General features: G+C 70.7%; 56 protein-coding genes (2 of these 56 cut by a window edge). 33 read left to right on the plus strand and 23 right to left on the minus strand.

What is annotated here, in order from left to right; translation table 11 throughout:
* Positions 1–762, minus strand: the 5' portion of a protein-coding gene (locus D3218_RS10885) for a lytic murein transglycosylase (RefSeq protein WP_119540102.1). The gene continues 456 nt to the left of window position 1, outside the view; 762 of the gene's 1,218 nt are visible here — the first part of the coding sequence; it begins with the start codon at positions 760–762; its stop codon lies beyond the left edge, outside the window.
* 227 nt (positions 763–989) lie between these two features.
* On the opposite strand from D3218_RS10885, the gene galU reads away from it, so the two are divergent.
* The gene (gene galU / locus D3218_RS10890; protein ID WP_119540103.1) at positions 990–1,907 is read left to right on the plus strand and encodes a UTP--glucose-1-phosphate uridylyltransferase GalU; all 918 of its coding nucleotides are present in this window, start codon (positions 990–992) and stop codon (positions 1,905–1,907) included.
* Between the two features lie 49 nt (positions 1,908–1,956).
* On the opposite strand, the gene D3218_RS10895 is transcribed toward galU, so the two are convergent.
* On the minus strand, positions 1,957–3,735 hold the full coding sequence (locus D3218_RS10895; RefSeq protein ID WP_119540104.1) for an outer membrane beta-barrel protein: 1,779 nt from the start codon (positions 3,733–3,735) through the stop codon (positions 1,957–1,959).
* 151 nt (positions 3,736–3,886) lie between these two features.
* On the opposite strand from D3218_RS10895, the gene D3218_RS10900 reads away from it, so the two are divergent.
* Positions 3,887–4,885, plus strand: coding sequence for a KpsF/GutQ family sugar-phosphate isomerase (locus D3218_RS10900; RefSeq protein ID WP_119540105.1), 999 nt, complete (start codon positions 3,887–3,889; stop codon positions 4,883–4,885).
* A 37-nt stretch (positions 4,886–4,922) separates the two neighbouring features.
* Here D3218_RS10900 and hemH read toward each other — a convergent pair whose 3' ends face one another.
* From hemH to D3218_RS10920, 4 genes are all read right to left on the minus strand, one after another.
* The gene (gene hemH, locus D3218_RS10905) at positions 4,923–5,987 is read right to left on the minus strand and encodes a ferrochelatase (RefSeq protein WP_119540106.1); all 1,065 of its coding nucleotides are present in this window, start codon (positions 5,985–5,987) and stop codon (positions 4,923–4,925) included.
* Positions 5,988–6,115: 128 nt separating this feature from the next.
* A complete protein-coding gene (locus D3218_RS10910; protein ID WP_119540107.1) occupies positions 6,116–6,493 on the minus strand; it encodes an Omp10 family outer membrane lipoprotein in 378 nt (125 codons plus the stop codon).
* Positions 6,494–6,580: 87 nt separating this feature from the next.
* Positions 6,581–7,057, minus strand: coding sequence for a nuclear transport factor 2 family protein (locus D3218_RS10915; RefSeq protein ID WP_119540108.1), 477 nt, complete (start codon positions 7,055–7,057; stop codon positions 6,581–6,583).
* Between the two features lie 130 nt (positions 7,058–7,187).
* Positions 7,188–8,633, minus strand: a complete 1,446-nt coding sequence (locus D3218_RS10920) for a homospermidine synthase (protein ID WP_119540109.1) — start codon at positions 8,631–8,633, stop codon at positions 7,188–7,190.
* Positions 8,634–8,750: 117 nt separating this feature from the next.
* Here D3218_RS10920 and D3218_RS10925 point away from each other — a divergent pair, with 117 nt between their 5' ends.
* Positions 8,751–9,722 (plus strand): small ribosomal subunit Rsm22 family protein, encoded by a 972-nt coding sequence (locus D3218_RS10925; RefSeq protein WP_119540110.1) that lies wholly within the window; start codon positions 8,751–8,753, stop codon positions 9,720–9,722.
* A gap of 7 nt (positions 9,723–9,729) precedes the next feature.
* Here D3218_RS10925 and D3218_RS10930 read toward each other — a convergent pair whose 3' ends face one another.
* Complete coding sequence (locus D3218_RS10930) at positions 9,730–11,559, minus strand: M3 family oligoendopeptidase (protein ID WP_119540111.1); 1,830 nt, start codon at positions 11,557–11,559, stop codon at positions 9,730–9,732.
* 328 nt (positions 11,560–11,887) lie between these two features.
* Between D3218_RS10930 and D3218_RS10935 the strand changes: the two genes are divergently transcribed.
* Both D3218_RS10935 and D3218_RS10940 read left to right on the plus strand, forming a co-directional pair.
* Entirely contained in the window at positions 11,888–13,633 is a 1,746-nt protein-coding gene (locus tag D3218_RS10935; RefSeq protein ID WP_119540112.1) for a peptidoglycan L,D-endopeptidase MepK, read from the plus strand.
* Between the two features lie 359 nt (positions 13,634–13,992).
* Positions 13,993–14,418, plus strand: a complete 426-nt coding sequence (locus D3218_RS10940; RefSeq protein WP_119540113.1) for a Ros/MucR family transcriptional regulator — start codon at positions 13,993–13,995, stop codon at positions 14,416–14,418.
* Positions 14,419–14,918: 500 nt separating this feature from the next.
* Here the strand turns inward: D3218_RS10940 and D3218_RS10945 are convergent, their stop codons facing one another.
* Positions 14,919–15,812: a LysR family transcriptional regulator gene (locus D3218_RS10945; protein ID WP_119540114.1), complete on the minus strand. Its 894-nt coding sequence runs from the start codon at positions 15,810–15,812 to the stop codon at positions 14,919–14,921.
* 209 nt (positions 15,813–16,021) lie between these two features.
* On the opposite strand from D3218_RS10945, the gene D3218_RS10950 reads away from it, so the two are divergent.
* The 3 genes from D3218_RS10950 (at position 16,022) to D3218_RS10960 (ending at position 18,064) form a co-directional block, all read left to right on the plus strand.
* Positions 16,022–16,420, plus strand: coding sequence for a (R)-mandelonitrile lyase (locus D3218_RS10950; protein ID WP_119540115.1), 399 nt, complete (start codon positions 16,022–16,024; stop codon positions 16,418–16,420).
* 52 nt (positions 16,421–16,472) lie between these two features.
* Positions 16,473–16,937, plus strand: a complete 465-nt coding sequence (locus D3218_RS10955; RefSeq protein ID WP_119540116.1) for a (R)-mandelonitrile lyase — start codon at positions 16,473–16,475, stop codon at positions 16,935–16,937.
* A 62-nt stretch (positions 16,938–16,999) separates the two neighbouring features.
* A complete protein-coding gene (locus tag D3218_RS10960) occupies positions 17,000–18,064 on the plus strand; it encodes an NAD(P)-dependent alcohol dehydrogenase (protein ID WP_119540117.1) in 1,065 nt (354 codons plus the stop codon).
* 102 nt (positions 18,065–18,166) lie between these two features.
* Here D3218_RS10960 and D3218_RS10965 read toward each other — a convergent pair whose 3' ends face one another.
* Complete coding sequence (locus tag D3218_RS10965; RefSeq protein WP_119540118.1) at positions 18,167–18,430, minus strand: DUF2312 domain-containing protein; 264 nt, start codon at positions 18,428–18,430, stop codon at positions 18,167–18,169.
* Positions 18,431–18,681: 251 nt separating this feature from the next.
* Positions 18,682–18,981: a DUF1244 domain-containing protein gene (locus D3218_RS10970; protein WP_119540119.1), complete on the minus strand. Its 300-nt coding sequence runs from the start codon at positions 18,979–18,981 to the stop codon at positions 18,682–18,684.
* 183 nt (positions 18,982–19,164) lie between these two features.
* Here D3218_RS10970 and D3218_RS10975 point away from each other — a divergent pair, with 183 nt between their 5' ends.
* Together D3218_RS10975 and pyk are read left to right on the plus strand one after the other, a co-directional pair.
* Positions 19,165–19,635, plus strand: coding sequence for a DUF1036 domain-containing protein (locus D3218_RS10975; protein WP_119540120.1), 471 nt, complete (start codon positions 19,165–19,167; stop codon positions 19,633–19,635).
* Positions 19,632–21,068, plus strand: coding sequence for a pyruvate kinase (pyk, locus tag D3218_RS10980; RefSeq protein ID WP_119540121.1), 1,437 nt, complete (start codon positions 19,632–19,634; stop codon positions 21,066–21,068). Before D3218_RS10975 ends, pyk begins: the two co-directional genes overlap by 4 nt.
* Positions 21,069–21,102: 34 nt before the next feature.
* On the opposite strand, the gene D3218_RS10985 is transcribed toward pyk, so the two are convergent.
* The 5 genes from D3218_RS10985 to D3218_RS11005 all read right to left on the minus strand — a co-directional run bounded on the left by D3218_RS10985 (position 21,103) and on the right by D3218_RS11005 (position 23,916).
* Positions 21,103–21,753 (minus strand): tetratricopeptide repeat protein, encoded by a 651-nt coding sequence (locus D3218_RS10985; protein WP_119540122.1) that lies wholly within the window; start codon positions 21,751–21,753, stop codon positions 21,103–21,105.
* Between the two features lie 71 nt (positions 21,754–21,824).
* The gene (ykgO, locus tag D3218_RS10990; protein ID WP_019998227.1) at positions 21,825–21,950 is read right to left on the minus strand and encodes a type B 50S ribosomal protein L36; all 126 of its coding nucleotides are present in this window, start codon (positions 21,948–21,950) and stop codon (positions 21,825–21,827) included.
* A 154-nt stretch (positions 21,951–22,104) separates the two neighbouring features.
* Positions 22,105–23,187, minus strand: a complete 1,083-nt coding sequence (locus D3218_RS10995) for a 5-(carboxyamino)imidazole ribonucleotide synthase (protein WP_119540123.1) — start codon at positions 23,185–23,187, stop codon at positions 22,105–22,107.
* A gap of 25 nt (positions 23,188–23,212) precedes the next feature.
* Positions 23,213–23,716 carry a 5-(carboxyamino)imidazole ribonucleotide mutase gene (gene purE, locus D3218_RS11000; RefSeq protein ID WP_119540124.1) on the minus strand — a complete coding sequence of 168 codons (504 nt, stop codon included), beginning with the start codon at positions 23,714–23,716 and terminating at the stop codon, positions 23,213–23,215.
* Positions 23,713–23,916: a YdcH family protein gene (locus D3218_RS11005; RefSeq protein ID WP_119540283.1), complete on the minus strand. Its 204-nt coding sequence runs from the start codon at positions 23,914–23,916 to the stop codon at positions 23,713–23,715. The genes purE and D3218_RS11005 overlap by 4 nt, the downstream gene beginning before the upstream one ends.
* A 283-nt stretch (positions 23,917–24,199) precedes the next feature.
* Between D3218_RS11005 and D3218_RS11010 the strand changes: the two genes are divergently transcribed.
* The 6 genes from D3218_RS11010 to D3218_RS11035 all read left to right on the plus strand — a co-directional run bounded on the left by D3218_RS11010 (position 24,200) and on the right by D3218_RS11035 (position 29,374).
* Positions 24,200–24,373 carry a YdcH family protein gene (locus D3218_RS11010; protein ID WP_119540125.1) on the plus strand — a complete coding sequence of 58 codons (174 nt, stop codon included), beginning with the start codon at positions 24,200–24,202 and terminating at the stop codon, positions 24,371–24,373.
* A gap of 141 nt (positions 24,374–24,514) precedes the next feature.
* A complete protein-coding gene (locus D3218_RS11015) occupies positions 24,515–25,174 on the plus strand; it encodes a thiamine phosphate synthase (protein ID WP_119540126.1) in 660 nt (219 codons plus the stop codon).
* The gene (locus D3218_RS11020) at positions 25,171–26,181 is read left to right on the plus strand and encodes a tetratricopeptide repeat protein (RefSeq protein WP_119540127.1); all 1,011 of its coding nucleotides are present in this window, start codon (positions 25,171–25,173) and stop codon (positions 26,179–26,181) included. Before D3218_RS11015 ends, D3218_RS11020 begins: the two co-directional genes overlap by 4 nt.
* 146 nt (positions 26,182–26,327) lie before the next feature.
* Entirely contained in the window at positions 26,328–27,176 is an 849-nt protein-coding gene (locus D3218_RS11025) for an inositol monophosphatase family protein (protein WP_119540128.1), read from the plus strand.
* Positions 27,177–27,291: 115 nt separating this feature from the next.
* A complete protein-coding gene (locus D3218_RS11030; RefSeq protein ID WP_119540129.1) occupies positions 27,292–28,335 on the plus strand; it encodes a flagellar motor protein MotA in 1,044 nt (347 codons plus the stop codon).
* A gap of 4 nt (positions 28,336–28,339) precedes the next feature.
* Complete coding sequence (locus tag D3218_RS11035) at positions 28,340–29,374, plus strand: peptidoglycan -binding protein (protein WP_119540130.1); 1,035 nt, start codon at positions 28,340–28,342, stop codon at positions 29,372–29,374.
* 18 nt (positions 29,375–29,392) lie between these two features.
* Here the strand turns inward: D3218_RS11035 and D3218_RS11040 are convergent, their stop codons facing one another.
* A complete protein-coding gene (locus D3218_RS11040; protein WP_119540131.1) occupies positions 29,393–30,616 on the minus strand; it encodes an aminotransferase-like domain-containing protein in 1,224 nt (407 codons plus the stop codon).
* A gap of 89 nt (positions 30,617–30,705) precedes the next feature.
* Positions 30,706–32,517, minus strand: a complete 1,812-nt coding sequence (locus tag D3218_RS11045; RefSeq protein ID WP_280959968.1) for an ABC transporter transmembrane domain-containing protein — start codon at positions 32,515–32,517, stop codon at positions 30,706–30,708.
* Between the two features lie 194 nt (positions 32,518–32,711).
* On the opposite strand from D3218_RS11045, the gene rpmE reads away from it, so the two are divergent.
* Positions 32,712–32,933 (plus strand): 50S ribosomal protein L31, encoded by a 222-nt coding sequence (gene rpmE / locus D3218_RS11050; RefSeq protein WP_119540132.1) that lies wholly within the window; start codon positions 32,712–32,714, stop codon positions 32,931–32,933.
* A gap of 130 nt (positions 32,934–33,063) precedes the next feature.
* On the opposite strand, the gene rcdA is transcribed toward rpmE, so the two are convergent.
* Positions 33,064–33,585, minus strand: a complete 522-nt coding sequence (rcdA, locus tag D3218_RS11055) for a protease adaptor protein RcdA (RefSeq protein ID WP_119540133.1) — start codon at positions 33,583–33,585, stop codon at positions 33,064–33,066.
* Between the two features lie 352 nt (positions 33,586–33,937).
* Between rcdA and D3218_RS11060 the strand changes: the two genes are divergently transcribed.
* The gene (locus tag D3218_RS11060; RefSeq protein WP_119540134.1) at positions 33,938–34,945 is read left to right on the plus strand and encodes an NAD(P)H-quinone oxidoreductase; all 1,008 of its coding nucleotides are present in this window, start codon (positions 33,938–33,940) and stop codon (positions 34,943–34,945) included.
* 129 nt (positions 34,946–35,074) lie between these two features.
* Complete coding sequence (locus D3218_RS11065; protein ID WP_119540135.1) at positions 35,075–35,776, plus strand: DUF1013 domain-containing protein; 702 nt, start codon at positions 35,075–35,077, stop codon at positions 35,774–35,776.
* A 58-nt stretch (positions 35,777–35,834) separates the two neighbouring features.
* Here the strand turns inward: D3218_RS11065 and D3218_RS11070 are convergent, their stop codons facing one another.
* Both D3218_RS11070 and D3218_RS11075 read right to left on the minus strand, forming a co-directional pair.
* Positions 35,835–36,650: an SDR family oxidoreductase gene (locus tag D3218_RS11070; protein WP_119540136.1), complete on the minus strand. Its 816-nt coding sequence runs from the start codon at positions 36,648–36,650 to the stop codon at positions 35,835–35,837.
* On the minus strand, positions 36,637–38,505 hold the full coding sequence (locus D3218_RS11075; RefSeq protein WP_119540285.1) for a glycoside hydrolase family 15 protein: 1,869 nt from the start codon (positions 38,503–38,505) through the stop codon (positions 36,637–36,639). Before D3218_RS11075 ends, D3218_RS11070 begins: the two co-directional genes overlap by 14 nt.
* 206 nt (positions 38,506–38,711) lie before the next feature.
* Between D3218_RS11075 and D3218_RS20100 the strand changes: the two genes are divergently transcribed.
* The 8 genes from D3218_RS20100 to phoB all read left to right on the plus strand — a co-directional run bounded on the left by D3218_RS20100 (position 38,712) and on the right by phoB (position 47,437).
* The gene (locus D3218_RS20100; protein WP_245415005.1) at positions 38,712–39,698 is read left to right on the plus strand and encodes a hypothetical protein; all 987 of its coding nucleotides are present in this window, start codon (positions 38,712–38,714) and stop codon (positions 39,696–39,698) included.
* Positions 39,699–39,721: 23 nt separating this feature from the next.
* Positions 39,722–40,999: an ATP-binding protein gene (locus D3218_RS20105; protein WP_245415006.1), complete on the plus strand. Its 1,278-nt coding sequence runs from the start codon at positions 39,722–39,724 to the stop codon at positions 40,997–40,999.
* A gap of 149 nt (positions 41,000–41,148) precedes the next feature.
* Positions 41,149–42,192, plus strand: a complete 1,044-nt coding sequence (locus D3218_RS11085; protein WP_119540137.1) for a PstS family phosphate ABC transporter substrate-binding protein — start codon at positions 41,149–41,151, stop codon at positions 42,190–42,192.
* A 106-nt stretch (positions 42,193–42,298) separates the two neighbouring features.
* A complete protein-coding gene (pstC, locus tag D3218_RS11090) occupies positions 42,299–43,777 on the plus strand; it encodes a phosphate ABC transporter permease subunit PstC (protein WP_119540138.1) in 1,479 nt (492 codons plus the stop codon).
* The gene (pstA, locus tag D3218_RS11095) at positions 43,777–45,105 is read left to right on the plus strand and encodes a phosphate ABC transporter permease PstA (RefSeq protein WP_119540139.1); all 1,329 of its coding nucleotides are present in this window, start codon (positions 43,777–43,779) and stop codon (positions 45,103–45,105) included. The genes pstC and pstA overlap by 1 nt, the downstream gene beginning before the upstream one ends.
* A gap of 14 nt (positions 45,106–45,119) precedes the next feature.
* Positions 45,120–45,929 carry a phosphate ABC transporter ATP-binding protein PstB gene (gene pstB, locus D3218_RS11100; RefSeq protein ID WP_245415020.1) on the plus strand — a complete coding sequence of 270 codons (810 nt, stop codon included), beginning with the start codon at positions 45,120–45,122 and terminating at the stop codon, positions 45,927–45,929.
* A gap of 51 nt (positions 45,930–45,980) precedes the next feature.
* Entirely contained in the window at positions 45,981–46,703 is a 723-nt protein-coding gene (gene phoU, locus D3218_RS11105; RefSeq protein ID WP_119540141.1) for a phosphate signaling complex protein PhoU, read from the plus strand.
* Positions 46,704–46,705: 2 nt separating this feature from the next.
* Positions 46,706–47,437, plus strand: a complete 732-nt coding sequence (gene phoB / locus D3218_RS11110; protein ID WP_119540142.1) for a phosphate regulon transcriptional regulator PhoB — start codon at positions 46,706–46,708, stop codon at positions 47,435–47,437.
* Positions 47,438–47,461: 24 nt separating this feature from the next.
* Here the strand turns inward: phoB and D3218_RS11115 are convergent, their stop codons facing one another.
* Positions 47,462–47,710: a DUF3297 family protein gene (locus D3218_RS11115; RefSeq protein ID WP_119540287.1), complete on the minus strand. Its 249-nt coding sequence runs from the start codon at positions 47,708–47,710 to the stop codon at positions 47,462–47,464.
* A gap of 127 nt (positions 47,711–47,837) precedes the next feature.
* On the minus strand, positions 47,838–48,440 hold the full coding sequence (locus tag D3218_RS11120) for a GcrA family cell cycle regulator (protein WP_119540143.1): 603 nt from the start codon (positions 48,438–48,440) through the stop codon (positions 47,838–47,840).
* 404 nt (positions 48,441–48,844) lie between these two features.
* Here D3218_RS11120 and D3218_RS11125 point away from each other — a divergent pair, with 404 nt between their 5' ends.
* The 3 genes from D3218_RS11125 to D3218_RS11135 are packed head-to-tail and all read left to right on the plus strand — an operon-like array spanning position 48,845 to position 51,973.
* Positions 48,845–50,050, plus strand: a complete 1,206-nt coding sequence (locus tag D3218_RS11125; RefSeq protein WP_119540144.1) for an aspartate aminotransferase family protein — start codon at positions 48,845–48,847, stop codon at positions 50,048–50,050.
* Entirely contained in the window at positions 50,047–50,982 is a 936-nt protein-coding gene (argF, locus tag D3218_RS11130) for an ornithine carbamoyltransferase (protein WP_119540145.1), read from the plus strand. Before D3218_RS11125 ends, argF begins: the two co-directional genes overlap by 4 nt.
* Positions 50,975–51,973, plus strand: coding sequence for an Hsp33 family molecular chaperone (locus D3218_RS11135; RefSeq protein ID WP_119540146.1), 999 nt, complete (start codon positions 50,975–50,977; stop codon positions 51,971–51,973). The genes argF and D3218_RS11135 overlap by 8 nt, the downstream gene beginning before the upstream one ends.
* Positions 51,974–51,988: 15 nt before the next feature.
* Here D3218_RS11135 and D3218_RS19730 read toward each other — a convergent pair whose 3' ends face one another.
* Positions 51,989–52,144, minus strand: a complete 156-nt coding sequence (locus tag D3218_RS19730; RefSeq protein ID WP_168990482.1) for a hypothetical protein — start codon at positions 52,142–52,144, stop codon at positions 51,989–51,991.
* Positions 52,145–52,324: 180 nt separating this feature from the next.
* Here D3218_RS19730 and D3218_RS11140 point away from each other — a divergent pair, with 180 nt between their 5' ends.
* The 3 genes from D3218_RS11140 to D3218_RS11150 form a co-directional block, all read left to right on the plus strand.
* A complete protein-coding gene (locus D3218_RS11140) occupies positions 52,325–53,041 on the plus strand; it encodes a GntR family transcriptional regulator (protein WP_119540147.1) in 717 nt (238 codons plus the stop codon).
* A 34-nt stretch (positions 53,042–53,075) separates the two neighbouring features.
* Positions 53,076–54,275: a mannonate dehydratase gene (gene uxuA / locus D3218_RS11145; RefSeq protein WP_119540148.1), complete on the plus strand. Its 1,200-nt coding sequence runs from the start codon at positions 53,076–53,078 to the stop codon at positions 54,273–54,275.
* A gap of 89 nt (positions 54,276–54,364) precedes the next feature.
* Positions 54,365–54,807 carry the start of an FAD-binding oxidoreductase gene (locus D3218_RS11150; protein WP_119540149.1) on the plus strand. Its footprint extends 967 nt past the window's final position, so only the first 443 of its 1,410 coding nucleotides appear in the window; it begins with the start codon at positions 54,365–54,367; the stop codon falls past the right edge of the window.

The following is a 54,807-nucleotide window of genomic DNA, read 5'->3' on the forward strand; positions in this document are numbered from 1 at the left end:
CGCCGCGCCGTCGGGTGCCACGACCTCGTAGCCCCAGGTCTTGCCGGTCTGCCAGCCGTTCTTCGCCAAAAGGTTGGCGGCGGTGGCGAGCGCGTCCGGCACCGAGTTCCAGATGTCGGGATGGCCGTTGCCGTCCATGTCCACGGCATAGGCCTGGTAGCTGGTCGGGATGAACTGCGTGTGGCCCATGGCGCCGGCCCAGGAGCCGGTCAGCCCCTTCGGCGTGACGTGTCCGTCCTGCACGATCTTGAGCGCGGCCAGAAGCTGCGTCCGGGCGAACTTGGCGCGCTTGGGGTCGAGATAGGCGAGCGTCGCCAGCGCCTGCGGCACGCTCTTCATCACGTCCTGGCGCTCGAGGATGCGGCCGTAGTTCGATTCCATCGACCAGATCGCCAGGAGGATGTGCCGGTCGACGCCGAAGCGCCGCTCGATCCGGTCCAGCCAGGGCTTGTACTGGACCAGCATGCGCCGGCCCTCGGCCACGGACTCGTCGTTCACCCGGTTGTCGAGATAGTCCCAGATCTTGTCCTGGAACTCGGGCTGGAAGCGCGCCTTCTGGATCACGTCGGGATCGGGCTCGCTGACGCCCGCGAACACGGCGCGGTAGGTGCCGCGGCTGATGCCGCTTGCGACGGCGGTCTTCTCGAAGCCGGAGATCCAGTTGCGGAAGCCGGCGTCGGCAAGCGCCGGGGACGAGGCGACCAGAAGGGCGAGGCAGCCGGCGCCAAGGGCCAGGAAGCGCTTGTGGATCGGTCCAGGCATGGGTCTACTCCTTGGAAGGACAGAACGTTAGCGAGGGCCTCGAGTCTAGAGGGCGGATGTGAACGCTTCCTTTACCACGTCCGGACACGAAAAGCTTTTCGTTGCGTGAGGCGTCATCTAATCAGCATCTTCTTAGGCGAAATCACGGCGTGTCCGTCGATTCGCTCGACGCGGCCGTTCGTCTCGCCATATAGTCACGTTCTCGTAATCGGCAGGAAGGATCACGAATGCGCAAGGTCAGGAAGGCCGTCTTCCCGGTCGCGGGTCTGGGGACGAGGTTCCTCCCCGCCACCAAGGCAATCCCCAAGGAGATGCTGACGGTCGTCGACCGCCCCGTGATCCAGTACGTGGTGGACGAGGCCCGGCAGGCGGGCATCGAGCATCTGATCTTCGTCACCGGCCGCAACAAGGGCGTGATCGAGGACTATTTCGACATCCAGGTCGAACTGGTCAACACGCTCAGCGATCGCGGCAAGACCGCCGAGCTCAGCCTCCTGGACGACCTCCAGCCGACCGCCGGCACCGCGAGCTTCACGCGCCAGCAGGCCCCGCTCGGCCTCGGCCACGCCGTCTGGTGCGCGCGCGACCTCGTGGGTCCCGAACCCTTCGCCCTGCTGCTGCCCGACATGATCATGCAGGACAGCGAGGGCTGCCTGAAGAAGATGGTGGAGCTCTACGAGCGGACCGGCGGCAACGTCATCTCCGTGGAGCAGTGCGACCCGGCCGAGACCCACAAGTACGGCATCGTCGGCAAGGGCGCCGAGGTGGGCAGCGGCTTCCGCGTCGACGGCATGGTGGAGAAGCCGAAGGCCGAAGAGGCGCCGTCCAACTTCTTCATCTCCGGCCGCTACATCCTCCAGCCCGAGATCTTCGACATCCTGTCGACCCAGGAGAAGGGCGCCGGCAACGAGATCCAGCTCACCGACGGCATGCTCAAGCTCGCCAAGAGCCAGGACTTCTACGCCTATCCCTTCACCGGCCGCACCTTCGACTGCGGCTCCAAGGAAGGCTTCATCCAGGCCAACGTCGCCTTCGCCCTGTGGCGCCACGACATCCGCCACAAGGTGTTCGACGACCTCGACGAGCTGATGCGCACGGTGGAGCCGCAGGAGCGGCGCACATCCTCGCGCACGGCCGCCGAATAGCGGCGCCTAAATCGGACGGAAAAGGGCGCCTCGGGCGCCCTTTTCCTTGTCAGCGCTGGACGCGCACGCTCAGACGGAACGTGTTGGCGTCGTAGTCGAGCCCCGGCAGGGGGGAATCGAACCGGTCGTAGCGGTAGCGCGCCGTGACGGCGAGGTAGCGGCTGAGCCAGTAGGTCAGGCCGGTCTCGGCGGCGTAGAGGGCCTCGTCGCCCGCGACCGGCCCGTCGCGGAGCCCGGCCACCAGCCGGCCTTCGAGGTCGATGCGTGCGGTGGCGCGATGGCGCAGGCCCAGCGACGCCTGGTACAGCGTCGAGGTGGACAGGCCCGTCGTGTCGGGCTCGAAGAAGGTCTCGCCGCGCAGGAGGACGTCGGTGCCCCGGCGCGGCGACCAGTTCACCTGCGCGTCCACCGTGGGGCTCGCCCGCGTCTCCAGCGCGTCGTCGTCGGGCACGTTCCAGGCGTAGCCGAGCGCCACCTCGCCCGACAGCTTCTCGCCCCAGTCGAAGCCGAGCCCGCCGCGCAGCGCCGGTATCACGCTGTCGCGCGAGGGAGACCCCGCCGCCGTCTCGTCGAACAGGCGCCGCCCCACGCTGGCCGCCACGAAGGGGCGCAGGGGCGGCGTCACGTCGTAGCCGGTGCGCAGCCCCGCGCTCCAGGTGGTGAAGCTGTCGTCTAGGCGGCGCACGGTGCCGTCGAACAGTCCGTCGTCGCGATCCTCGCGCACGGCCGACAGGTCCAGCGCGGCGTGGAGGCGCCCGACGTCGCGCGCCAGCGACGCGCCGGCGGAATAGTTGAGGATGTCGCGGTCCGACCCCTCGGCCGTGGCCGGGCCGGTGATCAGCGGGTCGTCCCGGTCGAAGCGCAGGGCGCCGCGCAGCGTGGTGGTCCAGTCGCGGTCGAGGTCGAGCCGCAGGCGCCCGTCGAGCTCGATCCGGGGAACCTCCTCCAGCGGACCGGAATCGTTGCGCCGGTAGCTCGCCAGCGCGTTGATCTCCGCCTCGTGCCGGCTCCAGTCCGACAGGAGGCGCGCCGCGGCCGTGGTCTCGGAGAACGCGCCGCGCACGCCGTCCAGCGTGTTGGTCAGGTTGTCGGAGGCACCGAAGCTCTGCTCCAGCGAGGTGTAGAGAGCGAAGGTGCCGAGCCGGAGGCCAGGCGCGGCGAAGGGGTCGTCCTGCGCACGGGGCAGCACGCGGTCGAGGTCGTCGAGCCCGGCGGCGCCCTGGCGACCGAGCCGCGTGTCGGCGGTCGGGCTCCGCACCGGGCCCATCGCGCGGAAGAGCTGCGCGGGCGCGCCCGCCGCGGCGGCCGTCCGGCCGTCCGGCATCGCGCCGTCCTCCGCGGCGAGCGCGAGGTCTGCGGCATCGCCCGGAGCGCCCGCCTCCTGCGCTGCGAGCCCGGCGTCGCGCGAGGCGCGCGCCGGGCGCGCACCGAGATTGACGGGCCGCGCCGGCGCGGACTGGGGAACCGACTGCGGCAGGTTCTCCCGCCGGGGCTCGGGCGGCCCGGCGAAGAGGTCCAGCGCCTCGGCGGGATCCGCCTCCGGGCGTTCGGGCAGCGCCGCGGGACGGGGTGGGGGCGCGGACGGGTCGGCGAGACCGGCCTCCGCGTCGTTGGACAGCTCGCGCAGGGCCGGGTCCAGCGGCTGCATCGCCTCGCGTTCGGAGGCGGGCGGCACCTGCGTGCGCAGGTCCGCCGTGTCGGACAGTCGCATCTCCCCGTCGCCGCGCCGGGGCGGGCGTTCCGGCAGGGCATCCTGCGCCCAAGCGGACCCGCCCGACGCGACGGTCAGAAGGAGCGAGGCGAGAAGGGGACGAAGGCTGCGCGTCATGTCCGATCGTCTCGAGGCGCGCGGCGTGGCGGCCGGCGCAGGGCGTGCGTGCGACCATTCCTAGCGGGCGACCATGGTGCCGGGCTGACCCGCGCGGGCCTTGCGCAAGGCGGCGCTGGCGCACGCACGCGGGGGGGAGTAGAGGATGCGCATGACCTCCCGCGCTCTTCCGCTCCCGTCCGCGCCCGCCCCCGGCACGCAATCCGCCATCCGCACCGTGCGCACGGAGGCGGAGGGCCTGACGCTTCTGGCCGACGCCCTGGAGAGCGAGCTCGGTGCCGCCTTCGAGCGCGTCCTCGACATCATCGCGGGCGTGCGCGGCCGCCTGGTCGTGACGGGCATCGGCAAGAGCGGCCATGTCGGCTCGAAGATCGCCGCGACCTTCGCCTCGACGGGCACGCCGGCCTTCTTCGTCCATCCGGTGGAGGCCAACCACGGCGACCTCGGCATGATCGGGCGCGACGACGCGGTTCTGGCCATGTCCTGGTCGGGTGAGTCGGCCGAGCTTACGGGCATCGTCTCCTATACGCGCCGCTTCCGCATTCCGCTGATCGCGGTCACCTCGCGCGAGAGCTCGGCGCTGGGCTCGGCGGCCGACGAGCGGCTCGTCCTGCCGCGCGTCGCGGAGGCCTGTCCGCACGGGCTGGCGCCCACCAGCTCCACGACGCTCCAGCTCGCGCTCGGCGATGCGCTGGCGGTGGCGCTCCTGGAGCGCAAGGGGTTCAGCCCAAGCGACTTCCGCATCTTCCACCCCGGCGGCCAGCTCGGGGCGAGCCTGCGCCATGTCGGCGACGTGATGCACCGGGGCGAGGCGCTGCCGTTGGTGGCGAGCGGCACGAAGATGGGCGAGGCGATCCTCGCGATCTCGCGCAAGGGCTTCGGCTGCGTGGCGGTGGTGGCCGAGGACGGCCGGCTCCTCGGCATCGTCACCGACGGCGACCTGCGACGCCACCTCGCGCCCGATCTCCTCGGGCGCACGGTGGACGAGGTGATGACCCGCGCGCCCAAGACGATCCGGCCCGACACGCTCGCGGTGAAGGCGCTGGACATCATCAACGGCGCCAACATCACCGCGCTCATGGTGGTGGAGGGCGAGCGGCCGGTGGGCATCATCCACCTGCACGATCTCCTGCGCCTCGGCGTCGCCTGAGGCGAAGAGGCACGCCGTTGGCCGGCGCCCCAGCCGGTCAGCCGATCCAGCCGCCGAGCTCGCGCCGCACCATGTGCTCGATCACGTCCATCCCGCCCTCGGAATCGTTGAGGCAGGGGATGTGGCTGAAATGCTCGCCACCGTGCTCGCGGAAGATGTCGCCCGCCTCGCCGGCGATCTCCTCCAGCGTCTCCAGGCAGTCCGAGACGAAGCCGGGGTTGAGGACGGCGATGCGCTTGATGCCCTGTTTCGCCAGGGCCTCGACGGTCTTGTCGGTGTAGGGCTGCAGCCATTCCTCCGGCCCGAAGCGCGACTGGAAGGTGGTCATGAAGCGGCCCTTCTCCCAGCCCAGGCGCTCCTCCACGAGGCGGGACGTCTTCTGGCAATGGCAATGGTAGGGGTCGCCCTTGCGGAAGTAGCTCTGTGGGATGCCGTGGTAGGAGGCGATCACGCGCTCCGGCTCGAAGGGCAGCGAGGCGAGGTGGGTCTCGATCGAGCGCGCCAGCGCCTCGATATAGACGGGCTCGTCGTGATAGGCGGGCACGGTGCGCACCGCCGGCATCCAGCGCAGGCTGGTCAGGTGCTCGAAGAACTTGTCGTTCACCGTCGCCGTGGTGGAGGCCGAGTATTGCGGGTAGAGCGGGAAGCACAGGATGCGCTCGCAGCCGCGCTCGCGCAGCGCCTCCACGCGCTCGGCGATCGATGGGCTGCCGTAGCGCATGCCCCAGTCGATCACGACATCGGCCTCGCCGGCCATACGCTTGGCCAGCTTCTCCCCTTGCGAGCGGGTGAAGGTGCGCAAGGGGCTCTCGTTGCGCTCGCGGTTCCAGATCTGCTCGTAGGCGTGGCCGGACTTCTTCGGTCGCGTGTTGAGGACGATGCCGTAGAGGATCGGATACCAGGCCGCGCGCGGCCATTCGATCACGCGCTTGTCGGACAGGAATTCCCGCAGGTACCGCCGCATCGGCTTGAAGTCGGTGCCGTCGGGCGTGCCGAGATTGACCAGGAGCACGCCCACGCGCTTCGGCTTCACCGGCGGGTGGCCGGAGGGCAGTGGGCCGATGGCCGTGGCGTCGGCGGCGGGGCGGGGGCTGGTCAGCATGGGCGCAGGGATTCGCTCGGGTGGGCCGGAAGCGGCTGCGGCGGCGGACGCATGGGCCCGCCGCCGCAACCGGATATGGACAAAAGGCCCCGCGCGGGCAAGCGGACAAAGCGTCCGCCGCCTCGCGGTCAGGCCCGGCGCGAGAACTCGAAGCGGCTGCCGTTGGCGTCGACGCAGGCCAGCCGGTCCGCCGCCATCTGATTGCAGTTCACCGACATCTGCTGGTTGCGCGAGCGCGACCTGTAGATGATGCTCGCCTGGCTCGCGCCCATCTTGGTGTAGTTGCCCTCGGCCAGCACGGCGCCGGTCGCCGCCTCGCGCGAGGTGAAACGCCCGCCCGCGAAGGTCGCGGTGTAGGCCACGGGACCGCCCACCGACGACCACTCGCCCTCCAGGCCCGTGGCGCGGGGCGCCGCCGCCATCTGGGGGGGAGGGGCCATGCTCTGGCAGGCGGACAGGGCGAGAAGCGCCGCCGCGAGCGGAAGGACGGTGGAAAGCGAACGCATCGGCGACTCCGGGGCACGGACGGATGAAGTTGAAGGGAAGTCTAGGGCAGAAGCCGTACCGAGTCATGGTCGCGGCGCCGGCTTTCCTCAGCCGCGCGAGAGCGAACCCGCGAAGGCTTCCTCGCGCTTGGGCGCGATCACCGAATGGATGGTGCCGATCGTCTCGATGGATCGGATGCGCCCGTCGGTGGTGAAGGCGAACCAGTACACGGTGCTGCCGGTGACCAGCGATCCGTCGGTCTCGTCCTGGCGCGTCCAGTCGCAGCGGCTGGCGCCCTCGTCGTCCTCCACCACGATGCCGCGCAGCTTGTAGGAGATGTAGGTCGCCCGGCGCAGCAGCTCGTTGAGGAACGACTTGGCCTCGTCCTCGCCCTGCAGGCGGTACTCGCCTTCCATCCGGTTGAACCAGGGCGCGTCGATGATGCCGGCGTTGTTCCGGTTGGAGAACACGGCGCCCGGAGCGAAATGGCGCGCGATCGATCCGACGGAGCCGGCCATGGCCGCGTCCATGATCTCGCGTATGATGCTGTGCTTACGTTGGGCTTCGGTAAGAAACTCGCCCATCAGTCACTCCTCAAGTGCATCAAGCACTTGCGACGCAATGTTAGGGCGGGGAAAACGCATCGCCAGCGTCCAACGAAAAAGCCGCAGGTCATCCTGCGGCTTTTCCACTGCTGAGTATGGTCTCCTGACCTTAGCGGACGAGGATGTTCCGGAACTGCCAGGGATCCTTTTCGTCCAGATCCTCAGGGAAGAGGCCGGGACGGTCGGTCAGCGGGGTCCAGTCGGTGTAGTAGCCCTTCACCGGTCCGAGATAGGGGCGCTGCACCTCGAGGCAGCGGCGGTAGTCCATCTCGTCGGCCTCGACGATGCCCGCTTCCGGGTTCTCCAGCGCCCAGACCATGCCGGCCAGGACGGCCGAGGTGACCTGGAGGCCCGTGGCGTTCTGGTAGGGCGCGATGCGGCGGGTTTCCTCGAGGCTGAGCTGCGAGCCGTACCAGTAGGCGTTCTTCGCGTGGCCGTAGAGGAGGACGCCCAGCTCGTCGATGCCCTCGACCAGCTCGTTCTCGTCGAGCACGTGGTGCTCGGGCTGGATCTTGCCGGCCGCGCCGAACAGCTCGTGCAGCGACAGGACGGCGTCGTTGGCCGGGTGGTAGGCATAGTGGACGGTGGGGCGATAGGTCACCTCGTCGTCCTTGTTGCGGTGGGTGAAGTAGTCGGCGATCGAGATGGACTCGTTGTGCGTCACCAGGAAGCCGTACTGGGGGCCCGGCGTCGGGCACCAGGTGCGCACGCGCGTGTTGGCGCCCGGCTGCTCCAGGTAGATCGCCGCCTGGCAGCCCTTCTTGTGCGTCTTGGCGTTCTTGGGCATCCAGGTCTCGTGCGTGCCCCAGCCGAGCTCGGCCGGCTGCATGCCCTCCGAGAGGAAGCCCTCGACCGACCAGGTGTTCCAGAACACGTTGCGGGGCTTGGGCCGCGTGGCGACCTGCGTGTCGCGCTCGGCGATGTGCACGCCCTTGACGCCCGCCTTCTTCATCAGCTTGGCCCAGCCCTCGCGGTCGTCCGGGCCCGGCTCCTCGAAGTCCATGTTGGTGTCGCGCGCGATGTCGACCAGCGCCTGCTTGACGAACCAGGACACCATGCCCGGATTGGCGCCGCAGGTGGAGACCGCCGTGGTGCCGCCGGGATGCTTGCGCTTCTCCTTGCGCAGGGTCTCGCGCAGCGCATAGTTCGTGCGGTCGGCGTTCGACATGTTCTCGTCGAAGTAGAAGCCGAGCCAGGGCTCGACCACCGTGTCGATGTAGAGGACGCCGAGCTCGCGGCACAGGCGCATCAGGTCCACCGACCCGGTGTCGACCGACAGGTTGACGCAGAAGCCCTGGCCGCCGCCCTCGGTCAGAAGCGGGGTGAGAAGCTCGCGGTAGTTCTGCCGCGTCACGCCTTCCTGGATGAAGCGGATGCCGCGCTCGTCCAGAAGGTGCCGGCTCGTGTCGCGCGGGTCGATCACGGTGAACCGCGACCGGTCGTAGCGGAAGTGGCGCTCGATCAGGGGCAGGGTGCCGCGCCCGATGGAACCGAAGCCGATCATCACGATCGGGCCGGTGATCTCGGCGTGGACCGGGAAGTTCTCGTCTGCCATGGGGTCCCTTTCGGTCTGGACGTGTCTGGAAGCGCCGGGCTAGAGCAAGACGCTGTCAAATAAAAGGGGCTTGCTGCCCGGTCGGGCCCTGGCGCCCGCCCCGCGCGCGCCGATCCGATGGACCTTCCTCTCCCCCTTCGCGCCGCGATCGAGGCGGAACTCGCCGGAACGCCGTCGTCCGACCTCCAGAGGGCGGGCGAAACGCTGTCGACGCGCTACCGCGCCGAGACGCGCGACGGACGTCTCCACCTGTCGGACGACCTCTTCGCCAAGGCCTATGCCGCCGCGCGCCTCCCGGCGACCTACGCGGCCCTGCGCGCATGCCTCGACGCGGTGTCGGAGGCATTCCCCGCCTTCGCCCCGTCGAGCCTTCTCGACGTGGGGGCGGGGCCCGGAACGGCGCTCTGGGCGGGCGCCGACGCCTATTCCTCGCTCGCCGGGGCGACGTTGCTGGAGGCCTCCGACCCGATCCGACGGCTCGGGGAGCGGCTCGGCGAGGGGGCGTTCGGCTTCCGGCCCGAATGGCAGGCGGGCGATCTCTCCGGCGGGCTCGAGGGGCTCGCCGCCGCCGACCTCGTGACCCTGAGCTATGTCCTGGACGAGATAGAACCGGGAGCGATCGCGCCGCTCGCCGAGGCGCTCTGGGCGCGCACGCGCGGCGTCCTTCTGGTGGTGGAACCCGGCACACCGGCCGGCTGGCGGCGTATCCTGGCGGTACGCGACCGGCTGGTGGCGGCGGGCGCGCGCGTCGTCGCCCCGTGCCCGCACGCGGCGGCCTGCCCGGTCCAGGCGCCCGACTGGTGCCATTTCGCCCGGCGCCTGCCGCGCTCGCGCCTCCACCTTCGGGCCAAGGAGGCGGAGGTGCCGTTCGAGGACGAAAAGTTCGCCTATGTCGCCCTGACGCGCGGCGAGCCGGGCGGCGAAGCCTTCGCCCGCGTGCTCGCGCCGCCGCGCGCCGGCAGCGGCAAGGTGCGCGTGAGGCTGTGCCGGTCGGACGGCACGGCCGTGGAACGGCTCGTCACCAAGCGCGACGGCGAGGCGTTCCGCCGGGCGCGACGGGCCGACTGGGGCGACCGCCTGCCCTGCTGAGCGCCGGTCAGGCCGGCTGGTCCATCGCCTCCAGCTCGTCGATCAGCCCCGAGATCATCGCCAGTCCCCGGCTCCAGAAGGCGGGGTCGGCGGCGTCGAGGCCGAAGGGGCGCAGGAGCTCGGAATGGTGCTGGGTACCGCCCGCCCGCAGCATCGCGAAATACTTCTCCTGGAAGCCGTCCTCCGCCTTCTCGTAGACGGCGTAGAGCGAGTTCACCAGGCAGTCGCCGAACGCGTAGGCGTAGACGTAGAAGGGCGAGTGGATGAAGTGCGGGATGTAGGTCCAGAAGGTCTCGTAGCCTTCGCCGAGGCGCACGGCCGGGCCGAGGCTGCGCGCCTGCACCGCCATCCAGATCTCGCCGATGCGCTCGGCCGTCAGCTCGCCCCGGCGGCGCTCGGTGTGGATCTCGCGCTCGAACTCGTAGAAGGCGATCTGCCGGATCACCGTGTTGATCATGTCCTCCACCTTGGAGGCGATCAGGGTGCGCCGCTCGGCGGGCGTGGCGGCGCGCTCCAGCAGCGAACGGAAGGTCAGCATCTCGCCGAACACGGAGGCGGTTTCCGCCAGCGTCAGCGGCGTCGACGCCATCAGCGCGCCCTGGTCGGCCGCCAGGACCTGGTGCACCCCGTGGCCGAGCTCGTGCGCCAGGGTCATCACGTCGCGCGGCTTGCCGAGATAGTTGACGAGCACATAGGGATGCGCGCTCGGCACGGTGGGGTGGGCGAAGGCGCCCGGTGCCTTGCCGGGCCGCACGCTCGCGTCGATCCAGCCGCGCTCGAAGAAGCGGCCGGCGATCTCCGCCATGTCGGGCGCAAAGCCGCGATAGGCCGAGAGCACGGTCTCGCGCGCCTCGTCCCAGCCGATGTCGCGGCGCGAGGCGCCGGGCAGGGGGGCGTTGCGGTCGTAGAACTCCAGCGCGTCGAGGCCGAGCCAGCGGGCCTTGAGGGCGTAGTAGCGATGGGCGATCGCGGGGTAGGCGTCGGACACGGCCTCCGCCAGCGCGTCCACGACCTCGCGCTCCACGCGGTTGGCGAGGTGGCGGGAGTCGGCGACGTCCTCGAAGCCGCGCCAGCGGTCGGATATCTCCTTGTCCTTGGCCAGCGTGTTGGTGACCAGCGCGAAGGTGCGCAGGTTGCGCCGGAAGACGAGGCTGAGCGCGGCGCCCGCCTCGGCTCGCCTCGTGCGGTCGGGGTCCTGGAGACGGTTCAGCGTCTCCTCCAGCGCCAGTTCCTCGCCGCCCACCTCGAAGCGCAGCGCGGTCATGGTCTCGTCGAACAGCCGGTTCCAGGCGCCGTGGCCGGTGACCGACTTCTCCAGGAACAGCTCCTCCACCCGGTCCTCGAGCTGGAACGGCTTGTCGCGGCGCAGATCGACCACCCAGGGGCGGTAGTGCGCCAGCGCCGCGTCGCGCTCCATGGCGGCGTCCACCACGCCCTCGTCGATCCGGTTCAGTTCCAGCGCGAAGAACAGGAGCAGCGAGGAGATGTCGGTGACGCGCGCCTGCATGTCGCCGTAGAACTTGGCGTTGGCGGGCGAGGCCGTGTCGCCGGAATAGAGGAGCCCGGCATAGGAGACGAGCCGGCCGAGCCCTTCCTCGATCGCCTCGAACTCGGCGATCGCCGCGCCCAGCCCGTCCTCGCCGGTGGCGCCAGCCGCCTCGGCCAGCCGCCCCTTCCAGCGGGCCTGGAAGGCGCCGGCCCGCTGCGCCGCCTCGTCGAGGTCGCGCGCGATCTCGGGCGCATCGATGCCGGAATAGAGGTCGGCGAGGTTCCATTCGGGCAGGGCCCCGGCATCGGCGGGCGCGGTGCGCGGGGCGGTCGGCTGGACGGAACTCATGGACGGCGGACTCCGGCTCTGAACGGGCGCGGCACCATCGCGGCACCGGCTTCGGGCAAGGCATATAGGACAGGCCGCCCGCCGGCGCATCCCGCCTTTCCCCGGCGGAATCGAGCACCGCCGGGCGGGCGAATCGGCAGGCGGCCAACGAGCCTGGTCCGAATTTCACTGGGCGTTAACCAGATTCCTGTGTATTGGCGCGAAAGTAGACCATGTGTCATTTTCGTGCCGCACTCGTTTCCGATGACGCTCGTCGGCTTGATCGAGTTCATTTGCGAACTGATGGGGGACGTCCATCAGCGGGACGACGCACCGGGGGAAGTACCGTATGTTCGGATGGACCGAATGCGTCTCGCGACGCGCCTTCAAACGTGCGGCGGTCGTCCTGATGGGGCTGTTGGCCGCGACGGCGGCGCAAGCCGAGACGCGGACCCTGAAGCTCTACCACGTCCATCTCAAGGAAAAGACCGAGATCACCTACAAGCGTGACGGCAAGTTCCTGCCCGACGGCCTGAAGAAGGCCAACTGGGCGCTGCGCGACTGGCGCGAGAACAAGCCGACCACGATGGACCCCAAGCTGCTCGACCTCCTCTACGAGGCGCACAAGCAGTCGGGCTCGCGCGGCTACATCCACGTGATCGGCGGCTACCGCTCGCCCGGCACCAACAAGATGCTGCGCTCGCGCTCGTCGGGCGTGGCGGGCTCCAGCCTGCACATGTCGGGCAAGGCGGTCGACTTCTTCCTGCCCGACGTGCCTCTCAAGAAGGTGCGCGACATCGGCCTGCGCATGCAGCTCGGCGGCGTCGGATACTACCCGCGCTCGGGCTCGCCCTTCGTCCATTTCGACACCGGAAAGGGCCGCTACTGGCCGCGCATGAGCCGCAAGGAGCTGGCGTCCGTCTTCCCGAAGGGCAACACGATCCATGTGCCCGCCGACGGCAAGCCGCTGCCGGGCTACGAGACGGCGCTCGCCTCCTACAACAAGCGCAAGGGTGCGAACGACGTGCAGATCGCCTCCGCGTCGCGCTCGGGCGGCGGTCGCTCGCTGCTGGCGGCGATCTTCGGCGGCGGCGCGGACGAGGCGGAGGACGAGGCGGAGGCCACGGCGGCGCCCGTGGGCCGGACCCCGGCGCCGCGCCCGCAGGCCGCGCCCGAGCCCGCCGTGCAGGTGGCGGCGGTCCGGCCGGCCCGCGCCCTGCCGCCGGCCACGCTCCCCAACGGCGTTCCCATGCCCGAGCGCGACGCGTTCGACGGCTCCAGCCCGGTCCGTGCCGCGCCGCCCGCCGGCATCCCCGCCGAGACCGCGGTGGCCGCGCTGGTGCCGGCCCGCGTGCCGCTGCCGACCAGCGCGCCCGTGCGGCCCGACGCCGTGGATCCAGCGCAGACCCTGGTCGCCGCCCTGGAGGCGGAGGCCGCGCCGGTCGAGGCCGCTCCGGGCGCGCCCGCGCAGCTCGCCTACGCCGTGCCCACCCCGCGCGCCCGCCCGCCCTTCGAGGCCGTGCTGCGCGGCGAGCAGGCGGCCCTCCCGACGCCGCGCATGATCGGCGCCGAGCCCGATCTCACGCCCGAATCTATCATCGCCGCCGCGATGGCGGAAAGCGCGGCTGCGGCGGCTGGCACCGACGGCGCGAACCATCCGGCCGCCGTGCCCTCGCATCGGCCGGCAGCGGTGGCGGCGCTCGCGGCGACGCCCGTGCCGGCATCGTCCGGGCCGATCCGCCTCGCCTCGCTCGATACCGCCGCTTCCGGGACGGGCGGCGCGGTGCGCCGGACAGTATCCGCCAAGGGGGGGCGCGTGGTCGGCGACGAGGCGGCGATCGCGGCCGCCCGCCGCGCCGCCCAGCCGTCCCGCCGGATGATCGCCGAGCGCGTCGAGGTTGCATCGCTGATCTCGAACCCGGAGCGGCGGGCCCTGGAGCAGGACCTGCAGCGCCCCGTCGCCCACGGCCTGATCGGCAACCTGCCCGACGCGGTGTTCGCCCACGGCTTCTCGCGCAAGGACGGGGCGCCCGCGGCCTCCTCGCGCTTCGAGGGCAAGGCCGTGCACTTCATGCCGGTGCGCAAGATCAACTGAGCCGACGGATCCCGCCGGTTCTCGCCGAAGCAAGCGTCCACGCCGCCGCGCGGATGGTTGCTTCGGCCGATCGGCGGTCCGGGGCGAAGGTCGCGAAGTCATCCGCCCGTCGCGGCGTGTTCGTGCACCGGTTGCGGGAAGTTGATTTCGTACCGATGCCGTCCGCAAGGTGCCGGTTAACTGTGCGTTTCGAAAACCGCGCTTGACAAAGACCCGAGCGTTTCTCAGATACCGTATCAATCAACGTATGCGAACAGTTGCATCGACGGGCCTTGAAGACGATTCGCGTTTTCCTGCGCAATTGCCCCGTGCCCTTCACTTCGGCAACTGTTCCGCCTGATGATCGGATCGGATAAGAGATGGACGAGTCGAACCTGTCGGACGACAACGCCGGGCTGATGGAACTCACGGCCGAGGTCGTGGCGGCCTATGTGAGCAACCATTCGCTGCCGGTCTCCGATCTGCCCGCCCTGATCGCCGACGTCCACGGCGCCCTGGGAATGGCCGGCGCGCAGCCCGAGCCGCCGCCGGCCGAGAAGCCCAAGCCGGCCGTGTCGGTCAGGAAGTCCGTCACCGACGATTACATCGTCTGTCTGGAAGACGGAAAGAAGTTCAAGTCGCTCAAGCGCCACCTGATGACGCATTACAACCTGTCGCCCGAGGAATACCGCGAGAAGTGGGAGCTTCCGGCGGACTATCCGATGGTGGCGCCGAGCTACGCAGCGGCGCGCTCGCGCCTCGCCAAGCAGATGGGCCTCGGCCACAAGCGTCGGCGCGGCCGCTGATCGACCGCATCTGACTTTCGACTTGGTGACGCCTCCGGCTCCCCCGCCGGGGGCGTCGTCGCGTTCGGACCTTGCGGGCGTCGATGGCCCCGGCTCACGGAACCGTTCGGCGTTGCCGGGCTGCGCCTGCCGGGGGGGGGCCTTCGCTTCCGGTCGTTCGATCAGGCTCGAGGACGGTCGGCACGAAGCCGCCCACCGCGGCGACCGCCGTGCCGGCGCGGGAGCGCCACTCGCCCGCCGCCGTCGTGCCGATGCGGAGGCCGTTTCGCTGGTCCCGGCCTGCTGCGTGCAGGACCCGCTTCCCGGCGAGGTCTCGCGATGGCCGGGCGTTGCCCCCGCGCGCAGCCTCGCGACGATGCCCGTGTCGATCGTGTCCGGCCGGTCGGCGCGGATCGCGGCCGGAGCGCACCCCGCGCGGCGGCTGGCGGGAGGTCTTCTCGGCGGTGCACGTGGCGCGGGAAGTGTTCGTGGCGCCTGGCGGCCGGGGCGGGGCGCCTCGGTCAGCCGCGATGACGCAGCGCGTCCAGCACCACCTGGAACGCGGCGGAGGGCTGGCGGCGGTTCGGATAGTAGAGATGGTAGCCCGACCAGGGCGGGCACCAGTCGGCCAGCACCCGCACGAGGCGCCCGCTGTCGAGGTCGGGCCGCGCCAGGCCGAGGGGCATGTAGCCGAGCCCGTAGCCGTCCAGGCTCGCCGCCAGGACCTGGCGGATACCGTTGAAGGTCGCCTGGCCCGCCACCCGGACGCGCATCTCGCGATCGCCCTTCTCGAAGTCCCACACGTAGTTGCCGCCATGCGTCGGCAGCCAGAGGTTGATGCAGCGATGCGCGGCGAGATCCTGGGGAACCAGCGGCGGGTCGCGGCCCTCGAAATAGGCCGGCGCGCCCACCACGGCGTAGGCCTCGTCGGGAGCGATCCGGATCGCGATCATGCCCTCGGCGACCGTCTCGCCGAGGCGCACGCCGGCGTCGAACCGGTCGGCCACGATGTCGGTCAGGCCGTAGTCGGACACCACCTGGACCTCGATCTCGGGATAGTCGCGCAGCACCCGCGACAGCTTCGGCCAGATCACCGTGTCGATGGCGTAGTCCACCGCCGTGATCCGAACCATGCCCGCCGGCCGGCTGCCGAGGCCGGCCACCGCCACCAGCTCCTCCTCGATCTCGCGGAAGCGCGGCTCGAGGCTGGCGATCAGACGCTCGCCGGCCGGAGTCGGGCTGACGCTGCGCGTGGTGCGCGTCAACAGGCGCACCCCGACGCGTTCCTCGAGCTGGCGGACGGTGTGGCTCAGCGCCGACTGCGACACGCCGAGCTGCGCCGCCGCGCGCGTGAAGCTGCGCTCGCGGGCCACGGCGAGGAACGCCATCAGGCTGTTGACGTTCTCGCGCAGCATTCATGATCTCCGGTCATCGGACCATGCGGGTTTCGTCGGTCTACGGCAATCGCGGCGCTCCGTCCGAGGGCGGCTCCGGGCGAGGCGGCGCGCATTCATGTGCACCGCTCATAGGTTCTAGCGAACGGGGCCCCCTAATCGAACGCCTCCGGAGGTGTAGATAGGCGTCGAAACCGCCGCGGGGCGGCCTCGATCGAGGAGCGACCACCATGGATATCACCAAGAACGGTGCCAACCCTTCCGGCAAGGGGCCCGCCGACTGGTTCACGGGCAGCGTGCGCGTCGATCCGCTGTTTGCCGCCAACGAGGCGCGGCGCGGCGCTGGTGCCCTGGTGACCTTCGAGCCGGGCGCCCGGACGGCGTGGCACACCCATCCGGTCGGCCAGACGCTGATCGTCACCGCCGGCATCGGGCTGGTGCAGCGCGAGGGCGGCCCGATCCAGGAGATCCGTCCCGGCGACGTCGTGTGGTTCGAGCCGGGCGAGCGGCACTGGCACGGCGCGGCGCGCGACAACGCGATGAGCCACATTGCCATCCAGGAACACGAGGACGGCAAGGTCGTGGACTGGATGGAGCATGTCACCGACGACGAGTACGCCGCGCGGTGAGCCCGGCGAAGCCCGCCGCGCGCGAGCCCATCCGAACGAGGAGGAGACACCGATGAAGACGCTTCCCGCCGCCCTCGTCGCCCTGGCGCTCGCCGGCGCTGCGGCGCAGGCCGAGACGAGCACGATCTCGCCGAACGGTTCGCGCGCCTCCGCCAAGGGTGCCGATGCGAACTTCACGGGCTCGGTGATCGTGGATCCCCTCTACGCCCCCAACGAGCACACCGCCAACGGTGGCGGGCTCGTGACCTTCGAGCCCGGCGCCCGTTCGGCCTGGCACACCCATCCCGCCGGCCAGGTGCTGATCGTCACCCGCGGTCTCGGCTGGGTGCAGGAGGAGGGCGGCCGCAAGCGCGAGATCGGTCCCGGCGACGTGGTGTGGACCCCGCCGGGCGTGAAGCACTGGCATGGCGCGACGGCCGAGACCGCCATGTCCCACATCGCCATCACCAACGTCCGCGACGGCGAGAACGTCGCGTGGATGGAGCAGGTGGACGACGCGCAATACGCGGCCGACTGATACGACCCCTTCGCGGGCGGCGTGCCGCTCGCGCCTTTCGATACGACACGAGGATTGTGCCCATGTTCATCTGCGAAGGCTTCGCCACCCCGGCCGCCGATCAGCCCCTTGCCCCCTTCCGGTTCGAGCGCCGCGATGTCGGCGAGCGGGACGTCAAGATCGACATCCTGTTCTGCGGCGTCTGCCATTCGGACCTCCACCAGGCCCGCAACGACTGGCGGAACACCACCTATCCCTGCCTGCCGGGCCACGAGATCGTCGGCCGCGTGTCGGCGGTGGGCGCCGGCGTGACGAAGTTCAAGGTCGGGGACCTTGCCGGCGTCGGCTGCATGGTCGCCTCCTGCCAGGCCTGCGCGGCCTGCGCCGACGGCCTGGAGAACTATTGCCAGAACGGCTTTGTCGCGACCTACAACGGCGTCGAGCCGCAGACGGGCCGCACCACCTTCGGCGGCTATTCCGAGGCGGTCGTGGTGGACGAGGGCTTTACGCTTCGCATCCCCGAGAACCTCGAGCTCGCCGCCGTCGCGCCGCTCCTGTGCGCGGGCATCACCACCTATTCGCCGCTGCGCCACTGGGACGTCGGCCCCGGCCAGAAGGTCGGCATCGTGGGGCTCGGCGGCCTCGGGCACATGGGCGTCAAGCTCGCCCATGCGATGGGCGCCCACGTCGTGCTGTTCACGACCTCGCCCGGCAAGGCGGACGACGCCCGGCGGCTGGGCGCGGACGAGGTGATCGTCTCCACCGATCCCGCCCAGATGGGCGCGCACGGCGAGAGCTTCGATTTCATCCTCGACTGCGTGGCGGCCGAGCACGACGTCAACGCCTATCTCAATCTTCTCAAGCGCGACGGGACGATGTGCCAGGTCGGCGCGCCGGAACGGCCGCTGTCCGTGGCGGCCTTCTCGGTGATCTGGCGCCGGCGCAACTTCGCCGGATCGCTGATCGGCGGCATCGCGGAAACGCAGGAGATGCTCGACTTCTGCGCCGAGCACGGCATCGTCTCCGACATCGAGATGATCGACATCCACGACATCGAAGCCGCCTATGCGCGCATGCTGAAGAGCGACGTGAAGTATCGGTTCGTGATCGACATGGCGACGCTGAAGGACACCAGGCCAACCGCCTGATCCCCAGACGGCGCGGGACGGGGCGGGAGCGGCCCCGGCCCGTCGCGATCGAGCCCGCCCCGTCCGGACCCTCACGGGAAGCCGACCGGGGCGGGCGACCGCTCAGTTCATGCCGAGCGCCTGAAGGTAGAGGTCGAGGATCGCCTCCTGCTCGGCCCGCTCGTTTCGGTCCTGCTTGCGCAGCGACACGACCTTGCGCAGCACCTTGGTGTCGTAGCCGCGCGACTTGGCCTCGCCGTAGACGTCCTTCACGTCGTCGGCGATCTGCTTCTTCTCCTCCTCGAGGCGCTCGATGCGCTCCACGAAGGAGCGCAGCTCGTCGGCCGCGACGTTGGTTTCGGCAGCATTCTCGATCGTCTGGGACATGGGTCTAGCCTGATGAAGCGGCGGGCCGGGAAGCGTCCGCCTGATGGATGTGTCGGCGCGGGGGTCGGATCCGCGGGGCGGCCTCAGGCGCCCCGGTGCCCGGCACGGCGCCCTGCCTGGGGATCGACGGCGGGCAGGACGGCGCTGGGCATGGGACGGACCTCGTATCGGGCGACGGAGCGAAGCCGCCCGCGCGGGCGTCGGCTTCCCCTTCGATGACGCCGAATGGTTACCCGAGGGTTACCTCCACCTCAATCGTGCGCGCGCGCGCCGGAGAAGGCGGCCTGCGCGTCTGCGCTCGCCTCGCGCTGGTGCAGCGCGCGCCATTCGTCGTAGGGCATGCCGTAGACGATCTCGCGCGCCGCCTCCTTGGTGAGCGGCGCCCCGGCTTCGGCCGAGGCCTCGGCATACCAGGTCGACAGGCAGTTGCGGCAGAAGCCGGCAAGGTTCATCAGGTCTATGTTCTGGACGTCTGGGCGCGCGCGCAGATGGTCGCGCAACCGCCGGAAGGCGGCGGCCTCGAGCTCGGTCGTCGTTGGGGCACGGTCCATGGTCGGCTCCTGGTCTTGGCGTCGCCGTTCGATATCGCCCCGCCGCCGCCGGCCCGCAAGCCGGCCCCGCCGCGCGATCGCATCGATTTAATAAAAAGTGGCGCCGTTGGGCCGCCCCGCCTTTGACAGTTTTCCTGACTATGCGAGAAGGGCCCGCCGCCGTCCTTATCCAAAGGGTCGCCCATGCTGTCCTGCCCGATCCTGGGTCTGCAATCCCCGATCGCCGCCGCCGCTCTCGCCCTGGCCCTCTCCGCCTTCGCCGCCCCGTTCCTGAGCACCGACGCGCACGCGGACTTCCGCGTCTGCAACGGGACGCAGGCGCTGGTGGGCGTCGCGGTCGGGCAGCGAACGGCGGAAGGCTGGGTCAGCGAGGGCTGGTGGCGCATCCCGGCGACGACGTGTCGCTCCGTCATCGAGGGCGAGCTGCAGTCGCGCTACTATTACATCTACGCCGAGGACGCCGAGGGCCTCGGGCGCTGGGCGGGCGACATCGACATGTGCATCGCCGAAAACGAGTTCAAGATCGTCGGAGTCAAGGACTGCTTCGCCCGCGGGTTCCAGAAGATGGGCTTTCGGGAGTACGACACCGGCGGACAGGGCAGCTGGATGGTCCAGCTGACGGAAGCGGCACGCGAGGGGACCGACAAGCCATGAAACGCAATCGCCGCGTGAAGATTCTCGCAACGCTCGGGCCGGCCTCGTCCGACGAGGCGATGATCCGCAAGCTGCACGAAGCGGGCGCCGACGTCTTCCGCATCAACATGAGCCACACCGACCACGACACGATGCGAGAGCTCGTAGCGCGCATCCGCCGGGTCGAGGCGGCGGTGGACCGGCCGATCGGCATCCTCGCCGATCTCCAGGGTCCCAAGCTGCGCGTCGGCAAGTTCGCCGAAGGCAAGGTGGACCTCCAGCCCGGCGACATCATCACCCTGGACGACAATCCGGAGCCGGGCGACCGCAACCGCGTCTACCTGCCCCATCCCGAGATCCTCCAGACCGTCCAGCCGGGCCACCGCCTGCTGATCGACGACGGCAAGCTTCAACTCCGCGCGCTGAAATCGACCGGCACCGCGATCCGCTGCGAGGTCGTCGCGGGCACGCGCATCTCCGACAAGAAGGGCGTCAGCCTGCCCGACACGCTGCTCACCAGCGGCGCGCTGACCGACAAGGACCGGCGCGATCTCGACGCGGTTCTGGAGGCCGAGGTCGACTGGCTGGCGCTGTCCTTCATCCAGCGGCCGGAGGATCTCGCCGAGGCGCGCAAGCTCTCGCGCGGGCGCGCCGGCCTCCTGTCCAAGATCGAGAAGCCGCAGGCCGTGGAGCGGCTCGACGAGATCATCGAACTGTCGGACGCGATCATGGTCGCGCGCGGCGACCTCGGCGTCGAGATGCCGCTGGAGCAGGTGCCCGGCATCCAGAAGCGCATCACGCGCGCGGCGCGGCGCGCCGGCAAGCCGGTGGTGGTCGCCACTCAGATGCTGGAATCGATGATCACCGCCCCGGTGCCGACGCGCGCCGAGGTGTCGGACGTGTCGATCGCCGTGTTCGAGGGCGCGGACGCGGTGATGCTGTCGGCCGAATCGGCGGCCGGCGCCTATCCGATCGAGGCCGTCCAGACCATGGACCGCATCGCCGTCGAGGTGGAGAAGGACCCGCTCTATCCCGGCATCATCTTCGCCCAGCGCCCCGCGGCCGAGGCGACGGGCGCCGACGCCGTGTCGCTGGCGGCGCGCCAGATCGCCGAGACGCTGCAGGTGGCGGCCATCGTCACCTACACCTCGACCGGCACGACCGGCCTGCGCACGGCGCGCGAGCGCCCGCAGATCCCGATCCTCGCCCTGTCGCCGATCGAGGCGACGGCGCGCCGGCTCAGCCTCGTCTGGGGCCTGCACTGCGTGGTCACGGAGGATGCGTTCGACATGGAGGACATGATCAACCGCGCCTGCCGCCTCGCCGTCCAGCAGGGCTACGCGCGCGTCGGCGAGCGGGTCACCGTGACGGCCGGCGTGCCGCTGCGCACGCCCGGCGCCACCAACATGATCCGCATCGCCTATATCGGCTCCGACGGCCTCTCGGCCGTCTGACCGACGGTCCGCCGCCCGGCGGACTCCCGATGCCTCAGGCCGGCTGGCCGGACAGTTTCTCGGCCAGCCGCGCCGCCGCGTCCTGCGCGGCCTTCATGGTCGGATACACGGCGAGCGCGCGCCCGTAGGCTTCCAGCGCCTCGCGATCCCGGCCCAGCTCCTCCAGCATCGCGCCCAGCCCCGCCAGCGCGCCGAAATGGCGCGGCTCGCGCCGCAGCGTCTCCTCGACGTCGGCCATGGAGCGCGCGTAGTGGTTCTGCGTGTAGTGCAGCGTGGCGCGCCGGTTGTAGGCTTCCGCGAAGTCGGGATCGAGAACGATCGCCTGGTCCACCAGGTCGAAAGCGGCGGCCGCGTCCTTGCGGGCGATGGCCTGCGTCGAGCGCAGCAACAGGAGATCCACCGTGGCGCTGCCGCTCTCCAGCCAGGCGGCCTGGATGCGGTTGGCGATCGCCGTCGCCTTCTCGGCGTCGGGCTCGCGCTTCAGTTCGGCGAACAGGCGGTCGAGTCGCGCCTGCGGCGTCTCGTCGGCGGCGGGTGCCTCAGGCGGCACCTCAGGCGGCGTCGCGACGCCGGGCGGCGGGGCGTCCTGCGCGCGGGACGGCGCGCCGCCCGTCGCCAGCACGAGCGTGGCGAGAAGGGCGGGGGCCGCGATACGGGCAGGGCGGAAACGAAGAAAGGCGCGCATGCGACGAGCTTAAGTCGTCGCGGCGCGCCTTCCAAACGATTTCGTCGGGCCGCGCGGTGCGGCCCGGTGCGTCAGCCCTGACGCGCCTTGTAGCGCGGGGCGAGCTTGTTGATGATGTAGATGCGGCCCTTGCGGCGAACCAGGCGGTTGGCGCGGTGGCGGCCCTTGAGGGACTTCAGCGAGTTCTTGATCTTCATGGCTTCGACCGTCGATTGCGAGGCGACGATCGGGCCCAGTCCCATTCCGCCGCATAATGAAAAACGCGCCGTTGGGGGGCGCGTCGACCTGGGGGTGGCAATAGCGGCAGGCGGGGTGCGATGTCAACCATGTGACCGCGCCTCGCCTGCCGTTTCAGATCCCTTTTCGCGGCGCGAGCCGCGTCGCGTGGCCCATCTTGCGGCCGGCCCGCGCCTCTCGCTTGCCGTAGAGGGTGACGAGCGTGCGCGGCTCGGCCAGAAGCGCCGCGGCCCGCTCCACCTCGGACCCGATCAGGTTCTCCATCACGCAGTCCGAATGGCGCTCGCCGGAGCCGAGCGGCAGGCCCGCCACCGCGCGCACGTGCTGCTCGAACTGCGACACCGTGCAGGCGGCCTCGGTCCAGTGGCCCGAATTGTGGACGCGGGGCGCGATCTCGTTGACCAGAAGCGCGCCGTCCGCCGCGACGAAGAACTCCACCCCGATCACGCCCACGTAGCGCAGCCGGTCGAGGATCGCGCGCGCCGTGGCGACCGCCGCCTCGGCGGACGCGTCCGCGACCTCGGCCGGCACGGTGGAGCGGCTGAGGATGCCCATGCGATGGACGTTCTCGGCCGGGTCGAAGGCCTGGAACCCGCCGTCCTGACCGCGCGCGGCGATCACCGAGATCTCGCGCACGAACGGCACCTTGCGCTCCAGGATGGCGGGCACCGAGCCCAGGCTCTCGAACACGTCGTCGTGCGGGCCGCCGGCCGCGATGGTCGCCTGGCCCTTGCCGTCGTAGCCGAGGCGGCGCGTCTTGAGGATGCAGTCGCCCCCGAGGTCGAGCAGCGCGTGGTCGAGCTCCTGCGGGTCGTCCACCGCGCGCCAGGGCGCGGTGGCGATGCCGATGCCGTTCAGGAAGGCCTTCTCCACGACGCGGTCCTGCGCCACCTCCAGCGCCTCGATGGGCGGATGGACGGGTGTGGCCGTGCCCAGCGCGCGAAGCGGCGCCACCGGCACGTTCTCGAACTCGTAGGTCACGACGTCGCTGCGTTCGGCCAGCGTGCGCAGCGCGGCGAGGTCGTCGTAGGCGCCGCGCACGAGTTCGTTGGCGACCTGCGCCGCCGGGCAGTCGGGATCGGGGTCGAGCACTAGCGTGCGGAAGCCGAGGCGCGCGGCGGCGGACGCCAGCATGCGGCCGAGCTGGCCGCCGCCGATGATGCCGATGGTGGAGCCGAAGGGGAGGGGGGCTGTCATGCGGACCGCCTGGATGCGGGGGAGATCAATGCGCGGGCGTCGCGTCGTCGACGGGGCGCTCGGCGACGGCTTCGCTCTGGCGCGCGCGCCAGGCGTCCAGCCGCGCGGCGAGCGGGGCGTCGCCGAGGGCGAGCACGCTGGCGGCCAGCAGCGCGGCGTTCACCGCGCCGGCCCGGCCGATGGCGAGCGTGCCGACCGGGATGCCGGCGGGCATCTGGACGATCGACAGGAGGCTGTCCTGGCCCGACAGCGCCCGGCTTTCCACCGGAACGCCGAAGACCGGCAGCGGCGTCATCGAGGCCGCCATGCCCGGCAGGTGCGCGGCGCCGCCCGCGCCCGCGATCACCACCTTGAAGCCCCGCTCGCGCGCGCCCTTGGCGAAGGCGACGAGGCGGTCGGGCGTGCGGTGGGCGGACACGATCAACGCCTCGTGCGCGATGCCGAGCGCGTCCAGCGTCTCGGTGGCGTGCCGCATGGTGGCCCAGTCGGACTGGCTGCCCATGATCACGGCGACCGCGGGCGCGCTCATGCGATGATGTCCGGCAGGACCTGGTCCTCGAGGTCCTGGAGGCGGTCCTTGATCAGGAGCTTCTTCTTCTTCATGCGCTGGATCTGCAGCCGGTCGCAGCCGGTGATCTCCATCGCCTCGATCGCCGCGTCGAAATCTGAATGTTCCTGGCGCAGCCTGGCGAGCTGCAGCCTGAGTTCGGCCTGTTCCTGATCCGCCACCCCGGTCCCCTCGAACGCGAAACCCCCGCGCCGCGGCGCCCGGTCGGCGGGCCGCGGCATCACAAAAAATCGACCCGGAACCGGCCCCGGCGGCAAGTCCTTCCAACCGCTCGGGAACGGGCGCTTCGACCCCGTCCTTTGGATATCAGGACGGCGGGAAATTAAAAACCCGGGTCTTGAACCCCATTCGACAGCTCAAACCTTATGTGACACCTTCATGGCGTCCACGACGGTCCGGTCGTCCGGACGTCGATGGAGGCGGAAAACCCAAAGGAGCTCAAGAATGTCCTTGGATGCCCATCTCGCGACCCTGGAGCAGCGCCATTCGGCCCTCAACGAGGAGATCGCATCGGCCCACACCAAGCCGGCCATGAGCGATGCGGAACTACAGGAACTGAAGCGGCGCAAGCTGGTCCTCAAGGACGAGATCGAGCGTCTGCGCCATTCGGCCCACTGACGATCCACGAGCATTCCCCGGCGCGGCCTTCCCAGGCCGCGCCCTCCGATCCGCGCGCGCCCTTGTAGTCTCGCCGCAATCGGTATCTACAGCAGCCCGCCGGCCCGACCGGCCCGTTCCGCCCGCTGCGCAGATGTTTCCATGATCGACGACGACCGTATCCGCCCCCGACTGGTCCTGGCGACGACCCTCCTGCCGGACGGCGAGGCCGGCGAGACCGCGCTTCGCGAGGCGCTGGACGCGGGCGACGTCGCCTCCGTGCTGATCGACCCCGCCGACCGCCAGCCGGGGCCCTTCCAGGACTTCGCCGAGCGCCTCGTGCCGGTGATCCAGGCGGCGGGCGCCGCCGCGATCGTGGCGGGCGACACGCGCTGCGCCGGCCGCGTGCGCGCCGACGGGTTCCACGATCCCTCCGGCAGCGTGCCGGCCCTGCGCGAGGCGGTCGGCCGGTTCGCGCCCCGCCTGATCGTCGGCGCCTCGGGCTTCACCACGCGGCACGACGCGCTGGAAGCCGGCGAGTGCATGCCGGACTACCTCTTCTTCGGAAAGCTCGGCGCCGACGCCGCGCCCGAGCCCCTGCGCCGCAATCTCGAACTGGCCGAATGGTGGGCCTCGATCGTCGAGATTCCGTGCATCGTGCAGGGGGGCTCGGATCTTGCGAGCCTGCCGGCCGCGGTCGCGACGCGGGCCGAGTTCATCGCCCTGTCCAGCGCCGTGTTCGCCGACCTCGCGCTCGCGGGCGAACGGGTCCGGGCCGCCGAGCGGCTGATCGATGCGGCGATGGAGGAGGCCGCGGCATGAGGCGACTGGCGCTTCTCCTGGCGCTCCTGTCCGCCACGCCCGCCGCGGCGCAGGATCCGCCGGCCCCCGCGGCGCCCGCCGCCGGCCTCGAGGTGCCCCCGCCGCCCTTGTCGTCCAACCTCCTGCCGACCCCGGTGGCCCGCGCGAACGACGACGGTGCCGCTCCGGGCGCGCCGTCCGCCAGCGCCCAGGCCTACGGCGCCTTCCAGCGCGGCTACTACCTTTCGGCCCTGCGCATCGCCGAGCCGCTCGCCAATCTCGGCGACCCGGCGGCGCAGACCCTGCTCGGCGAGATCTACGGCCGCGGGCTGGGCGTCCCGCGCGACGAGACCGAAGCGGCCCGCTGGTACGGGATCGCCGCCAAGGCCGGCGTGCCGGAGGCGCAGTTCCGCTACGCCATGCTGCTGATCGAAGGGCGCGCCGTGCCCCCCGACGACGCGACGGCACGCGACCTGATGAAGGCCGCCGCCGATGCCGGCAATCCGCTGGCCGCCTACAACTACGGCCAGATGCTGATCCGCGCCTCGCCCACCGGCGGCTTCACCGAGGCGGCCGCCTATTTCCGCAAGGCGGCCGAATCCGGCCTTCCCGACGCGCAATACGCCCTGTCGCAGCTCTACGCCTACGGCCGGGGCACGCAGAAGGCCGACGACGCGGAGGCGCGCCGCTGGCTCGCCGAAGCGGCCAAGGGCGGCAGTGACACCGCGCAGATCGAGCTCGGCATCTGGCTGATCAACGGCCGCGGCGGCCCCGCCGATCCCCTGGAGGGCTTCCGCTGGCTCAAGGGCGCGGCCGAGCGCGGCAACCCGATCGCGGTCAATCGCATGGCCCATCTCTACAAGGACGGCGTGGGAACCCCGCGCGACCGTGGGCAGGCCGCGATGTGGACCGTGCTCGCCCGGCGCGCCGCCAATTCGGACGCCACGCTGGACGGCTGGTTCCGCGACCTGCCCGACGCGGAGCAGAAGGCGGCGCTGGAGGCGGCCAACCGCTTCCGCGCCGGATGACGCACGGGGCTTGAACCCACCGTTCAAGTGTGGTTGTGAGGCGCCCGTTCTCCATTTCGTCCCGCGCCGCCCTCGGTTGCGGGCACAAGGCACGCGGCCCCGCGCCGCCGCCGGTTCTTTCGATCGCTATCAGGAAAGTTGAAGCCATGGCCCGTTCGGCGCTGATGAACGTGATGACGCAGGCCGCGATGAAGGCGGGCCGCTCGCTCACGCGCGACTTCGGCGAGGTGCAGAACCTCCAGGTGTCCATGAAGGGGCCGGCCGACTTCGTCAGCCACGCCGACCGCAAGGCCGAGGAGATCGTCTTCCAGGAACTGTCGCGCGCCCGGCCGGACTGGGGCTTCCTGATGGAGGAGCGCGGCGCCGTGGAGGGCCGCGACCCGCAGCACCGCTGGATCGTCGATCCGCTGGACGGCACCACCAACTTCCTGCACGGCATTCCGCAGTTCGCGATCTCGATCGGCCTGGAGCGCGACGGGCAGATCGTGGCCGGCGTGATCTTCAACCCGGCGAGCGACGAGCTCTACTCCGCCGAGCGGGGCGGCGGCGCCTTCCTGAACGACCGCCGCATCCGCGTCGCCGCGCGCTCCAAGCTGGCCGAATGCGTGGTGGCGACGGGCATTCCCCATCTCGGCCACGCAGACCACGCGCGCTACCTCTTCGAGGCGCGGCAGATGATGGGCGAGACGGCCGGCATCCGGGCCATGGGCTCGGCGGCGCTCAACCTCGCCTATCTGGCGGCCGGCCGCATCGACGGCTTCTGGGAGCATTCGCTCCAGCCCTGGGACGTGGCCGCCGGCTCGATCCTGGTGCGCGAGGCGGGCGGCTTCGTCACCCATTCGGACGGCTCGGCCTTCGAGTTCGCCGAGGGCGATCTCGCCTGCGGCAACGAGCTCGTGCACCGGGCGCTGGTGGCGGCGCTGAAGAAGGCGAGCACGGCCATGCGCGGCGGGGCGAAGCCCCGGACCGAGCCGGCCGAGCCGAGCGAGGGCTGAGGCGGCCTAACGTGTTGCGCGTGGCGCGCTTTCCGCGAAAAAGCGATTTGCAGCGCGCCGCGTCTCCGCTAGCTTCCCCGCCAGCCAGCGAGTTCGCCAAGCGGGTGCCGTACCGATGCAGGTTCTGAGTTCATCCCCCGACGGCCGCCCCATCCCGCATGGGGGCCCGGACCGGTTTTCCAGCCCCCTGGTCTTCCTGTGGGCCATGCTGGTTTTCCTGGCCCTGGCCGGCTTCGTGGCGATGATCCTCGGCCGGCAGGTGATCCAGGCCTTCTCCACCAATCCCGGCCTCAACGGGCTGATCCTCGGGGTCCTGGCGGTCGGCATCCTTCTGGCGCTGCTCCAGATTCTCCGTCTGGCGCGCGAGGCCCGCTGGCTCAACGCGCTGCGCGACAACGACCGCGAGCGCCGCGCCCGCGCACCCGTGCTGCTGGCGCCGATGGAGGCGATGGTCGGGCACGGCGCGATGCCGAGCAGCCTGCCGGCGTCGTCGGTGCGCGCGATCCTGGACTCGGTCGGCGGGCGCCTCGACGAATCGCGCGACGTGTCGCGCTATCTGGTCGGCCTCCTCGTGTTCCTGGGCCTTCTCGGCACGTTCTGGGGCCTTCTCACCACGATCGGCTCGATCTCCTCCACGATCCAGTCGCTGGATCCGGCCGCCGGCGATGCGGCGACGGTGCTCGATTCGGTGAAGTCCGGCCTGTCGGCCCCGCTCTCGGGCATGGGCACGGCGTTCTCGTCCTCGCTGTTCGGCCTGTCGGGATCGCTCGTCCTCGGCTTCCTCGACCTACAGGTCGGTCGGGCGCAGAACCGGTTCTACACCGAGCTGGAGGACTGGCTCGCCACGGTGGCGGTGGAGGGCGGTCTGCCGATGCCGGCGATCGTCGCGCCCGAAGGGGCGGCGGTGGGCTCCAGCGGCGAGGAGTTCCGCCTCCTGTCCGACCGCATCAACCGCCTGGTGCTGGAGCATTCGACCAGCCCGCGCACCAGCGCCGCCATGGCCAACCTCGCCGAGAGCATCCAGGGCCTCGTCCAGCACATGCGCGGCGAGCAGCAGACGCTTCGGGACTTCGTGGAGGCGCAGGCCAACGAGCAGCGCGAGATGCGGCGCGTCCTGGAGCGGCTGAACCGGTCGCTCTCCGAGATCGAGCGGAACTGAGGCCGTGGCGCTCGGGCGCGGTCGCCGGCTGCGGCGGGACATCGATTACTGGCCGGGCTTCGTGGACGCGCTGTCCACGCTGCTCCTGGCCATCATGTTCCTCCTGTCGGTCTTCGTGATCGCGCAGTTCCTGCTCAGTCGCGACCTGTCGGGGCGCGACACGGTGCTCGACCGGCTGAACTCGCAGATCGCCGAACTCAACCAACTCCTCGCGCTGGAGCGATCCAATTCCACCGACTTCCAGGACCAGATCGCCGCGCTCCAGGCCTCGCTGGCCGGCGCCGAGACCGAGCGCACCCGTCTCCAGGCGGCGCTGGACGGCGAACGGGCGGGGGCGGGCGGCGGTGGCGCCGCGCCCGCGGTCGGCGAGCTCCAGGCGCAGGTGGAATCGGAGCGGCAGGTCTCGGCCCAGGCGCGCACGCAGATCGACCTCCTGAACCAGCAGCTCTCCGCGCTGCGCCAGCAGATCGCGGCGCTGGAGGATGCGCTCGGCGCGTCCGAGAGCCGCGACCGCGAATCCCAGACGCAGATCGCCGATCTCGGGCGCCGGCTCAACGTGGCGCTCGCCCAGAGGGTGCAGGAGCTGGCGCGCTACCGCTCCGACTTCTTCGGCCGCCTGCGCGAGATCCTGGCCGACCGCGACAACATCCGCATCGTCGGCGACCGCTTCGTCTTCCAGTCGGAGGTGCTGTTTCCCTCGGGTGCGGACATCCTCCAGCCCGCCGGGCGCGACGAGATGGAGAAGCTCGCCGAGGCGATCATCCAGCTCAACCGCGAGATCCCGTCCGACATCAACTGGATCATCCGCGTCGACGGCCACACGGACAACGTGCCGATCAGCGGCGGCCGCTTCACCGACAACTGGCAGCTTTCCACCGCGCGCGCGGCGGCGGTGGTGCGCTTCCTGGTGCAGGCGGGCGTGCCGGCCAACCGCCTGGCGGCCACCGGCTTCGGCGAGTTCCAGCCGCTGGTGATGGGCGACACGCCGGAGGCGCGCGCCCGCAATCGGCGGATCGAGCTGAAGCTCACCGAACGATAGAGGGCCGAGGGGCCCTCGTCAGCGGCGCCCCATCTCGTCCCGGACGAGGCGCCCGAGGCGGGGGATGCCTTGCGTCACCGCGCGCTCGTCCGCCAGCGTGAACGACAGGCGCAGCGTGTTGCGGCCCGAGCCGTCGGCATGGAAGGCGCTGCCGGGCACGAAGGCGACGCGTTCCTCCGCGACGGCGCGGGCGAGCAGTGTCGCCGTGTCGATGCCCTCGGGAAGCGTGACCCAGACGAACATGCCGCCCTGGGGCCGGCTCCATTCGACGCCGGCCGGCATCGCCGCCTCCAGCGCCGCGAGGATCGCGTCGCGCCGCGCGCCGTAGACCTGCCGGACCTTCTCGACCTGGGCCGCGTAGCTGGTCTCGGCGACGCGGTGGATGGCCATCTGGTTGATGGAAGGGCTGTGGAGGTCGGCCGCCTGCTTCATCAGCACGAGCTTCTCCACGATGCGACGCGGCGCGCAGATCCAGCCCATGCGAAGGCCGGGTGCAAGGATCTTGGAGAACGAGCCGCAGTAGATCGTGCGGGCCGCGTCCAGGCCGCCGGAGCGGGCGCAGTCGAGCGCCGCGATCGGCGGCACGGGGTCGCCCTCGTAGCGCAGCGCCTGATAGGCGGCGTCCTCGATCACGGCGATGTCGAGCTCGGCGGCGAGGTCCAGCACCGCCTCGCGCTGTGCCAGGGTCAGCGTCTCGCCGGTGGGATTGGCGAAGTCGGGCACGAGATAGGCGAACTTGGCGCGCCCGCCGGCCTTGGCGGCGGCCTCGGCATAGGCGGCGGGCGTGGTGTTGCCGCCTTCGGGGGCCAGGCGGTCGTAGGTCGGCTCGTAGGCGTTGAAGGCCTGGAGCGCGCCGAGATAGGTCGGCCACGCGACCAGCGCCGTGTCGGCGGGCGACAGCATCAGCTTGCCGAGATAGTCGAGCCCCTGCTGCGAGCCGGAGGTGATGAAGACGTTGCCCTCGTCGCAGGGAACGCCGAGCGTTGCCATGTGCGCGGCGAGCCAGCGGCGCAGCGGCAGGTAGCCCTCGCTCACCTGGTACTGCAGGGCGGCGTCGGCCTGGGCGCCGCCGAGGACGTCGGCATAGGCCTGGCGGAAGGCCTCGTGCGGAAACAGCGCGGGGTCGGGGATGCCACCGGCGAAGGAGATGATGTCCGGTTGGTCGAGGAGCTTCAGGAGTTCCCGGATTTCCGATGCCTTCATGCGGCTGGAGCGGGTGGCGAACAGGTCGGTCAGGGTCATGGACATCCTCCTGCGCGTCCTTCACCACATGCGCGGAGAATATGTCAACAATGCTGACCTATTTTCTTTTCGGCGGGTGGCCCGGACGCCTATTCGGCAGCGCCCCGCAGGGCCGCCTCCGCTGCGCCGAACTGGAGCCGCGCAAGGCGCGCATAGGCACCGTCCGCCGCGATCAGGCTGGCATGGGTGCCTTCCTCGACGATCCGTCCGCCGTCCACCACCAGGATGCGGTCGGCCTTCAGGATGGTGGCGAGACGGTGGGCGATCACCAGCGTGGTGCGCCCGCGCATCAGCCCGTCCAGCGCGGTCTGGACCAGCCCCTCGCTCTCGGCGTCGAGCGCCGAGGTGGCCTCGTCCAGGAGCAGGATCGGCGCGTCGCGCAAGATGGCGCGGGCGATCGCCACGCGCTGGCGCTGGCCGCCCGACAGGGTGACGCCCCGCTCGCCGACCGTCGTGTCGAACCCGTCCGGCAGGTGGCGCACGAAGGGCGTGACCAGCGCCGCCTCGGCCGCCGCCTCGATCTGCGCGCGCGTGGCGTCCGGCCGCCCGAAGGCGATGTTGGAGGCGAGCGTGCCGGCGAAGATCGTGACGTCCTGCGGCACCAGCGCGATGCGCCGGCGCAGCGCATGGAGCGCGACGCGGCGGATGTCGACGCCGTCCACCAGGATGCGACCGGCGGCCGGGTCGTAGAAGCGCTCCAGAAGCGCGAACACGGTGGACTTGCCCGCGCCCGACGCGCCGACGAGCGCCACCGTCTCGCCCGGACGGACCTCGAACGAGAGGCCCCGCAGCGTCGCGCGCCCGGGGCTCGTCGGATAGTGGAACGCGACGTCCTCGAAGCGCACCGCGCCGGTGGGAACAGCCGGAAGCGATACCGGGGAGGCGGGATCGGCGATCTCCGACCGGTCCTCCAGGAGTTCGGACAGGCGCTCCGTCGCGCCGGCCGCCGCGGTCAACTCGCCCCAGACCTCGGAAAGCTGGCCGAGGCTGGAAGCGGCGAACACGGCGTAGAGCAGGAACTGCCCGAGCGTGCCGGGCGTCATCGTTCCGCCGATCACCTGTTGCGCGCCAACCCAGAGCACGGCGACGATCGAGGCCGTGACGAGGAAGATCGCGAAGGCCGTGAGCCCGGCGCGGGCGGAGACCGAGCGGCGCGCGGCCTCGAAGGCGTCCTCCACGGCGGCGTCGAAGCGCGCGCGCGCCTCGCCCTCGGCGGTGAAGGCCTGCACGGCACGCACCGAACCGATGGCCTCGCCGGCATAGGCGCCGGCGCCGGCCAGGACGTCCTGCGCGGCGCGCGAGCGAGCCCGCACGCTGCGCCCGAAGGCGACCAGCGGCAGGACGATCAGCGGGATCGCGCCCAGGACGATGGCGGACAGGCCGGGGCTCGTCACCACCATCATCGCGGCGGCGCCCACGAACAGGATCGAGTTGCGCAGCGCCAGCGAGGCCGTGGCGCCCACGGCGGACTTGATCTGCGTCGTGTCGACGGTGAGGCGCGAGACGATCTCGCCCGAGAGGTTGCGGTCGTAGAAGGCGGGGGAAAGGGTCAGGACATGGGCGAACACGTCCCGCCGCAGCGCCGCCACGACGCGCTCGCCGATGGTGATGACGAAGTAGTAGCGGCCGGCGCTCGCCAGCGCGAGCACCAGGGCGAGCACCGCCAGCATGCCGAAATAGGAGTTCACGAAGGCCGTATCGGCCGAGGCGAAGCCGTGGTCCACAACGCGCCGCACGGCGAGCGGCAGGGACAGCGTGGTCACGGACGCGAGCGCCAGGAAGAACAGTGCCGCCGCCACGTGGCCCTTGTGGCGGACCATGTAGGGCCACAGGCGGGCCAGCGGCTTCAACGTGCGGCGGGGCGCCCCGCCGCCGGCCTTTTCGGCGGTTCCGTTTCGCAAATCGGCTGCCCCTTGCGGCCGCCCGGCGGCCCTTGTGCGCTATCGGGGCCTGATGTATAGGCTCGCCCTTGAATTTGAAAGCGATCGCGCTCCTCATTCCGGTCCTTGGTCGAAATGTCCACCCGGCGCCCCTGCCGGCGGGCTGCTTCCATGGCCCTCAGTGGGTGCGAGCGCGAAAGCCTGGGAAACGAGCGATGAAGCAGAACATCCACCCCGACTACCACACGATCACCGTCGTGATGACCAACGGCACCGAGTACCAGACGCGTTCGACCTGGGGCGCCGAGGGCGACAAGCTGAATCTCGACATCGACCCGATCAGCCACCCGGCCTGGACCGGCGGCAACCAGCAGATGCTGGATCGCGGCGGCCGCGTTTCGCGCTTCAAGAAGCGCTACGAGGGCCTCGGCATCTGATCGCCGACTTAGCGAGCGATCGGAGAACCCGGCTCCGGCCGGGTTTTTTCGTTGCGCCGTCCCCGAACGGAAAAAGGGCGCGCGGGTGGAGGCCCGCGCGCCCTTCTTTCGTGTCCGACATGCGGTGCCTCTACACCGCGAAGGCGGTCCGCAGCAGGTGCATCTGCTCGCCCACCGGATTGGCGGAACCGTCGACCTGCGGGTCGCCGTAGATCTCGCGGTCGAGAAGCGCCACGCGGCGCTCCAGCATCACGGCGCGCTCCACGAGGTCGCGGAAGGCGAGGGGGAGTTCCTCGTAGAACGGCGAGTCCGCGCCGCCGCCGATGCCGTCCAGCCGGACCTTGACCTTCTCGGCCTCGACCTGCGCGCGGGACATGTCGCCCTGGTTGGCGGCCCGCTGGAGGAGGAGCCAAGAGGCGACCTGCATCAGGCGCGTGGTGAGGCGCATGGATTCGGCCGCGTAGAGCGTCGACGCCCCGCGCGAGATGGCGCGCGCGTCGCGCCGTCCGTCCCCGTCGAGATAGGCCGCGGTCTCGTCGACCAGGGTCATCCCCTCGTCGAAGATCGGTTGGAACGAGGACGAGAAGGCAAGCCGTTCCGCCAGCCTGACCGTTCGGGTGGGTTCGCCGTGATCGAGAACTGAATGTGTCATGCGCGGAAAACCGACCTTGAAGCGAATCGTTGCAGGGGCGTCCCGCCGGCTCGGCGCGCCGCCGCCCTGTCGCTCCTAGAATCTACGTCCCGGTCCCGATGCGCAAGCAGGCCCGGCCATTGTTGGTTAACGGCCGGAAAGCATGTCGAACCCCTGGCGCTGCGGCAAAAAGAGAGCCGCACGGGGCGGCTCTTGAGGTTCAACAGGGAGGTTCGACAACCGGCAAGGTCGCCATCCAAAGCAATCTGGACTGCCCCGACTATGCGCCGGAATGGTCAACGAGGGGTTAATCCGGGGAGGACATTTCGCCGGCTCGCGTTAAGTGGGAGCGACGTTGCAGGAGATGTGCCCGATGACCCAGCCCGAAGAGATGACGATCATGGCCCTGGACGGTCACGGCGGACCGGAGGTCCTCGTCGAGCGCACCGCCGCGGTGCCCCGGCCGGGTGCGGGCGAGGTGCTGATCGCGGTGCACGCGGCGGGCGTGAACCGGCCCGACGTCCTCCAGCGCATGGGCGCCTATCCGCCCCCGCCGGGCGCGCCGGACTGGCCGGGGCTGGAGGTCGCCGGCACGGTGGCGGCGGTGGGGCCTGGCGTGTCGCGCTGGCGCGAGGGCGACCGGGTGATGGCGCTGCTCGCCGGCGGCGGCTACGCCGAATACGCGTTCGCCGACCAGGGCTCGGTGCTGAGCGTGCCGGCGGGGCTCGGCATGGTGGAGGCGGCCGCGATCCCCGAAACCTTCCTCACCGTCTGGCAGAACGTCTTCCAGCGCGGCGGGCTGCGGGCGGGCGAGACCTTGCTGGTGCACGGAGGCACAAGCGGCATCGGCACGGTGGCGATCCAACTCGCCCACGCCTTTGGCGCCCATGTCGCGACCACCGTGGGCAGCGCGGACAAGGCGGAGGCGGCGCGCCGGCTCGGAGCGGAGCTCGCGGTGAACTATCGCACCGAGGACTTCGTGGCGGCGCTCGGGGGGTGGCGCGACGGGCGCGGCGTCGACCTGACGCTCGACATGATCGGCGGCGACTACCTGGCGCGCAACGTCGAGGTGGCGGCGGAGGACGGGCGCATCGTCCAGATCGCGCATCTGGGCGGGCGCCGGGCCGAGCTGGACCTCTTCGCGGTGATGCGCAAGCGCGTGGTGCTGACCGGCTCGACGCTGCGCGCGCGCGATGCGGCGTTCAAGGCGGCCCTGGCGGCCGAGCTGGAGGAGAGGGTCTGGCCGCTCGTCGCCGAGGGCCGCGTGAAACCGCTGATCGACGCGACCTTCGCGCTGACCGATGCGGCGCGCGCCCATGCGGCGATGGACGCCGACCACATCGGCAAGATCGTTCTGGTGACGCGCGCCGGCGCGCGGTGAGACGGGGCGGGGCACGCATCGTTCCTTGCGAACCGAGCCGCGCATGCCTATAGTCAGCGTCGATTTCCGGAATTCGTGGCATGACCACAGCCCGCCTGACCGGGGCGGGCCCACAGGAGACCTATATCCATGGCTCAGCAGCTTCTGATGCCCAAGGCCACGGCCGTCTGGCTCGTCGACAACACGTCCCTGTCCTTCGAACAGATCGCCGAGTTCTGCACGCTGCACCCGCTGGAGGTGAAGGCGATCGCGGACGGGGAGTCGGCGCAGGGCATCAAGGGCATGGATCCGATCATCACCGGCCAGCTCACGCGCGACGAGATCGTGCGCGCCGAGAAGGACGAGAAGCATCGCCTGAAGCTCGCTCCGCCCAAGGTCCGCGTGCCCGAGGCCAAGCGCAAGGGGCCGCGCTACACGCCAGTGTCCAAGCGTCAGGACCGCCCGAACGCGATCCTCTGGCTGGTGCGCAACCATCCCGAGCTCAAGGATCCGGCGATCTCGCGCCTCGTGGGCACGACCAAGCACACGATCGAGCAGATCCGCGAGCGCACCCACTGGAACTCGGCCAACCTCCAGCCGATGGACCCAGTGACGCTCGGCCTGTGCTCGCAGATCGACCTCGACCTCGAGGTCGAGAAGGCCTCGCGCGGCATGCCGCGCCCGGAGGAGGTGGCCGAGGAGGAGCGCCTGCTCTCGGCGGCCCAGACCCAGAACTACCGCGCCGCACCGCGCGAGGACGACGAGCTCGACGCCGCCGCCGTGTTCGCCAAGCTCACCTCCATGCGCCGCACCGAGCCGGAGGAGAACGAGGAGGAGGACGAGCTGCGCTGAGCGGCCGCCTCCACCGCGACCCCACGAGAAGGGCGGCCCTCGGGCCGCCCTTTCGCGTTCAGCCGTTGCCGCGGAAGCCGGGATAGAGCGCCATGCCGCCGTCCACGAACAGGGTCTGCCCGACGATGTAGTCCGAGGCGTCGGAGGCCAGGAACGCCACGACGCGGCCGACGTCCTCCGGATCGCCCACCCGCCCATGCGGGATCAGCGCCAGCATCGCCTCCCGTCCGCCTTCCTTCTCGCGTTCGCTGCGGTTGATGTCGGTGGCGATGGCGCCGGGCGCGACGGCATTGACGCGGATGCCCTCGGCGGCGACCTCCTGCGCGACGGATTCCATCAGCAGCTTCAGCCCGCCCTTCGACGCCGCGTAGTTGACGTGGAAGGCCCAGGGAATGCGCTGGTGCACGGAGGAATCGAAGATCAGCTTGCCCAGCGCGCGGCTGACCTCCGGCCGCCTTCCCTTGGTGCGGAACCGGCGCACCGCCTCGCGCGCCATCAGGAAGCCGCCGGTGAGATTGGTGCGGATCACCGTTTCCCAGTCCTCGAGGCTCATGTCGGCGAGCGCGGCGTCCCGCTGGAGCCCGGCGTTGGAGACGGCGATATCGACCGGCGCGAGCCGCTCCTGCGCCTCGTCGAACAGGCGCGCGACGTCCGCCTCGGCGCCGACGTCTCCCTGCACGGCGATCGCGCGCCGGCCGAGATCCCGGATCATGGCCACGGTCTCCTCCGCGCCCTCGCGCGAGCCGTGATAGTTGACCGCGACGTCGGCGCCCGCGCGCGCCAGCTCCACCGCGCAGGCCCGGCCGATGCCGGCCGAGGCGCCGGTGACCACGGCCACCTGGCCCGCGAGGGAGTGGAGGTCAGAAGATGCCATCGGGGTCCTCGATCATCTGGAAGCCGGCATGGTGCGGATCGGACCCGTCGCCGCGCAGCGCCCGGTCGAGCCAGATGGCGGCCGAGATCAGCGACAGGTGGGTGAGACCCTGCGGGAAATTGCCGAGATGCTGCCCGTCGGTGGACAGCTCCTCGGCGTAGAGGCCGAGATGGTTGGCGTATGCGTGCAGCTTCTCGAACAGGAGGCGGGCCTCCGCGACGAAGCCCGTTCGCGCCAGCGCCTCGACGTACCAGAACGAGCAGATGGTGAAGAAGCCTTCCTCGCCCTCCAGCCCGTCGTGGTTCGACGGGCCGTTGATGTAGCGGCGCACGAGGCAGTCATGGACCAGGGTCTCGCGCACCGCCTTGAGCGTCGAGATCCACATCGGGTCGCGCGGGTTGATGAAGCGCACGAGCGGCATCAGCAGCACCACGGCGTCCAGCGTGTCGCCGCCCTTGAACTGGGTGAAGGCGCCGATCTCGGGGTTCCAGAACTCCTCCACGATGGTGCGCTGGATCCGGTCGCGCTGCTCGTGCCAGAGCGCGAGGTCGGCCGGCATGGACTCGCGCACGGCGATGCGGATCGCCCGGTCGATCGCCACCCAGCACATCAGGCGCGACGACAGATACTCCTTGTCCTCCCCGCGGCTCTCCCAGATGCCCCGATCGGGCAGGTGCCAGTTGCCGCAGAGCCAGTCGATCAGGCCGGTGAGCTTGGCCCAGACACTGTAGCTCGGCTTTCCGCGCGCCCGCGTCGCGATGTAGACCGCGTCCATGAACTCGCCGTAGATGTCCATCTGGCGCTGGTCGAAGGCGCCGTTGCCGACGCGCACCGGCTTCGACCCGCCGTAGCCGGCAAGGTTCGGCAGCTCGGTCTCGGCGAGTTCGCCCCGTCCGTCCATCCCGTACATGATCTGCAGCCCGGACCGCTCGCCGTCGCTCTCGGCCACCCGCTCCATCAGGAAATGGATGAAGGCCTCGGCCTCGTCGAAGTAGTTGAGGCGCGACAGGGCGTAGAGGGTGAAGGCGGAATCGCGCACCCAGCAGAAGCGGTAGTCCCAGTTGCGCTCGCCGCCCACCACCTCCGGCAGGCCGAAGGTCGCGGCCGCCGCGATCGAGCCGTGGCGGGCCGAGGTCAGGAGCTTCAGCGTCAGCGCCGAGCGCACCACCAGCTCGCGCCAGAAGGTCGGATAGCGCCCGCGCGAAACCCAGTCGTGCCAGTAGGCGCGGGTGTCGCGGAACGAGGCGCGCACATAGGCGTCGTCCGCGGCGGACCATCCCTCGCGGGCCGGGCACAGCACCGCGAAGGCGGTCTCGCCCTCCGCGAGCGTCACCTCGCCGGTCACCGCGCCGCCCTCGACGCGCAGCGGCACCGAGGTGTGGAGGAGGATCGTCTCGCGCCCGCCGTCGCCGCGCGTCCATTCGATGCGCGCGCCGTCCGGCGTCGGGGTGAGGTCCGGAACGACGGCGGCGTATTCGGGGCGCGGCTCGAGGCGCAGCGCGAAGGCGACCGGTCCCATGATCGCCTTGGCGCGGCGCACGATGCGCCCCGATCCGTCGAGCGGCATGAAGTCGGACACTTCGCCGATGCCGTCCTCGCCCAGGAAGCGCGTCAGGAGGATGTTGGTGTCGGGCAGGTAGATCTGGCGCCGGCCCATGCCCTCGGCCGTCGCCCAGAGCCGGAACTCGCCGCCCCGTTCGGGATCCAGCAGCGAGGCGAACAGCGTCGGCGAATCGATGTTCGGGTGACACAGGAAATCGATGCGCCCGTCGGGTGTCACCAGGGCGAGCGTGTTCAGGTCGCCGATCACGCCGTGCTGACCGATCGGGTTGGGAATGCGGGGAGACGACGGCATCGGGCGGACTTCGATCACTAACCTGTGGTTCGTGGAAACAAGGTCGGGCGCCCGCGCGGAAAGGAAAGGTCGCCGGGCGTCGGCGCGACCTCGGCCGGCCACGCGCATTCCAGCGCCCGATTGCTCCATTCCGCCGCATTCGCTATCCAGATGCGGATGTCGAGGCGCCGGCGCGGCGGCGTCGCCTCGATCGGCCTGGAGATGTCATGAGCGCAATGGAAGACAGCCTGCGGCGTGCCTTGCAGGGCGGCGACGCGAGCGATCCGGCCTTCCGGGAAAGCATCTACGCCGCTTCCGAACGCGCCCTGGAGCGGATGCTCGAGACGCGCGGCGCGGAGGAGGCGGAGGTCGCCGCCCAGCGCGCCAGGCTGGCCGAGACGATCGATCGCGTCGAGGCGGACTATGCCGACTGGCCCGCGGACGGCGCGCCCGCGCCGGAGGAGGCCGATCCGGGCCTTGCACCCGATACCCCGCAGGCCGGCGAATACGCCGCGCCGCTCGACGGCGAGCCGCGCGAGCCGCGCGCCTTCGAGCCCGTCGAGGCGGTGGAGGATCCGGCCGCCAGCACCTGGACGCCGGGCGGCGAGCGCCCGCCCGCCGCCGCGCCGGTGCGCGACGCGCGCTCGGCGCGCTCGGTCCTGATCGCGGCCGTGGTGTTCGCGCTGGTGCTGGCGCTTCTGGCCTACTTCGTCGGCGGCATGATCCGGGGATCGGCGCCCGCTTCCCCGACCGCGCAGAACGAGACCTCCGCCCTGGACTGGATCACCGTGTTCGACGGCGACGACCTGGAGAGCCTTTCGACGCCCGAAGGCGGGCGGATCGAGGCGGCGCCCCGGTCGGGCGGGCGCGACGCGGTGCGCGTGTCGGGCCCGACGGCGGGCGAGGGCGAGGTGCTGATGGCCATCGGCCCCGGCGTGGTCGGCGAGATCGCCGGCTCCAACGTGCGCATCGAGGTGACGGCGGGATCGCCGGACGGCACGGCGCGCGAGTTCTCCGTTCGCTGCCTGTTCGGCGGCACGAGCCTGTGCGAGCGCCAGCGCTTCTCCACCACGATGAGCGAAGAGGCCTTCATCTTCGACGTGCCGGTGCCGGCCGACGCGCGCTCGCCGGCCTCGATCGCCATCGAGCCGGGCGTCAACGGCACCACCAACGACGTCGACGTCTTCTCGCTGCGGCTTCGCCGGGTCGGCTGAGCGTCCAACATCCGGGGCAAGACGTGAACGAGACGGGACGCTCCGGCGGGGAAACGGCGCGACGCTGGCTTCGCCGGGCGCCGGCGCTGATCTTCGCCGCCGGCCTCGCGCTGGTGGCCGCGACGGTGGCCGAGGCGCGATGGGCGGCCTTGGCCCCGCTGGCGGCCGGCGCGCTGGCGCATTTCCTGCTGCGCGGTGCCGACGGCACGCTGCCGCGCCGCGCCGCGTCCGGCCGCGCCCGGCAGACGCCGCTCTGGCCGGACGCCAGCGTCAAGAGTGTGGTGGAGGCGGTGCGCGAGCCCGCCGCCGTGGTGGATCGCTCGCTCGCCTTGCGGTTCGCCAACGCCGCCGCGATGCGCGCCTTCGGCCCCTTCGTGCTGGGCGACCCGATCGCCATGCGCTTCCGCTCGCCCGACCTTCTGGCGGCGCTGGAGCGCGCGGTGGAGAGCGACGAGCCCGACCAGGAGGAACTTGCCGAGCGCCTGCCGGCCGACCGCTCCTGGGGTGTCGACATCCTGCCGCTCGGCCTGGCGGGCGAGGAGCGGCCGCCCTTCTTCCTGCTCCTGTTCCGCGACCACACGCAGGCCCGGCGGCTCGAGCGGATGCGCACCGACTTCGTCGCCAATGCCAGTCACGAGCTGCGCACCCCGCTCGCCTCCCTGTCGGGCTTCATCGAGACACTGAAGGGGCCCGCCCGCGACGACGCGGCGGCGCATGCCCGGTTCCTCGACATCATGCAGGACCAGGCACGGCGCATGTCGCGCCTGATCGACGACCTTCTGTCGCTGTCGCGGATCGAGACGCGCCGCCGGCTGCGTCCGAACGAGGCGGCCGACATCGCCGACGTCCTGCGCAGCGTGGCGGGCCAGCTCGGGCCGCAGGCCGCCGACAGCGGCCTCGCGGTGCGGCTGGTCGGTCTCGACGGGGAGGGCGTCCTCGTGAACGGCGACCGGGACGAGCTGATCCAGGTCTTCGCCAATCTCTTCGAGAACGCCTGCAAGTACGGCAGCGACGGCGGTCGGGTGGAGATCGGCCTCCGGCGCGACGGGGAGGGCGTGGAGGCCTATGTGCGCGACTTCGGCAAGGGGATCCGGGCCGAGCACGTGCCGCGCCTCACCGAACGCTTCTATCGGGTCGAGGAGGGGGCGACGGGCAAGCCAGGCACCGGTCTCGGCCTGTCGATCGTGCGCCATGTGCTGACCCGTCATCGGACTCGGCTGTCGATCGTCTCCGAGCCCGGAAAAGGCGCGACCTTCGCGGTCCGATTCGTCCGGTTTCTCGACGCGATCGAAAAAACGTAGCGAACGTAATAGGTTAAACTGTCACAATCTGTATAGGAAGCTGTCATATAGGAGTTGCGCGAGGTGGTTAGACCATCCGCGAACCGGTGCCGCAGACCTGATCGTCGGGCGGTTCGCTTTTGAAACTCCATGACGGAGACAATCTCGTGTTGCACAAGACGCTTGCCGGCCTCGCGCTCGGCGCCGCCTTCGCCCTTTCCAGCCAGGCCTTCGCGCAGTCCGCCGAGCCCGTGCAGGCGGCCGGTTCCTCGACGGTTCTGCCCTACGCGCAGATCGTGGCCGAGAACTTCGGCGAGGTCTATCCCGACTTCCCGACCCCGGTGGTCGAGTCCGGCGGCACCTCGGGCGGCTTCCGCCAGTTCTGCCAGGGCGTCGGCCCCGCCACGGTCGACATCGCCAACGCCTCGCGCCCGATCTCGGCATCCGAGAAGAAGGCCTGCAAGGACGGCGGCGTCAACGAGATCCAGGAAGTGCGCTTCGGCTACGACGGCATCGTCTTCGCCTCGTCCGCCCAGGGCCCGAGCTTCGCCCTGACGCCGGAGGCCGTGTTCAACGCGCTGGCCGCCAAGGTCGTCAAGGACGGCAAGGTCGTGGACAACGCCAACACGGCCTGGAACGAGGCCGACGCCTCGCTGCCCGCCCAGCCGATCGCCGCCTTCATCCCGGCCGAGAACCACGGCACGCGCGAGGTCTTCGAGGAGAAGCTCCTGGTCGCCGGCTGCGAGGCCTCGGGCGCGCTGGAGGCCTACAAGGCGTCCGGCATGGACGAGAAGGCGGCCAAGGAGCAGTGCCACCAGGTCCGCAACGACGGCAAGGCGACCGACATCTCGGGCGACTACACTGAGACCCTGGCCCGCATCGCCGCCAACCCGCAGGGCATGGGCGTGTTCGGTCTCGCCTTCTACGAGCAAAACCAGGACAAGCTGAAGGTGGCGACCGTCTCCGGCGTCACGCCCTCGGTCGAGAGCGTCGCTTCGGGCGAGTATCCGGTCTCGCGTCCGCTGTTCTTCTACGTCAAGAAGGCGCACATCGGCGTGGTGCCGGGCCTGTCCGAGTTCGTGGACTTCTTCCTGTCCGAGCAGATGGTCGGCCCGGACGGCCCGCTCGCCCAGTACGGCCTGGTTCCCGCGCCGGAGGAGCAGCGCGAGGAGGCCCGCCAGAAGTTCACGGCCGGCACCGCGATCGAGGGCTGACCGCCCGCACGAGGCGCGCGGCCCCACTCGGGGCTGCGCCGTCGCCCACGGCGGTCCGGTGTTCCGGACCGCCTCGTTCGTTCATCCTGTCGGGAGACGAGGAACGGTGTCCATCCTAGCAATCGTTCTGATCGTGCTGACGCTCGGCGCCGCCGGTTTCGCGCTGGCGCGGCGACGAAGCGCGCAGCTCGCCGCCGGCTCGACCGACAAGCTCCACTCCCGCTCGATCTATCACGGCGTCTATGCCGCGATGGCGACGACGATCCCCGCGCTTCTCCTGATGGCGCTCTGGCTCGCCGTCTCGCCGGTGGTCGTCTCGAGCCTCGTCACGGCGCCCGTCGCCGCCGCCGGCGAGACCGACCTCGCGCCGACGCTACGCGCCAGCCTGGTGCGCTCGATCGGCGAGGGCGTCCGCCTCCTGCCGGCGGAAGAGCGGCAGGGCCTCGACAGCATCGGCGTCGCCGAGCTGCGCCCGCTGCTCGCCCGGCGCGGCATTCCGGTGCCCAGCGAAGCGACGGACTCGATGGTCCGGCAGGCGCTGGAGCGCAACGGGCTGGAGGACACGAGCCGGCTGGCGATGACCGTCGCGGTGATCGCGGTCTCGCTCGGCGGTCTGGTCCTCGCGCTTCGCCGAATCGCGGTGCGCCTGCGCGCCCGCAACAGCGTCGAGGCCGTGGTCAAGACGTTCCTGGTGCTCTGCTCCTCGATCGCCATCCTGACCACGATCGGCATCGTCTTCTCGATGCTGTTCGAATCGATCGACTTCTTCAGCCGCGTACCGCCCGCCGACTTCTTCTTCGGCACCGTGTGGGAGCCGCGCTTCGCGGCGGCGGGGTCGTCCGCCACCGGCCAGTTCGGCCTGATCCCGCTGCTTCTCGGCACGCTCTACATCGCGTTCGTGGCCATGCTCTTCGCGGTGCCGGTCGGCCTGTTCGCCGCCATCTACATGGCCGAATACGCGTCCGACCGCCTCCGTTCGGTGGTCAAGCCGCTGCTCGAGGTGCTGGCCGGCATCCCGACCATCGTCTACGGCTTCTTCGCGCTGATCACCGTCGGCCCCTTCCTGCGGGACCTGTCGGGCGACATCCACGGGCTCTTGACCGGCAACTACGCGAGCTTCATCCAGGCGCAGTCGATCCTGACCGCCGGTCTGGTGATGGGCATCATGCTGATCCCCTTCGTGTCGTCGCTGTCGGACGACATCATCACCGCCGTTCCGCGCTCGCTGCGCGACGGCTCTCTGGGCCTCGGCGCGACCCCGTCGGAGACGGTGAAGAAGGTGGTTCTGCCGGCGGCGCTTCCGGGCATCGTCTCGGCGCTGCTGCTGACCGCCTCGCGGGCGATCGGCGAGACCATGATCGTGGTGCTCGCCGCCGGCATCGCGGCCAACATCACGGCCAACCCGTTCGAGGCGATGACCACGGTGACGATCAAGATCGTCTCGCAGCTCACCGGCGATCTCGACTTCACCTCGCCGCAGAGCCTCGTGGCCTTCGCGCTCGGCATCACCCTGTTCGCGATCACCCTGATCCTCAACGTCATCGCGCTGGCCATCGTGCGCAAGTATCGGGAGCAGTACGACTGATGAGCGACGCGACCTTTCCTGCCGGCGGCCGCGCGGTCGCCGACGCCAAGGCGCCGCCGCGCCGCGACATCGGCCTGAAGCGGCGCTACGCCTCCGAGCGCCGGTTCAAGGCCTACGGCATCGCGGCCATCGCGGTCGGCATGATCTTCCTCGCCACGCTTCTGTGGACGGTGGTCAGCCAGGGCTACACCGCGTTCTGGCAGACCCAGATCCGCCTGCCGATCACCTTCTCCCAGAGCGTGATCGACCCGAAGAACACGGGCGGCAAGGACCTCCAGGCGCTGCGCCTCGCCAACTATCCGAAGCTGGTGCAGGACGCGCTGGTCCAGCGGCTCGGCATCGACCCCAAGAACCGCGCCGACGTCACGGCCGCCACGCAGCTCGTCTCGCAAGGGGTGCGCACCCAGCTCGGCGGCATGGTGATGGAGGACCTGTCGGTGATCGGCACCACGCAGGACGTCTGGCTCTACGCCAACTCCACCGTGGATTCGGCGGTGAAGGGGCAGTTCGACCTGTCGATCCCCGAGGAGCGTCGTCCGATCAAGGACAAGCAGCTCGAATGGATCAGGACGCTGGAGCAGGCCGGCGACATGGAGCAGCGCTTCAACACCGGCCTCTTCACCTTCGGCGCCTCCTCGCGCGCCGAGACGGCGGGCGTCGGCGTGGCGATCATCGGCTCGCTCTACATGATGGCGATCGTGCTCGCGCTGGCCCTGCCGATCGGCGTCGCCGCCTCGATCTACCTCGAGGAGTTCGCGCCCAAGAACCGCTTCACCGACTTCATCGAGGTCAACATCAACAACCTGGCGGCCGTGCCCTCCATCGTCTACGGCCTCCTGGGTCTTGCGATCTTCGTCAACTACATGGGCCTGCCCCGCTCGGCCTCGCTGGTCGGCGGCCTGGTGCTGACGCTGATGACGCTGCCCACCATCATCATCGCGACGCGCGCGGCCCTGAAGGCGGTTCCGCCCTCGATCCGCGCCGCGGCGCTCGGTCTGGGCGCCTCGCGCATGCAGATGGTGTTCCACCACGTCCTGCCGCTCGCCATGCCCGGCATCCTGACCGGCACGATCATCGGCCTCGCCCATGCGCTGGGCGAGACGGCGCCGCTGCTCCTGATCGGCATGGTGGCCTTCGTCGCCAACTATCCGACGACGCCGATGGACCCCTCCACCGCGCTGCCCGTTCAGATCTACATGTGGGCCAACGAGGCGGAGCGCGCCTTCGTGGAGCGCACTTCGGGCGCCATCATCGTGCTCCTCCTCTTCCTGGCCGTGATGAACATCACGGCGATCATTCTTCGCCGCCGCTTCGAGCGGCGCTGGTAAAGGCGACATCCATGATGGAACAGCTTCCGATCAAGGCCGCCGTCCCGGCCGCGGCCGCCATGGCCCCGGCGGCCAAGATACGCGGCAAGGACGTATCGGTCTTCTACGGCTCCAAGCAGGCGCTCTTCGCCGTCGACCTCGACGTCTACGAGCAGCAGGTCACCGCGCTGATCGGCCCGTCGGGCTGCGGCAAGTCCACCTTCCTGCGCACGCTGAACCGCATGAACGACACGGTGGACGGCGCCCGCATCGAGGGAAAGGTCACCCTCGACGGCGAGGACATCTACCACTCGGGCATCGACGTGGTGGAACTGCGGGCCCGGGTCGGCATGGTGTTCCAGAAGCCGAACCCGTTTCCCAAGTCGATCTTCGACAACATCGCCTACGGACCCAAGATCCATGGCCTCGCGCGCTCCAAGGCGGATCTCGAGGAGGTCGTCGTGACCTCGCTGCGCAAGGCGGGCCTGTTCGAGGAGGTGAAGGACCGGCTGCACGATCCCGGGACCGGCCTCTCGGGCGGCCAGCAGCAGCGCCTGTGCATCGCGCGCGCGATCGCGGTCAGCCCCGAGGTCATCCTGATGGACGAGCCCTGCTCGGCGCTCGACCCGATCGCCACCGCGACGGTCGAGGAGCTGATCGACGAGCTGCGCCAGAACTACACGATCGTGATCGTGACGCACTCGATGCAGCAGGCGGCGCGCGTCTCGCAGCGCACGGCCATGTTCCACCTGGGCAAGATCGTCGAGGTCGGACCGACCGAGAAGATGTTCCAGAACCCGGACGACAAGCGGACCCAGGACTACATCACCGGCCGCTTCGGCTGACCGGAGCGACGCAACCGGGCACCGCCCGCATCCATGAGGGAGCCGAGCGCCATGGTACAACACATCGTCACGTCCTACGACGAAGAGCTCAAGTTCATCCTGCGTCGCATCTCCGAGATGGGCGGTCAGGCCGAGCGCATGGTGGAACAGGCCGTCTCGGCGCTGATCCGCTCCGACGCCGGCCTCGCCCAGTCGGTGGTGGCGGACGACGTGCTTCTCGACGCCGCGCAGCGCGAGATCGACGAGCATGCGATCATGACCATCGGCAAGCGGCAGCCGATGGCCCACGACCTGCGCGAGATCGTCGGAGCCATCCGCATCTCCAACGACCTGGAGCGCATCGGGGATCTGGGCAAGAACATCGCCAAGCGGGTTCTGGCGGTGCACGACCACGCCCAGCCGGTGCAGCTCGTGCGCGGCATCGAGCACATGTCGGAGCTCGCCCTCGGCCAGCTCAAGGAGGTGCTCGACGCCTACGCCACGCGCGACCACCTGCGCGCGGAGGCGATCCGGCGCGGCGACCAGGAGATCGACGCCCTCTACACCTCGATCTTCCGCGAGCTCCTGACCTACATGATGGAGGATCCGCGCAACATCACCGCCTGCACGCATCTCCTGTTCTCCGCCAAGAACATCGAGCGCATCGGCGACCACGCCACCAACATCGCCGAGACGATCTTCTACGTGAAGACCGGCAGCCAGATGGAGATCGAGCGGCCCAAGGGCGACTCGACGCCGACCCTGGTGGCGCCGGTCGGCGCGCGAGGCGCCTGACCATGGCGCCCCGCATCACGGTGGTGGAGGACGAGGAGGCGCTCTCGATCCTCCTGCGCTACAATCTGGAAGCCGAGGGCTACGCCGTCGACACCATCGCGCGCGGCGACGAGGCCGACCTCCGGCTCAAGGAGCAGGTGCCGGACCTCCTGCTGCTGGACTGGATGCTGCCCGGCCTGTCCGGCGTCGAGCTGTGCCGGCGGCTGCGCGCGCGGCCCGAGACCGAGCGTCTGCCGATCATCATGCTGACGGCGCGGGGCGAGGAATCGGAGCGGGTGCGCGGCCTGTCGACGGGCGCCGACGACTACGTGGTCAAGCCGTTCTCGACGCCCGAGCTGATGGCGCGCGTGCGCGCCATGCTGCGCCGGGTGAAGCCGGAGCGGATTTCCAGCCAGCTCGTGGCGGGCGACATCGACCTCGACCGCGAGACGCATCGTGTCCGACGCGCGGGACGCGAGCTGAAGCTCGGACCGACCGAGTTCAAGCTCCTGGAGTTCCTGATGCAGTCGCCCGGCCGCGTGTTCTCGCGCGAGCAGCTTCTGGACGGCGTCTGGGGACGGGACATCTACGTCGACGAGCGCACCGTGGACGTCCATGTCGGGCGGCTGCGCAAGGCCGTCAACCGGGGGCGCCAGCGCGATCCGATCCGCACCGTGCGCGGCGCGGGCTACGCGCTGGACGAGACCTTCACCGCCGCGCCCGCGCGTGCCGGGGTCCGCACCGAGACCGTCTGACGGCCGCGGTGCCGGCGCGCGGCCTCAGGCCGCGTCGCCCTTCAGGAAGGGCTCCACGGTGCCCTTCAGCTTGAGCAGGATCGGCTTGCCCTTCCGGTCGCGCGCCGTGCCGGCGGCGACCCTGATCCAGCCCTCGCTCACGCAATACTCCTCGACATTGGTCTTCTCGGCACCGTTGAAGCGGATACCGATGCCCTGCGACAGGAGCGCCTCGTCGTGGAACGGGCTGTCGGGGTCGATGGCGAGGCGGTCGGGGAGGGGGCTCTGGCTCATGCGCGCCCCATAGCGCAACGAACCGCCGCGCGCCAGCCTTCGGCTGTCGGTGCCGTTCGCTCGGACCGCCAACGGAAAAGGCCCCGGCGGGATCGCCGGGGCCTTCCTTGTCGGATGAGCGTCGTCGTCAGCGGACGCGGCGGCGCTCGGAAACCGGCTGGAACGCGATGCGCGCGTGGTACTGGCAGTAGGGCGAGGCGTCCGGCGCGTGGTTGCCGCAGAAGCGGAACTCGTCCGACAGCGGATCGCCGAGCGGCCACTTGCAGGTGCGGTCGGAAAGCTGGACCAGCGTCAGGTTGCGCGAGATCGGCACCACTTCGCCGGGCCCGTGCTGCACCTCGACACGGCCGACGACCTCCTCCTCCTCGACCTCCGGCTCGATCTCGAGCTTCAGGGCGGTGGCGCCGAGCGTCGCCGGGCGGGCCGGCCGCACGGGCACGGTGGCGGCCGGGGCGATCGCCGCGACGGCCGGCGTGGCGACGGGCACGATGCGCGGCGCGGGCACCTCCTCGGGTGCCGTCTCCACCAGCACGGGGCGGATCACGCGGGGCGCCACGGCCGCTTCCATCGGCGTGGAGGCCTTGAGGCGGCTGTCGAGCTTCAACCGGTGCACCTTGCCGATCACCGCGTTGCGCGTCACACCGCCGAGCTGGGCGGCGATCTGGCTGGCGCTCAGCCCCTCGCCCCAGAGCTGCTTCAGAAGATCGATCCGCTCGTCGGTCCAACTCATGAACTGACTCCTAACTCTTGGCCCGTGCGACGCGCCGCCGATCCACTCGGCCTGACCAGAAGGACCCAGAACTACCAGATGTGGTAGGAGGCCGTTTTCGCCGCACGAAATATGGTGTCTAGCGTCAACTTAACTCGCTGCGGGCTTCTGTGGCAAGGCACGCACAGTGTTGCACGAATCGCTTTTGCGGCTTTTCAACAGCTTGCTGTCCCGCGGATCGGGCTCGGAAGGGCCGGAAATCCGGGGTTTCGATTGACAATCGGCCGCCGCCGCGTGGTATAGCGGGGCTGCCGCCTCGCCCCGCGCGCGTGGCCCGTCGCCGCCTCTGCGGCGCGGCGGCGATCCCCGACGGACCGCTTCGAGCCGTCGCCCCGAACCGCCCTTCAACCCAAGAAGCCAGCCCCATGTCCGAGCACGACAATCCGCTTTTCGCCACCTTCGCCCGCGCGGACCTTCGCGTCGAGCGAGGAGAGGGCGTGTGGCTCGTCACCGAGGACGGTCGGCGCTTCCTGGACTTCACCGGCGGCATCGCCGTCAACTCGCTCGGCCATGCCCATCCGCATCTCGTGGCGGCGCTGACCGACCAGGCGTCGCGCCTGTGGCATGTGTCCAACCTGTTCCAAATCCCGGGCCAGGAGCGCCTCGCCGCACGCCTTGTGGAGGCCTCCTTCGCCGACAAGGTGTTCTTCACCAATTCGGGCGCGGAGGCGCTGGAATGCGCGATCAAGACCGCGCGCCGCTACCAGTACGTGTCGGGCCGGCCGGAGCGTTTCCGCATCCTCACCTTCGAGGGGGCCTTCCACGGCCGCACGCTCGCCACCATCGCGGCCGGCGGCCAGAAGAAGTACCTGGAAGGCTTCGGGCCCAAGGTCGAGGGGTTCGACCAGGTGCCGTTCGGCGACATCGCCGCCGCGCGCGCCATGGTCGGCCCGGAAACGGCGGCGATCCTGATCGAGCCGATCCAGGGCGAGGGCGGCGTGCGCGCCGCGCCGCCGGAGTTCCTGCGCGAGCTTCGGGCCCTGTGCGACGAGCACGGCCTGCTCCTGGTCTACGACGAGGTGCAGACCGGCATCGGACGCACCGGGCGCCTGTTCGCCTACGAGAACGCCGGGGTCGAGCCCGACATCCTGGCTTCCGCCAAGGGCATCGGCGGCGGCTTCCCGTTGGGCGCGTGCCTGGCGACGGCCGAGGCCGCCAAGGGCATGACGGCCGGCACCCACGGCACCACGTTCGGCGGCAATCCGCTCGGCATGGCGGTCGGCAACGCGGTGCTCGACGTCGTGCTCGCCGAGGGCTTCCTGGAGGACGTGCGCCGCACCGCGCTTCTGTTCAAGCAAAGCCTCGCCTCGCTGAAGGACCGCTACCCGGACGTGGTGGAGGACGTGCGCGGCGAGGGGCTTCTGATCGGAGTGCGCCCGCGCGTGCCCAACGGGCAGTTCGTGGAGGCGCTGCGCGGGCACCTGCTCCTGGCGGCGCCCGCCGGCGACAACGTGGTGCGCTTCCTGCCGCCGCTCGTGGTGTCGGCCGACGAGGTGCGCGAGGCGATGGAACGGATCGAGGCGGCGGTGGCGGACCTTTCGGCCGGCGCGAGCGAAAGCTCTGCCGCATGAGCGCCGCGACCTCGACCCCCCGCCACTTCCTCGACCTGTCGGCCGTCGCGCCCCAGGACCTGCGCGCCATCCTCGACGACGCCGGCGAGCGCAAGGCGCTCGGCCGCGCCGCCCCGCGCCCGCTGGAAGGGCGCATGCTGGCGATGATCTTCGAGAAGCCCTCGACGCGCACGCGCGTCTCGTTCGATGTGGCCATGCGCCAGCTCGGCGGCGAGACGCTGTTCCTTTCGGGGTCCGAGATGCAGCTCGGGCGCGCTGAGACCATCGCCGACACCGCGCGCGTCCTGTCGCGCTACGTCGACGCGATCATGATCCGCACCACCGAGCATTCGCGCCTCCTGGAGATGGCGGACGCCGCCACCGTGCCGGTGATCAACGCGCTGACCGACGACACCCACCCCTGCCAGATCATGGCCGATCTCCTCACCTTCGAGGAGCATCGCGGCTCCGTGAAGGGCAAGACCTTCGCCTGGACGGGCGACGGGAACAACGTGCTCAACTCGCTGATCGAGGCGGCCGGTGCCTTCGACTTCTCGCTGCGTGTGGCGACGCCGCAAGGCTCCGACCCCGATCCGCGCTACGTCGAGCGCGCGCGGGCGGCCGGCGCGCGCCTTCATCTGACGCGCGAGGCGGAAGACGCGGTGGCGGGCGCCGACTGCGTCGTGACCGACACCTGGGTTTCCATGGGCCGCGAGGCGGAGGCGCGGGGGCACAACGTCTTCCTGCCGTACCAGGTCAACGCCGCGCTGATGCGCCACGCCCGCCCCGACGCGCTGTTCATGCACTGCCTGCCGGCCCATCGCGGCGAGGAGGTGACGGACGAGGTGATCGACGGGCCGCAGTCGGTGGTGTTCGACGAGGCCGAGAACCGGCTCCACGCGCAGAAATCGATCCTCGCCTGGGCTTTCGGTGCCGTTGCCGCCCATGGTTGAGCACGGGACGGAACTCGGCGAGTTCGGCTTCGCCGGCGACGACGCGGTGGTGCCCTTCGCCGTCGAGGCGCTGGACGCGCGCGGGCGCGCGGTGCAGCTCGGCGACATGGTGGACACCATCCTGGCGCGCCACGACTATCCCGAGCCCGTGGCGCGGCTGCTGGCCGAGATGATCGTCCTCACCGTGCTCCTCGGCACGTCCTTGAAGTTCGACGGCAAGTTCATCGCCCAGACCCAGACCGACGGTCCCGTCGACCTCCTGGTGGTGGACTTCGCCATGCCGTCCAGCGTGCGAGCCTATGCGCGCTTCGATGCCGACCGGCTGGCCGAGGCGGCGGCGGCGCGACGCACCGATCCGGCGGAGCTTCTGGGCCACGGCATCCTGGCCCTGACGATCGACCAGGGCGCGCACATGCAGCGCTACCAGGGCATCGTGGAGCTGTCCGGCGACACGCTGGAGGCGGTCGCCGAAACCTATTTCCGCCAGTCCGAGCAGATCCCGACCACCGTGCGGCTCGCCGTCGCGCGCATGTCGCGCCGGCGCGACGGCGGGGGCTTCGCCGAGAGCTGGCGGGCCGGCGGGCTGATCGCGCAGTTCCTGCCCGAGGCGCCCGAGCGCATGCGCCTGGCCGACCTGCCGGGCGGCGACGCGCCGGAAGGGGCGGTGTCCGAGATCTTCACCGAGGACGACGCATGGACCGAGGTCCAGGCGCTGGTCGGCACGGTGGAGCCCTCCGAACTCGCCGATCCCGACGTCGGCGTCGAACGGCTGCTGTTCCGCCTGTTCCACGAGCGCGGCGTGCGCGTCTTCCCCGCCACCCCGGTGCGCGACGACTGTTCCTGCAACCGCGAGAAGATCCGCGGGGTGCTCGACGGCTTCTCGGCCGAGGATCTCGAGCACAGCACTGAAGATGGCCGCATCCACGTGACGTGCGAGTTCTGCGGCGAAGGCTACGACTTCTCGCCGGACGAGTTCAGCCCGAAGTCCTGATCCCGGCGCGCCGGCTCATAGCCCGCCGTAGCGCTGGACGAGGTCCCACGCGCCCTTCGCGAGCGCGATCGTCGCGAACCCGCCGCCCGCCACCACCGCCGTCAGCAGCAGCAAGGTGGTGCGCCGGTCACGTGGGCTCTCCGGCTGCTTGTCGTCTTTCCTGGTCGTCATTCCGCCAATACGGCGTGCCCCGCGTCCGGGTTCCCCGATGTCTTTCCGGGCTTGTGCCGCGCGGCGCACCGGCGGCGCGCGGTCGTTCCAGCGACGGCGGTCTCCGCAGCGTCGCCCTTGGCACCGTCGTCGCACTGGCATACTAGTATGCCACGATGTCTCGCTGTTCTCGCCTCATCCATGACGGCCGATAGGTTTCTCGACCCGCCGAACCGGGAGCCAGCCGTCGCCGCGCAGCCGCGTCGCCTCACCTCGGCCACCCAAGTCTTCGAGGCGCTGCGCGCGGACATCGTGTCGGCCCGCCTCGCACCGGGCACGCCGCTGGCGGACCGTGGGCTGGTGGATCGTTTCGGCGTCAGCCGCACGCCGGTGCGCGAGGCGCTGATCCGGCTCGCCGAGATCGGACTGGTGGACGTGCGGCCGCAGTTCGGCACCTTCGTCTCGCGCGTGCCGGTGCGGGCCATCCCGGAAGCGGTGCTGATCCGCAAGGCGCTGGAAGGCGTCACGGTGGACAAGGCGGCGGAGCGCGTCGCCACCGGTCGCCTCGACGCCTTGGAGCGCGCGATCCGCAGGCAGAAGGCGAGCGCCGCGGTGGGCGACAACGACGGGTTCCACGAGGCCGACGAGGCCTTCCACGCCGCGATCGCCGATCTCGCCGGCCATCCGGGCATCTGGACGCTGCTCCTGCAGGCCAAGGTGCAGCTCGACCGCGCGCGGCGCCTGACGCTGCCGATCCTCGGACGCGCCGAGCAGGTCGTCGTCGAGCACGAGGCGATCCTGCGCGCCATCGCGGCAGGGGATCGCATCGGCGCCCGCACGGCGATGGAGGGGCATCTCGGCGCCGTGATCCCGGATCTCGCCGAGATCCGCGCGCGCCATCCCGACTATTTCATCTGACGACGGCCTGCAGGGACCGGGAAGGGGAGTATCGATGCGCCAGGGCTGGAGATGGTTCGGACCGGACGCCAACGTGACGCTGGACGAGGTCCGGCAGGTGGGGGCGACCGACGTCGTCTCGGCGCTGCACGAGGTTCCGATCGGCGAGGTCTGGACGCGGGCGGCCGTGGAGGCGCGCCGCGACCTGATCGAGACGACGCCGCCCGGCCGCGCGCCGCTGCGCTGGTCGGTCGTGGAAAGCATCCCCATTCCCGATGCGGTGAAGCGGACGGGGGGTGCCGCGCGGGCGGAGATCGACGGCTGGATCGCCAGCCTGGAAAGCGTCGCCCGGGCCGGCATCGGGATCGTCTGCTACAACTTCATGCCGGTGGTCGACTGGTGCCGCACCGAGCTCGACCACGTGACCGACACGGGCGCGACGGCGATGCGCTTCGACTTCGAGACCTTCGCGGCCTTCGAGCTGCACATCCTCCGGCGGCCCGGCGCAGAGCGCGACTACGCGCCCGAGGAGCAGGCGCGCGCCCGCGCCCGGTTCGAGGCGATGGGCGAGGGCGAGATCGCCGCCCTCACGCGCAACATCGCCAGCGCGCTGCCGGGCTCCACCACCGAGCCGATGACCATTCCCGGTTTCCGCGACAAGCTGGCCGAGTATCGCGACGTCGACGCGGCGCGTCTTCGCCGCCATCTCGTGGAGTTCCTGGAGGCTGTGACGCCGGCCGCCGAGGCGTTCGGGGTCAAGCTGACGCTGCACCCGGACGATCCCCCGCGCCCGCTCTTCGGCCTGCCGCGCGTCGCCTCCACCGAGAAGGACTACGCCGCGCTGTTCGACGCGGTGCCCTCGTCCGCCAACGGCATGTGCTACTGCACCGGCAGCCTCGGCGTGCGGGCCGACAACGACCTGCCCCGGATCGCCCGCCGCTTCGCCTCGCGCATCCACTTCGCGCATCTGCGCGCCACCCGGCGCGAGGCCGACCCGCGCTCGTTCCACGAGTCAGCGCATCTCGAGGGGGACGTCGACATGGTCGCCGTGCTGCGCGAGCTGGTGGCCGAGGACGGCAAGCGCGGCAGGAGCGAGACGATCGTCTTCCGCTCCGACCACGGCCATCGCATGCTGGACGACCTCCACAAGGCGGTGACGCCCGGCTATCCCGCCACCGGCCGCATGCGCGGGCTGGCCGAGCTTCGCGGCATCCTCCACGCGCTCGGCCACCCGCCGGAGCGACCGGCCGCGTGAGGGCGCGGCGGGCGACCCTTTCCAGGGTCCGGTTCGGCCACTAGACAGTGGGCGGGATCGCCGCGGAGGCGGCTGCGGGAGATGCGGACATGACGGAGCTGGCCGAGCGGCTTTCGGACATCCTCGGGCCCAAGGGTTGGATCCCGGCGGCGGATGCAAGGCCGTGGACCCGCGACTGGCTGGACCGCTACGGCGCGCCGCCGCTCGGCGTCGCCCGGCCCGCCGCCACGGCCGAGGTCTCGGCCGTGCTTGCGGCGGCCCATGCGGCCGGCGTTCCGGTGGTGCCCCAGGGCGGAAATACGGGCCTGTGCGGCGGCGCGGTGCTGGGCGCGCCGGGCGGCGTGATCCTGTCGCTCGCCCGGATGGCGGCGCGCGGCGAGCCCGACGCGGCCAGCGGCTCGATCGAGGTCGAGGCCGGGCTGGTGCTCCAGGCGTTGCACGAGGCGCTGGACGGGTCCGGCCTGATGTTCCCGATGCACCTGGGCGCCGAGGGCAGCGCGCAAATCGGCGGCCTGATCGGCACCAATGCCGG

Origin of the sequence: Aureimonas flava (assembly GCF_003583935.1) — a bacterium.
GTDB classification, from domain to species: domain Bacteria; phylum Pseudomonadota; class Alphaproteobacteria; order Rhizobiales; family Rhizobiaceae; genus Aureimonas; species Aureimonas flava.

Coding starts and splice junctions, on each gene's coding strand:
- D3218_RS11140 (WP_119540147.1), top strand. CDS start 52,325: ATGACGGCCGATAGGTTTCTCGACCCGCCGAACCGGGAGCCAGCCGTC.
- D3218_RS11135 (WP_119540146.1), top strand. CDS start 50,975: ATGGTTGAGCACGGGACGGAACTCGGCGAGTTCGGCTTCGCCGGCGAC.
- D3218_RS10925 (WP_119540110.1), top strand. CDS start 8,751: ATGGACCTTCCTCTCCCCCTTCGCGCCGCGATCGAGGCGGAACTCGCC.
- D3218_RS20100 (WP_245415005.1), top strand. CDS start 38,712: ATGAGCGCAATGGAAGACAGCCTGCGGCGTGCCTTGCAGGGCGGCGAC.
- galU (WP_119540103.1), top strand. CDS start 990: ATGCGCAAGGTCAGGAAGGCCGTCTTCCCGGTCGCGGGTCTGGGGACG.
- D3218_RS10955 (WP_119540116.1), top strand. CDS start 16,473: ATGAAGACGCTTCCCGCCGCCCTCGTCGCCCTGGCGCTCGCCGGCGCT.
- D3218_RS11025 (WP_119540128.1), top strand. CDS start 26,328: ATGGCCCGTTCGGCGCTGATGAACGTGATGACGCAGGCCGCGATGAAG.
- D3218_RS10910 (WP_119540107.1), bottom strand. CDS start 6,493: ATGCGTTCGCTTTCCACCGTCCTTCCGCTCGCGGCGGCGCTTCTCGCC.
- D3218_RS10935 (WP_119540112.1), top strand. CDS start 11,888: ATGTTCGGATGGACCGAATGCGTCTCGCGACGCGCCTTCAAACGTGCG.
- D3218_RS10940 (WP_119540113.1), top strand. CDS start 13,993: ATGGACGAGTCGAACCTGTCGGACGACAACGCCGGGCTGATGGAACTC.
- D3218_RS11115 (WP_119540287.1), bottom strand. CDS start 47,710: ATGAGCCAGAGCCCCCTCCCCGACCGCCTCGCCATCGACCCCGACAGC.
- hemH (WP_119540106.1), bottom strand. CDS start 5,987: ATGCTGACCAGCCCCCGCCCCGCCGCCGACGCCACGGCCATCGGCCCA.
- phoB (WP_119540142.1), top strand. CDS start 46,706: ATGGCGCCCCGCATCACGGTGGTGGAGGACGAGGAGGCGCTCTCGATC.
- ykgO (WP_019998227.1), bottom strand. CDS start 21,950: ATGAAGATCAAGAACTCGCTGAAGTCCCTCAAGGGCCGCCACCGCGCC.
- D3218_RS10985 (WP_119540122.1), bottom strand. CDS start 21,753: ATGCGCGCCTTTCTTCGTTTCCGCCCTGCCCGTATCGCGGCCCCCGCC.
- purE (WP_119540124.1), bottom strand. CDS start 23,716: ATGAGCGCGCCCGCGGTCGCCGTGATCATGGGCAGCCAGTCCGACTGG.
- D3218_RS10965 (WP_119540118.1), bottom strand. CDS start 18,430: ATGTCCCAGACGATCGAGAATGCTGCCGAAACCAACGTCGCGGCCGAC.
- phoU (WP_119540141.1), top strand. CDS start 45,981: ATGGTACAACACATCGTCACGTCCTACGACGAAGAGCTCAAGTTCATC.
- D3218_RS11020 (WP_119540127.1), top strand. CDS start 25,171: ATGAGGCGACTGGCGCTTCTCCTGGCGCTCCTGTCCGCCACGCCCGCC.
- pstA (WP_119540139.1), top strand. CDS start 43,777: ATGAGCGACGCGACCTTTCCTGCCGGCGGCCGCGCGGTCGCCGACGCC.
- D3218_RS11125 (WP_119540144.1), top strand. CDS start 48,845: ATGTCCGAGCACGACAATCCGCTTTTCGCCACCTTCGCCCGCGCGGAC.
- D3218_RS11065 (WP_119540135.1), top strand. CDS start 35,075: ATGGCTCAGCAGCTTCTGATGCCCAAGGCCACGGCCGTCTGGCTCGTC.
- D3218_RS11015 (WP_119540126.1), top strand. CDS start 24,515: ATGATCGACGACGACCGTATCCGCCCCCGACTGGTCCTGGCGACGACC.
- D3218_RS10915 (WP_119540108.1), bottom strand. CDS start 7,057: ATGGGCGAGTTTCTTACCGAAGCCCAACGTAAGCACAGCATCATACGC.
- D3218_RS11040 (WP_119540131.1), bottom strand. CDS start 30,616: ATGACCCTGACCGACCTGTTCGCCACCCGCTCCAGCCGCATGAAGGCA.
- D3218_RS11010 (WP_119540125.1), top strand. CDS start 24,200: ATGTCCTTGGATGCCCATCTCGCGACCCTGGAGCAGCGCCATTCGGCC.
- D3218_RS10960 (WP_119540117.1), top strand. CDS start 17,000: ATGTTCATCTGCGAAGGCTTCGCCACCCCGGCCGCCGATCAGCCCCTT.
- D3218_RS11030 (WP_119540129.1), top strand. CDS start 27,292: ATGCAGGTTCTGAGTTCATCCCCCGACGGCCGCCCCATCCCGCATGGG.
- argF (WP_119540145.1), top strand. CDS start 50,047: ATGAGCGCCGCGACCTCGACCCCCCGCCACTTCCTCGACCTGTCGGCC.
- D3218_RS11060 (WP_119540134.1), top strand. CDS start 33,938: ATGACCCAGCCCGAAGAGATGACGATCATGGCCCTGGACGGTCACGGC.
- D3218_RS10995 (WP_119540123.1), bottom strand. CDS start 23,187: ATGACAGCCCCCCTCCCCTTCGGCTCCACCATCGGCATCATCGGCGGC.
- D3218_RS11120 (WP_119540143.1), bottom strand. CDS start 48,440: ATGAGTTGGACCGACGAGCGGATCGATCTTCTGAAGCAGCTCTGGGGC.
- D3218_RS10920 (WP_119540109.1), bottom strand. CDS start 8,633: ATGGCAGACGAGAACTTCCCGGTCCACGCCGAGATCACCGGCCCGATC.
- D3218_RS19730 (WP_168990482.1), bottom strand. CDS start 52,144: ATGACGACCAGGAAAGACGACAAGCAGCCGGAGAGCCCACGTGACCGG.
- D3218_RS11070 (WP_119540136.1), bottom strand. CDS start 36,650: ATGGCATCTTCTGACCTCCACTCCCTCGCGGGCCAGGTGGCCGTGGTC.
- D3218_RS10895 (WP_119540104.1), bottom strand. CDS start 3,735: ATGACGCGCAGCCTTCGTCCCCTTCTCGCCTCGCTCCTTCTGACCGTC.
- D3218_RS10900 (WP_119540105.1), top strand. CDS start 3,887: ATGACCTCCCGCGCTCTTCCGCTCCCGTCCGCGCCCGCCCCCGGCACG.
- rpmE (WP_119540132.1), top strand. CDS start 32,712: ATGAAGCAGAACATCCACCCCGACTACCACACGATCACCGTCGTGATG.
- pyk (WP_119540121.1), top strand. CDS start 19,632: ATGAAACGCAATCGCCGCGTGAAGATTCTCGCAACGCTCGGGCCGGCC.
- uxuA (WP_119540148.1), top strand. CDS start 53,076: ATGCGCCAGGGCTGGAGATGGTTCGGACCGGACGCCAACGTGACGCTG.
- D3218_RS10945 (WP_119540114.1), bottom strand. CDS start 15,812: ATGCTGCGCGAGAACGTCAACAGCCTGATGGCGTTCCTCGCCGTGGCC.
- D3218_RS10975 (WP_119540120.1), top strand. CDS start 19,165: ATGCTGTCCTGCCCGATCCTGGGTCTGCAATCCCCGATCGCCGCCGCC.
- pstB (WP_245415020.1), top strand. CDS start 45,120: ATGGAACAGCTTCCGATCAAGGCCGCCGTCCCGGCCGCGGCCGCCATG.
- D3218_RS11075 (WP_119540285.1), bottom strand. CDS start 38,505: ATGCCGTCGTCTCCCCGCATTCCCAACCCGATCGGTCAGCACGGCGTG.
- D3218_RS10930 (WP_119540111.1), bottom strand. CDS start 11,559: ATGAGTTCCGTCCAGCCGACCGCCCCGCGCACCGCGCCCGCCGATGCC.
- D3218_RS10970 (WP_119540119.1), bottom strand. CDS start 18,981: ATGGACCGTGCCCCAACGACGACCGAGCTCGAGGCCGCCGCCTTCCGG.
- rcdA (WP_119540133.1), bottom strand. CDS start 33,585: ATGACACATTCAGTTCTCGATCACGGCGAACCCACCCGAACGGTCAGG.
- D3218_RS10950 (WP_119540115.1), top strand. CDS start 16,022: ATGGATATCACCAAGAACGGTGCCAACCCTTCCGGCAAGGGGCCCGCC.